Here is a 57,671-nt window from a genome sequence, read left to right on the forward strand (position 1 = left end):
CGGTGGCGAAGGAGCCCTCGATGGTCCAGATCAGCAGAACGGCGGAGATCGCCAGCCCGAGGATCCCGAACACCGGCATCTGCCCGGCGTTGGCCATGAAGGCCGCCAGATACTGCAGGATGGCGTCGCTGTTCTCCGGCACGAGATTCTTGAACAGCAGCGTCTGGATGCGCGACTGCAGCGCGTTGAAGGCGGGAAAGGCGGAAAAGATCGCGAAGCCGATGGTCATCAGCGGCACCAGCGCCAGCAGCGAGGTGTAGGTCAGCGAGGCCGCGGTCTGGAAACAGTTGTCGTTGTAGAAGCGCATGGAGGAATAGGCGATGAAGCCGCCGATTTCCCGAACGCGCACAAAGGGGTTCCAGGCCCCTTTCGAAGTGCCTTCGGTTTCAGCCACAGGACGCCTCCCGCCTTGGTTTGACCGGGCCGGTCTTTCGTGTAGGATGCGGCCCACTTTTCAAAGCATACTCTGGATGCACGAGGTACGGATGTCCAACCCGAAGCCGCTCATGGACGGCAAGCGCGGCCTGATCATGGGCGTGGCGAACGATCGTTCGATCGCCTGGGGAATTGCCTCCACGCTGGCGCAGCACGGCGCCGAGCTGGCCTTCACCTATCAGGGCGACGCGCTGCTGAAGCGCGTGAAGCCGCTGGCCGAACAGGTCAAGGCCCCGCTGCTGCTGCCCTGCGACGTCACCGACGAGGCCAGCGTCGACGCGACCTTCGCCGCCATCGAGAAGGAATGGGGCAAGCTGGACTTCCTGGTTCATGCGATCGCTTTTTCCGACAAGAACGAGCTGGACGGCCTCTATCTCGACACGACGCGGGCCAACTTCCTGCGCACCATGGACATCTCCTGCTACTCCTTCACCGCGGTGGCGCAGCGCGCCGTTCCGCTGATGAAGGACGGCGGCAGCCTGCTCACCCTCTCCTACTACGGCGCCGAGCGCGTGATGCCCCACTACAACGTGATGGGCGTCGCCAAAGCCGCGCTGGAGGCGAGCGTGCGTTACCTGGCCGTCGATTTGGGCGGTCGGGACATCCGCGTCAATGCCATCTCCGCCGGTCCGATCAAGACGCTGGCCGCCAGCGGCATCGGCGACTTCCGCTATATTCTGAAGTGGAACGAGCTGAACGCCCCGCTGAAGCGCAACGTCACCATCGGCGAGGTCGGCGGCGCCGGCCTGTTCCTGCTGAGCGATCTCGGCACCGGCGTGACCGGCGAGGTCATGCACGTCGACTCCGGCTATCACACGGTCGGCATGGTCGCGGTGGACGCGGCGGCCGAGGTGTCGCAGCTCCTGGGGTCGCTGGGCGGCGCCGGCAAGCCCGCCTGATCCCAGGCCTATGGCGACGGCGGGCGCGTCCGGTTCGTTCCGGAACGCCCGCCGGAAACGCCCTTACCCCATTTGAGACATTTTTTACCGAACGTCGTATTACCTACTTTTGCGCACCGCAGCAGACCGCTATTCTTCACGCCTACGGAAGGTTGCGGAAGGTGACGGTCGGATGCGTGCACGGCGGCAATCGGATTCGGTGTCCCCGATTCTGGAGCAGATTCTCTACGGCGGCTCCAGCGTCTCGATGAACTTGATCACCATCACCCGCGACATTCCCGAAGAAAACCTCCTGTTCCGCGCCCGCGGGTTGAACAAGGCCATTCTCTTCAAGTATCCGAATTTCGACGAGGACGCCGACGACTACGCCAGCCCGATCGCCGACGAGGGTGAGGACGGCGACGCCGCATCGCGGCCGGTCGAAACCGGCATCTACATTCCGCACAGCGTCGAACACACCGAAGCGGGCGGACTCGCCATCTACCTGCGCGCCCGCAACAGCAACCTCCTGCTGGCCGAACAGTTCGGCATCGGCGAGGCCAACAGCGAGGCCGCGGCCGCGGACCTGCGAACCCTCACCCTGATCGACAGCGTGCCCTCGCTGGACGCCTTCCTGCTGAAGGCCTGTTTCGAAGGCGAGAAGGTTCCGGTGGACAAGCGTCACTGGGCGATCAGCGACACCGAGGACCAGCAGCTCCGCCGCCTGATCCGGGCGCGCATCGAACCCATCGTGCGCAAGGCCATCGACGGCGGCGGCAACGGTGCCCAGAGCATCGAACGCTTCCTGGAGGCGATCTGGAATCCGGAGCTTGAAGAGGCCGGCCTGTTCGTCTCGGCCTTCGGCATCGACCGCAGCGAAGCGGACCAGATCTTCAGCGCCTGGAAGGGCACGACCTTCTACGAGTACCAGCTTCGCCGCATCGCGCCGCGGGCGCGGATCATCCTGAACTGGCTGAAGTCGCGGGAATGCATCCCGGTCGATATCCGCATGCACAAGCCCTACGAGACCCAGCTTCTGATGCACATCGAAAAGGTGGGCAAGCTGCTGGAAACCACGCTGATGGACATCCGGCAGATTCTTGCCGATTATGAGGCGAGCTTCTCCGCCTTCATGGCCGGCCAGCCGGAACCCTTCCGCGACTATCTGCGCAAGATCCGCTCGCATTACTGGCTTCTCGGCTACTGCGTCTCCGCCTTGACCAGCGTGTCCCACCTGGACGCCCGCTGCATGAAGAACAACCCGCAACGCAAGCTCTACTTCGAAGCCACGCACAAGCTGCTGCGCCAGTTCGAGGTGGCACTCGACCGCCGGCGTGAGCAGAAGGGCGCTTTTTAAGCCCCTCGCGCTTGACGCGCCGGCCGAAACGCCGCAAGAAACGCGCTCCACCGCACGTCGTGCGGACAGATCGTGTCGCATCGGGAGTCCTCGCCATGGCCGGCAACAGCTTCGGAACGCTTTTCCGCTTCACCACCTGGGGCGAAAGCCATGGGCCGGCGATCGGCGTGGTGGTGGACGGCTGCCCGTCGCTGCTCTCCCTGACCGAGGCGGACATCCAGCCCTGGCTCGACAAGCGCCGCCCCGGCCAGTCGCGCTACACCACCCAGCGGCAGGAGCCGGATCAGGTCAAAATCCTCTCGGGCGTCTTCGAAGGCCAGACCACCGGCACGCCGCTCTCGCTGATGATCGAGAACACCGACCAGCGCTCCAAGGACTACAGCGAGATCGCGTCCAAGTTCCGGCCCGGCCACGCCGACTACACCTATTGGAAGAAATACGGCATCCGCGATTACCGCGGCGGCGGGCGCTCCTCGGCGCGCGAGACGGCCTGCCGCGTGGCGGCGGGTGCGGTGGCGCGCAAGGTGCTGGGCGACGGCGTGACCGTGCGTGGGGCGCTGGTGCAGATCGGCCCGCACAAGGTGGACCGCAGCCGCTGGGATTGGGAGGAGGTGGACAACAACCCCTTCTTCTGCCCCGACCCGCAGGCAGCCGCCGAATGGGCCGACTATCTGGACGGCATCCGCAAGAGCGGCTCGTCCATCGGCGCCGTGGTGGAGGTCGTGGCCTCCGGCCTGCCCGCCGGGCTCGGCGACCCGCTCTACGACAAGCTGGACGGCGATCTTGCCCGCGCCATGATGACGATCAACGCCGTGAAGGGCGTGGAGATCGGCAACGGCTTCGAGGCCGCCACCCTGACCGGTGAGCAGAACGCCGACGAGATGCGCGCCGGCCCCAACGGCGAGCCGGAGTTCCGCTCCAACTTGGCCGGCGGCATCCTCGGCGGCATCTCCACCGGGCAGGACGTCGTGGTGCGTTTCGCGGTGAAGCCGACCAGTTCCATCCTCACCCCGCGCCAGACGGTCGATCTGCAGGGCAAGGACACCGACATCCTGACCAAGGGCCGTCACGACCCTTGCGTCGGCATCCGGGCCGTCCCGGTCGGCGAGGCGATGATGGCCTGCGTGCTGGCCGACCATCTGCTGCGCCACCGCGCCTACGCGCGGGGCTGAGGCCGATGCGGGGACCGGGACGCAGGACGGGTGCGTGGCGTGGTGCCGTGATCGCGGGGGTTCTGCTGGTCGCCGCTCTCCCAGCCATCGCCCAATCCCCGGCCTACCGCGAGCATGCGGAGACCTTCAAGGACTGGCGCCTCTACTGCCAGATCTGGAGCGAGCCGCGCCGCGTCGAATGCGAGCTGCTGTCCCGCCCCGGCAGCGACCGGCGATCGCGCCTCGTCTGGCTGCGCTCCAGCGAGCGCTGGCTGGAAGGGATGCGCTTCCGGCTGGACGAGCAGACGATGGACCTGTCGAAGATCGTCCGCGTCTGGGTGGACCGGGCGCTGTTCCGCCCCGAATACCCGTGCGAGCGCTTCGAGTGGGAGACCAACACCTGCGCGGTGGGCGATCCGGAGACCAACGCCAAGCTGGTCGAACGCCTGACTCCCGGCAAGGAGGTCTCCGCCGTCGGCTCCGCCCCGGCGGGCGGCAAGGCCGAGGTGCGCTTCTCCCTGACCGGCTTCAAGCCGGCGCTGGAGCGCATGGAGGAGATCCGCCGCGAGGCGGGAATCCGCTGGAAATAGCGGCGGCGCTCAGGCCGGATCGCCCTCGCTCTCCGGCTTGGCGTACTTCTTCTTGGCGCGGTCCAGCGAGGCGAGAAGCTGCTGGCCGGTCGCTCCGCCGTCACCGCTGATCCGTCCGGCCATCACCGCCTTGATGGCGTCCACATGGGCCTTCAGCAGCAGGCGCTCGTTGCCGGTGACGGCGGGAAAGCCGCCCAGCGTCGCCTCGTAGAGCGACTTGGCGATCCGGGTGATCAGCGGGTAGCCGAAGATCCCGCCCTGCCCGCGCATCTCGTGGGCGGAGCGGTTGATCTGCGCCATCAGCGCCGGCACCGCGATGGCGTCCGCGCCCAGCCGGTCGACGCGGCGGGCCAGTTCGTCCACCTCCCCGGCGATCCAGGTCGCGTAGTCGCCGGCCCGGTTCTGGATCTCCGCCTCCGCCGCCGCCAGCACCTCGTCGGGCAGGCTCGGCACGGGCTCCTTCGGCGCGATGCCCATCTTGGCGCCCAGCCGGTTGGGCAGATCGAAATGCACGACGGGGAAGCGGTCGATGCCCGCCGCCTTTGATTTGCTGTGCACCACCAGGACTTCAGCGGGTCCGGTCATCCGGCAGTCCATGGCCACGGGCCGTTGCGTCCGCCGCCGGTCCGGCCCGAAATAGCCCTTGGCGAGCACGAAGCGCCGCGGTCGGGCGATGGCGGCCAGCAGGCGGCTGGCGATGATGGCGGCGGAAAAGGGCTTGGCGATGAAGTCGGTGGCGCCCAGGTCGCGCGCCTGCTCCACATACTGGCGATCGGCGGCGCCGGACAGGATCAGCACGGGCAGGAAGCGGTCCGGCGACCGCGGGCTGAAGCGCAGCCACCGCAGCAGCGTCAGCCCGTCCACCTCCGGCATCACCAGATCGGTGATGATCACGTCCACCGGTGCCGTGCCGGGCGGCAGGGCGGCCCGCCGCTCCTCAAGGAAGCGGATGGCCTCCGCCCCGCCGGGCTCGGCGTGCACCGCGCCGACCCCGATGGTGCGCAGCGTGGCGGTCAGCACGTTGCGGATGAAGGCGCTGTCCTCGACCACCAGAACCGAAAGGAGGCCCAGCCTGGGCGCGCCCCTGCCGCCCGGATCGTTCATTGCCGGAACCACTGCGTTGCAACGGGACAAGTCTTCGCATGGGCGACGGTCCTTGGCGAGACACAACTTGGGAAAGGCTGGGTTGCAACTCCCCGGCGAGGCGCCATACCGCCTGACCGGAGGTGGGGCTTTGCGAAGCGCCGCTACCCGGCTACCCTGTCGGCCAAAACAGCACCGACCGCAACGAACCGAACACGCCGGAGGAGACCACCGCGATGCCCCAGCCCGATCACGTCATGGCCCTGCCCATTCCTGAGACGCCCGACCTCGACCCGGACATGGCCGCCCTCTTCGCCAAGTGCGAGGAGAAGCTGGGCTTCGTCCCCAACGTGCTGCGCGCCTACAGCCTGCGCCCGAAGAAGCTGCGCACCTTTGCCCAGCTCTACAACGAGCTGATGGTCGGCGAGAGCGGCCTGTCAAAGCTGGAGCGCGAGATGATCGCCGTGGTCGTGTCCTCGGCCAACCATTGCTACTACTGCCTCGTCGCCCACGGGCAGGCGGTGCGCAAGCTGTCTGGCGATCCGGAACTGGGCGAGATGCTCGCCTTCAACTACCGCGCCGCCAAGCTGGAGCCGCGTCAACGCGCCATGCTCGATTTCGCGTGGAAGCTGACCAAGGAGCCCTGGACCATGGGCGAACCGGACCGGCAGGCGCTGCGCGACGCCGGCTTCGGCGAGGAGGAGATCTTCGACATCGCCGACACCGCCGGCTTCTACAACATGTCGAACCGCGTCGCCTCGGCGGTGGACATGCTGCCGAACCACGACTACCACAAGCTGGACCGCTAAACGCTGGGCCGATAAACGCTGGACCGCCAAACGCTGGACCGCTGTCGCCGCGCAACCACCGGAGCCCCCCGGATGCTGAGGTTCTTTGTCCGCCTGTTCGCCCTCATCGGCTTCCTCGTGGTGGCCGCCGTGGTCACCGGAGTCGTCCTGGCGGTCCGGCACGAGCCCTCCCTGCCCGACACCGTGGTGCTGGAGCTGGACCTCCGCGACCCGCTGGCGGAGGGCAGCGTCGACCGGCTGGGCAGCGTCCTCGGCCACGAGACGACCTTCCAGGAGGTGCTCGACGCGCTGGAGCGGGGGCGCACCGACCCGCGGGTGAAGGGCGTGCTCGCCCGCTTCGGCGGCGACGGCGCCAGCTTCGCCCAGGTGCAGGAGCTGCGGGCGGCGGTGGAGCGGTTCCGCGCGTCGGGCCGCTTCGCCATCGCCTTCGCCGAATCCTACGGCGACACCGGGGCGGGCAACCGCTCCTACCTGCTGGCCAGCGCCTTCGACGAGGTGTGGATGCAGCCACTGGGCCTGCTCGGCCTGACCGGCCTGTCCGCCCAGATCCCCTTCGCCCGCGGCGCGCTGGACAAGCTGGACATCCAGCCGCAGGTCCTCCAGCGCGAGGAGTACAAGAGCCTCGCCGACAGCGTCATGCGGACGGACTTCACGCCCGCCCACCGCGAGATGATGGAATCGCTGCTCGGCGACCTGACCAACCAGATCGTCGACGGGGTGGCGGTGAGCCGCCGCCTCCCTCCCGCCGCCGTCAAGGCGGCGATGGACCGCGCGCCCCTGATCGACCGCGAGGCGGTGGACGCCAAGCTGGTCGACCGGCTGGGCTACGCCGACGAGGCGCGGGAGGAGGCGCTGCGCCGCGCCGGCGCCGCGCCCGGCGCCGACACCATGGAAGCCGCGGACTATCTGGGCGTCGCCGGCCCGCCCAACCGCAGCGGCCCGACGATCGCCTTGATCCACGCCACCGGCACCATCACCGGCGGGGACAGCGGGAAGCCCGGCCTGGGCGAGGTCACCGCCGGCTCGGAGACGATCGTGTCGGCCATCGAGGACGCGGTGGACGATCCCGACGTCAAGGCGATCCTGTTTCGCATCGACAGCGGCGGCGGCAGCGTGACGGCGTCCGAAACGATCCGCCGCGCCCTGGTCAAGGCCCGCCAGTCGGGCAAGCCGGTGATCGCCACCATGGGCGGGACGGCGGCGTCCGGCGGCTATTGGATCGCGCTGGCCGCCGACCGCATCGTCGCCTCCCCCGCCACCGTGACCGGCTCCATCGGCGTGGTCGCCGGCAAGATGTCGGTGGCCGGCCTGTCGGAACGGCTGGGCGTGCATTGGGGCGTTCTCGACACCGCGCCCAACGCCGGCCTGTGGTCGCCCTTCCGCCCCTTCGGTCCCGCCGGGGAGGAACGGCTGAACGCCATCATCGACAGCAGCTATTCCACCTTCCTGTCCCGCGTGGCGGAGGCGCGGCATCTCACCCCCGAGCAGGCGCGGGACGCCGCCAAGGGCCGCGTGTGGACCGGCGCCCAGGCCAAGAACCTCGGGCTGATCGACGAGCTGGGCGGAGTCTCAACCGCGCTGACGCTCGCCAAGCAGGCGGCGAAGCTGGGGCCGGACGACGCGGTCACCGTGACCGGCTACCCCCGGCCGAAGCCGTTGCTCCGGGAAATCCTCGACCTCGCCTCGGGCAAGGGCGATCTGGTGGAGGCCGCGGCGGTGCTGGCCGGGTTGCGGCCGGCGCTGGCCGAACTCGCCCCGCTGGTCAAGGCGGCCCGCAGCGGTGCGGTGGAAGCGCGCATGCCGCCGCTGGGACTCGAGCGGTAGGATTCTCGGATAAAATTCAGGCCGGCGGGAAAACCGCCGGCCTGCAGAAGAGTGGCTGCGTCGCGTCGTGACGAAGGCGCCTCGTCAAAAGGGCGTCATCAATGGCGCGTCGCATGCCCCGCCGAACAGAGCATCATCAGCGGACCGGCGCTGGTCCGATTCTCACTTTCCAAGTAACTCTGAAATCCCGGTGAGCAGACCAACCGCGCAATTTCGTCTTTCGAAAAGACCGGCAGGAAGGGATTGTTCGACAGCTCCTCGTAAGCAGCCCTGGCCACTACTCTCAGGTTAAGCGGAATCGCCGTGATATATCGGTCGAGAGCACATTCGTCCTCGCGCTCCATCTGGCGCACTCCTTTCCTACGTTTCTCATGATTAGTGGCTACGGATTAAAGATTGCGCAAAGCGCCAATCGCGTAAAGCGACATAAGCGAACGAGGCAACAGATCCTGCACAGTGTTGTGCCCGCATCACATCATACTTTCTGGGTAAGCTGTGCGCTGGTGGCAAATCCCATCGATTTTTATCTTTTATCGCCGTCACGAAACCCGGATTTCGGAAAGAGGATCGAGACACCGCGGCACAATGAATTCACGCAGTCGATGCCGGGGCAGTCTGAGGGAATGAATATGGAAAATTACAACACATTCGAAAGTCTCAGTTTTCCGATCCCAGGAAACCGAATTCGGGCTTTGCCAAGTGCATTTTCAAAAATCCATTGGTCATATGCGAAACGTTAAAGACGACGTGAAGCCCGCCTTATGCTTGATCTTTGGAATGCCGGCACCATGCGGACCTTCAAGGGGCGGATTGTCCGGATTGACTGGCAGGAAAGCTTCCTATATAGCCGCTAGACCCTCCACCGTTTCAAAGCTGCCGGCGCGTACGGAAAAGGAAAGGCGCCGCGCAAAGGGAGGGTTTGAATGTCACGGTGCGGCGGCAAATAATTCAATAGACCGTCCCTTACTCCCGCAGACCCGAAGTGCTCCGTGGAACCAGAAGACAACGATCAGCCCATCACCGACGCCCCCACGCCAACCGACGAGGCTGAGGACACGGTTTCCGTCTATGGCCCCTATCCGGAGGGCCGGGATCGGGTCTGCTGCATCGTCGGCATCGGCGCGTCGGCCGGCGGGCTGGAGGCGCTCCAGCGCTTCTTCGACAATGTGCCGGGGGAGAGCGACCTCGCCTATGTGGTGGTCCAGCATCTGTCGCCGGTCCACAAGAGCCTGATGGTCGATCTGCTGGCCAAGCACACCGCCATGTCGGTGGTGCAGGCCGCCGACGGCATGGCGGTCGAGCGCAACACCGTTTATCTGCTGCCCCCCGCCAAGCACCTGTCGATCGAGGACGGGCGGCTGATCCTGACCGCCAAGGACACCGCCGGGGGCATGAGCCTGCCCATCGACATCTTCTTCACCGCTCTCGCCAAGGACCAGGGGCCGCGGGCGCTGGGCGTGGTGCTGTCCGGCACCGGATCGGACGGCACACGCGGCCTGCTGGCCATCAAGGCCGCGGGCGGCTTCGCCGCGGCGCAGGACCCCGAATCGGCGCAGTTCGACGGCATGCCGCGCAGCGCGATCGCCACCGGGCAGGTGGACGCCGTGAAGACGGCGGACCAGCTGCCGGGCTGTCTGATCGAACACGCCCGCCGGGTGCTGTCGCGCAACCTGCCCGCCCCGGCCCGACAGCAGGACCGCGACAACGATCCCCTGGCGCAGATCGTGGCGGCCATCCGCTCGGTCACCGGAGTCGACTTCTCGCATTACAAGCTGGCGACCCTGCTGCGCCGGATCGAACGGCGGATGCACACCGCCGGCCTCGACTCGATGAGCGATTACGCCGCCCTGCTCCGCCGCAACAGCGCCGAGACGGTCAGCCTCTACAAGGAGATGCTGATCGGCGTCACCCGATTCTTCCGCGACGAGGGCGCCTTCGCCTCGCTGGCCGACAAGGTGATCCCCACGCTGCTGGCCAAGCGCAGCACCACCGACATGGTGCGGGTGTGGGTCTGCGGCTGCGCGACCGGCGAGGAGGCCTATTCCATCGCCATCCTGTTCGCCGAGGCGCAGGAACGGATGGGGAGGTCCTTCGACGTCAAGATCTTCGCCACTGACATCGACCAGGACAGCATCGAGATCGCCAGCCTGGGCGAATACCCGCGCTCCATCGCGGAGGACGTGTCGCACGAGCGGCTGAGCCGCTACTTCATCGCCCGCGGCGACCATTATCTGGTGTCGCGCGACATCCGCCGCATGGTGGTCTTCGCCGCCCACAACATCATGCGCGATCCGCCCTTCACCAAGATCGATCTGGTGAGCTGCCGGAACCTGCTGATCTACATGGACTCGCCGCTCCAGCGGAAGGTGCTCAGCCTGTTCCAGTACGCGCTGCGGCAGAGCGGCTTCCTGTTCCTCGGCACCAGCGAGACGCTGGGCGACCTGTCGGCGGAGTTCCACGTCCTGGACAGCCGGAACAAGCTGTTCCAGAGCCTGCGCACCGGATCGCACCGGCTGTCGCGGCTGCTCGTCCCCACGGTCGCCGCCCCGGTGCACCGCCACGGCGACGAGACCTTGTCGCAGGCGCAGGAGGAAGGGGCCGCCATCGACGAGGCGATCTCGACCCTGATGCGGGCCTATGTGCCGCCCAGCCTGCTGGTCAACGAGCAGATGAACATCATGCACGTGTTCGGCGAGGCGTCGGCGATCCTGAAGGTGCCGCCGGGCGAGGCCACGCTGAACGCGCTGAAATTGCTGCCCTCCTCGGTCTCCATGGTCGTTGGGACCGCGCTGACGCGGGCCTTCCGCTCCGGCGAGGAGTTCGCCCTGTCCAACATCCCGGTGAAGGACCGCGAGGGGCTTCCCGCCGTCAGCCTGCGCGTGAAGCCCTTCGTCGCCCGCAAGACCGGCCGGCGCTTCGCGCTGATCGTGCTCGACCCCAGCGCCCCGGCGCTGGCCCTGCCGGACAGCGACTTCGACTTCGACACCGACACCGCGGAGCGCATCCGCGGGCTGGAGCAGGAGCTTGTGTCGCGCGGCGAGAACCTCCAGGCCACCATCGAGGAACTGGAGACCGCCAACGAGGAGCTGCAGGCGACCAACGAGGAGCTTCTCGCCTCCAACGAGGAATTGCAGAGCACCAACGAGGAGCTGCAGTCCGTCAATGAGGAGCTGTATTCCGTCAACGCCGAGTATCAGGCGAAGGTGGAGGAGCTGACGGAGGTCACCAACGACCTGGACAACCTGCTGCGCTCGACCGAGATCGGCACGGTCTTCCTGGACGCCGGCATGGTGATCCGGCGCTTCACCCCGGCGGCGGCGCGCTTCATCAACATCATCCCGCGCGACGTCGGGCGGTCGATCTCGCACCTGTCCACCAACATCGACTATCCGGATTTCCTCAAGGACATCGAGCGGGTGTTCCATGACCACAACCCGGTGGAACGCCATGTCCCGGTGCGCGGAGACCGCTGGATCCAGACGCGCATCCTTCCCTACCTGACCGAGAAGAACCAGGTGGCCGGGGTGGTCGTCACCTTCGTGGACGTCACCGCCGCCAAGGCGGCGGAGCACCAGCTCCAGACGGTGCTGGACAGCCTGCCGGAGCATGTGGCGGTCATCGATTCCGAAGGCGCCATCACCATGGTCAATCACGCCTGGCGCACGTTTGGCGAGAAGAACGGCGCCCCGGCGCTGGACCGCTGCGGACCGGGAACCAATTATCTGGATGTCTGCAACGCCGAGGAAGGAACCGAAGGCGAAGACATCGCCCGTGCCGTGAACGACGGGCTGCGCCGGATCCTGTCCGGCGACATCGAGCAGTTCACCATCGAATACCCTTGTCATTCGGACGAGGAGGAGCGCTGGTTCATGATGCACGCCTGCCGTCTGGCCGGATTGTCAGGGGGAGCGGTGGTCAGCCACATCGACATCACCAACCGCAAACTGATGGAACTGCGGGCAAGCGGACGGTTGAACGGCCAACGCAGGCAGGGCGTCCCTACCGTCAAGGAACCGGTGGCCAAGGACCCGGTGGCCAAGGAACCGGTGGCCAAGGCCCCGGCGACTAAGGAACCGGCGACTAAGGACCCGGCGGCCGGAGACGCGGCGTGAACGGCTTCCGCAACGAACGGCTTCGCAAGCGCGCGGAACAGGCTCTCAACTCGGGCGGCTTCGAAGGGGCGGAGGTCTCGGCGACCACGCTCAAGGAGGTCCTGCACGAGCTGTACGTGCATCAGGCCGAGCTGGAAATCCAGAACGAGGAGCTGCGCACCGCCCAGCAGGCGCTGGAAGCCTCGCGCATCCAGTATCTCCAACTCTTCCAGTCGGTGCCGCTGGCCTGCTTCACCGTCAACGCCGCCGGCATCATCTGCGAGGCCAACGTCGCCGCGGAGCGGCAGTTCGGCCTGCCGCTCCGCCGCCTGAAGGGCCGCCCGCTGACCCTGATGGTCGAGTCGCTGGACCATGGCCGCCTGTTCACGGCGCTGACCCGGCTGCGCGACTCCGGGCAATGGACTCGCCAGGAATACGCTTTCGTCGGCGCCCACAGCGCCATCGACGGGCTGACCGACGCCCGGGTCGTCGAGTTGGAGGCCGGGCCGGACGGAGTCGACAAGGGCGACGTCCTGCTGACCATCACCGACGTTACGGAACGCAACGCCTGGGTCAGCGAGCTTCAGGACGCCCGCGACGAGGCGGAACGGACCCGCGCCGCCTACCACCACATCCTGCAGGCGGTGGCCGACGGCATCTGCGGCCTGGACGCGCGCGGCGCCGTCACCTTCGTGAACGCCGCGGCCCAGTCGATGACCGGCTTCGGCGCCAGCGAGCTGGTCGGCCGCTCCTTCGCCGCGCTGATCGGCGGCGACGCGGAGGAGGAAGGCCGGCGCGCCCTGACGCTGTCGTTGGCCGACGGCCTAGTCCGGCAGGTGACCGACGGACGCCTGCGCCGCCAGGGCGGCGAGGATTTCGTGGCGGAGCTGACCGTGTCCCCGATTCTCCAGAACGGGGCGATCACCGGGGCGGTGGTGGCCTTCCGCGACGTGACCGCCCGCCGCGGCGCGGAACAGGCGCTGGCCGAGAGCGAGCGGCGGCACCGCACGCTGGTCCAGTCCCTGTCCGAAGGGCTGGTCATGCGCTCGGGCGATGGCACGGTGATGGTCGCCAACGCCATGGCGGAACGGCTGATGGCCGGCCCGGCGGGCGTGCTGCTCGATCCCCTGGCCCGTCCCTTCGAAAGCCGCAAGCCGGGTGACCGGGCGGGCCGCGCGGGCCGACGGCGCTTCATCGGCGCCGACGGCGCCCGGCTGACCGGGCTCCCGCCCGCCGCCAAGGCGGTGGACAGCGGAAAGCCGGTGGTCGAGCAGATCGTCGGCATCGCCGAGGGCGACGAGGCGGCGGCCCCCACCCGCTGGCTGCGCGTCTCCAGCCATCCGGTGCCGGGTGCGGACGGACGGCCCGAGGCCGTGGTGTCCAGTGTCACCGACATCTCCGCCATCAAGTCGATGGAGCGCGACCTGAACGTGGCGTTGGACGCCAAGGAACGTTTCATGGCGGCGGCCAGCCACGACCTGCGCCAGCCGGCCCAGGCCCTGACCCTGCTGTCCGGGCTGCTGCTGAAGGAACCGATCCCCGAGGACGCGCGGCGCATCGCGACCCAGCTCCGCGACACGGTGGCCTCGCTCGGCGGGCTGCTCGACTGCCTGCTGGACATCTCCAAGCTGGAGGCCGGCCTCGTCACCCCCCACTCCGCACCGGTGGAGGTGGGGTCGATCATGGAGCGGCTGCACGGGGAGTTCCGGGCGGTCGCCGCCTCCTCCGGGCTGACGCTGCGCACCGTGCCGGTTCGGCTGGGCGCCTGCACCGACGGCGGGCTGCTGGAGCGGGTGCTGCGCAACCTGCTGACCAACGCCATCCGCTACACGAAGCAGGGCCGGGTGCTGTTCGGCGCGCGGCGGCGCGGCGGCGCCCTGCGGTTCGAGGTGTGGGACACCGGCATCGGCATTCCGGAAACCCAGCTCGACCGGATCTTCCAGGACTTCTACCAGATCGGAAACGTCGCCCGCGACCGGCGGGAGGGGCTGGGCATGGGGCTCAGCATCGCGCGGCGCCTCGTCCACATGCTGGGCGGCACCATCGAGGTGACCTCGACGCCGGGCAAGGGGTCCTGCTTCGCCGTTACCCTGCCGCAGGCGGCCATTCTCGACCAGCGGCACTGCGGCGACTCACCGGACGACGTCGCCTCGGGGAGCGGCGAGGCGGACGGCGATGCCTCCGTCCTGCTCGTCGAGGACGATGCGGTGATCCGCATGGCGCTGGCCCTGATGCTGGAGGGTTGGGGCTACCGCGTGACCGAGGCCGGCTCGGTGGCGGAAGCCCTGGAGCTGGTGGACGGCGCGCTGGCCCCCGACCTCGTGCTGACCGACTACCGCCTGCCGGACGGCGACACCGGGCTCATGCTGATGGACACGCTGCGCCGCCGCTTCGGTCCCGACCTGCCGGGGGTCCTGCTGACCGGCGACACCTCGTCCGACCGGCTGCGCGAGGCCGCCGGCGCGCAATGCGCCCTGCTGCACAAGCCCATCCAGCCGGACGACCTGCGCCGCACCGTGCGCGCCAGCCTGGAGCACCGCGACGTCGAGACGGAGGCGACGTAGTCGCTGCCCCTCGCCCCCTCCCCGGCCCTCCCCCGCTGACGCAGGGGAGGGAAATCGGTCCCCTCCACCTCGAAGGGGGGGAGGGTTAGGGTGGGGGCAAAGTGAGCAGCCTTACGGACGCTCCAGATCGGCCTGGGTGGCGCGCTTCAGGTGGTTCAGCCGCTCCTCGGCGTCGTTGCGGGCGTAGGGGCCTTCCACGTCCATGCCGAAGCTCACATAGAATCCATCGGCCTGGGCGATGTGGGTTCCGACGGGGAGATACTCATCGGTGGGCTCGTCGTTGCCGACGATCGCGCCGTTCCGGATTTCCACGATGTGCGCCATGACCCGCTCCCCCGCCGCCGTTGGTGAACACCAATCGGTGTTCAACGGCGGCGGTCCCGTCCGGGTTCCTTCCGCTCACCGCCGCCGCACCAGCCGATCGAGCCGCAACCGGTGCCGCCGGTCGCTGAGCCGCCGCACCGTCGCCAGCGACGCCGCCAGCACGCCCAGCCCGGTCGCGCCCGAGATCAGGAACATGATCAGGATCTGATACTTCACCGCCTCCCCCGGATCGACGCCGGAGAGGATCTGGCCGGTCATCATGCCGGGCAGGGCCACCACCCCCATGGCCGCCATGCTGTTGATCGTCGGCATCAGCGCGGTGCGCAGCGCGTGGCGCAGGATGGGCCGCAGCGCCGTCCAGCGGGTGCGGCCGAGCGCGAGCTGCGCCTCGATGGCCGCCCGCTCCCGCGCCGCCGTCGCGGTCAGCGTGTGGAGGGCCAGCCCGACCCCGCTCATCGCGTTGCCCAGCACCATGCCCAGCATCGGAATGGCGTAGCGCGCGTCCCACCAGGGGTCGGGCCGCACCGCGGTGGACAGGCCCAGCAGCAGGACGATCCCCGCCGCCGTTCCCATGGCCCCGGTGCCGATGCCGTAGGACCACCAGCCGGAAAGCCGCCGCTCCTGCCGGGCCATCGTCTCCTGACCGGCGAACAGCAGCATGACCAGCGCCGCCCCCAGGGTCAGCCAGGGCGACTCCAGGGCGAACAGCCGGGTCAGCACCAGCCCGACCAGCGACAGTTGGACCACCATCCGCAGCGCCGCCACCAGCAGCGGCCGCGCCAGCCCCAGATCCAGCGCCATGGACAGGCCGCCGTTGACCAGCAGGAGCAGCCCGGCCACGGCGAGGTCGGTGTAATGCAGGGACACCAGCATCGCCCTACCCCTCCGACATCACGCCATCTGCCACCACGCCGTCCGCGACGTGCAGATGCCGCCGGGCCAGACGGACGGCCTGTTCCGGCGCGTGGGTGACGATCAGCACCCCGGCCCCGCGGGCCAGCTCGCCGCGCAGCAGAGCCTCCACCCGCTCCGTCGCCTCGGCGTCCAGCGGGCCGGTCGGCTCGTCGAGCAGGAGCACCTCCGGCCCCTGGACCAGCGCACGGACCAGCGCCAGCCTCTGCCGCTCCCCCGTGGACAGGCGGGCGACCGGCCAGTCCATCACCTCGCCCGGCAGGCCCAGCGCCCCGGCGAGCGCGGCGGCGCGGTCCGGCTGGGCGAAGTGGGCGCCCACCCGGTCCTCCCACCAGCCCGACTCGGCGGCGACGTAGGTCACCCGGCGGCGCCAGAGCGGCGCGGGCATGTCCTCGCGACGATCGCCGTTCAAGGAGACCTCGCCGGTCGACGGGTCGAGGTCGGCCAGGGCGCGCAGAAGCACGGACTTCCCCGATCCGGATTTCCCCTGAACGGCGACGCACTCGCCGGCCTCCAGCCGGAAGGTGGCGGGCTTCAACACCGGGGTGGACAGGTTGCGGACGCTCAGCATCAAGGGTTACCGCGACTATTCCGGACTGTGGAAAGGGAGATTAGCAGCCATTCATGGCGGAGTCCTTGCACGGAACGTCCCGGGGGCTATGGTACGCCCCACCGCTCATTCCGGCCCGAACCGAGACCATGACCGACGCCTCCAACGACCACGCCGTCTTCACCCACCGCGAGATCATGCGGGTGTTCAGCGGGGTGGCGCTCGCCATGCTGATGGCGGCGATGGACCAGACCATCGTCGCGACGGCCCTGCCGACCATGGCCCACGATCTGGGAAGCCTGGAAAACCTGCCCTGGGTGGTCACCGCCTATCTGCTGGCCTCGACCTCCACCACCCCGATCTACGGCAAGCTGAGCGACCTCTACGGGCGCAAGCGCGTGCTCCAGGTGGCGATCTTCCTGTTCCTGGTCGGGTCGGTGCTGTGCGCGCTGGCGCAGAGCATGGGGCAGCTCATCCTGTTCCGCGGCATCCAGGGGCTGGGCGGCGGCGGTCTGATGGCGCTGGCCTTCACCATCATCGGCGATGTGGTGGCTCCGCGCGAGCGCGGGCGCTACCAGGGCTACATCGGCGGCATCTTCGCCCTGTCCAGCGTGGCCGGGCCGCTGCTGGGCGGCGTCTTCACGGAACGGCTGAGCTGGCACTGGATCTTCCTCATCAATCTGCCGCTGGGGGCGGCGGCGCTGCTGATGACCAGCCGGGCGCTCGACCGCCTGCCGGCGGGGCGGGCGAAGCCGACCATCGACTATCTGGGGGCGGCGCTGCTGATGGGCACGGTGACCTCGCTGCTGTTCGTGGTGTCGCGCGCCGGCGTCGCCCTGCCCTGGACCTCCCCGACGATCCTCGGCCTGTGCGTCCTGGGCCTCGCCATGCTCGGGGTCTTCCTGTGGCACGAGCGGCGGGTGGATGAGCCGATCCTGCCGCTGCACCTGTTCCGCGAGCCGGTGGTGGCGGTCGCCAACCCGGTGGTGGCGGTGTCGGCCATGGTGCTGTTCGCCGGCATCGTCTATCTGCCGCTGCGCTCGCAGCTCGTCGCCGGGACCAGCGCCACGACGTCGGGCTTCCTGCTGCTGCCGATGGTGCTGGGCATGGTGCTGGGCGCGGGCGGCGGCGGGCGGCTGATCTCCAAGTCCGGCCGCTACAAGGTCTTCCCGCTGGCCGGTCTGGCGCTGGCGGCGGTGATGTATCTGACGCTCGGTCTGTCGCCGACGGTGTCGGAGAGCGGGCTGTGGTCCACGCTGATCCTGGTGCCGCTGGGCATCGGGCTGGGTCTGGTCATGCCGGTGATGACGGTCGCCGTGCAGAACGCAGTGGACCGCCGCGACCTGGGTGCGGCCACGGCCTCGGTCGGCTTCTTCCGCTCGCTCGGCGGGTCGGTCGGGGTGGCGGTGTTCGGCGCGGTCTTCGCCGCCGACGTCGAGGCCCGGCTGAACGCCGCCGGCCTGCCCGGCATCAGCGGGCGCGAGGTGATGGAGCGCGGCCCGTCCGCCCTGGCCAATCTGGCCCCCGCCGCCCGCTCCACCGCCCAGTCGGTGTTCGAGCACGGCTTCTCGACGCTGTTCCTGCTGGCCGCCGGGCTGGCGGTGGTGTCCTTCGCGCTGACCCTGTTCCTGAAGGAGCTTCCCCTGCGCTCCGCCGCCGACGCCGCCAAGGCCGGGGCGGAGGTGGCCTGAGGACCGGGATCAACCTATGCCTTGTCCTCGCTGGGGAAGTGCCGCCCCTCCCCCAGCTTGTCCTCGATGTAGAGCATGTTGACGAGCACCAGCATCACCACCGCGAAGGGCGTGGCCAGGAACATGCCCATCAGCCCGAACAGCACGCCCCCCGCTGCGATGGCCGCGATGGTGATGACCGGGGGCAGGTCCACCACCTTCTTCTGCATCAGCGGCATGACGACGTTCCCCTCGACCTGCTGGATCGCCAGGTAGAGCAGCGCCACCCACAGCGCGTCCTGCGGCGATTGGGCGAAGGCGATGAGGATCGCCGGGACCGCCGCCAGGAAGGGGCCGATCAGCGGCACGAACTCCAGGAGGGCCGCCAGCAGGCCAAGCGCCGGAGCGCTCGGGATGCCCAGCAGAAGCAGGCCCGTGGTGGTCAGAACGCCGACGATGGCCATGGCCGAAAGCTGCCCGATCAGCCACTTCCACAGCGAGTCCCCCATCACGTCCATCACCTCCCGCGCCCGCTCATGGCCGCGCGGCGGCACCAGCAGGATGACGCCGCGCTGGTAGACGCCGGGCGAGGCCGCGAGGTAGATGGCCGTGAACATCACCACAACCAGATCGCCCAGGAAGAACATCACGCTGGAGGCGACCGTCTGCAGCCGGTTCAGCCAGGAGGAGGCGTCCTGCCCCTGCTGCGCGATCTGGTCGCGCAGCGAGCCGGGAAGCTGCTGCACGGCGCCGGAAATCTGCTGGGAGAGCTGGTCGAACTGGCTGACCACCGACTGGCCCATCAGAACGCCGCCGCCGATCAGAAGCACCGCCAGAAGAAGCAGCACGACGCCGAGCGACCAACCCTGCGGCAGCCCGGTGAAGCGCCGCACCAGCCCCGCCATGCGCTGGAACAGGATCGCCAGGAGCACGCCGGCGAAGACCAACAGGAGCGCGTCGGCCACCTGCCAAGCCAGGAACAGCGTCCCGAGCACCCCGGCGGCGATCAGCATCTTCCAGGTGAACAGCTTCAGTTCGGTCGCGGTGTTCCGCCCGGCGGCTGCCGGCTCCCCAGCTTGCACGGAAGCCTGAAGGGGGGCCTGTCTCGTCGCGTCCATCGTGTCTTCCCGCCGTGTTGCCCGGCATGCCGGTCCGATGGACAAACGCCACCCGCAGGAAACTGTTGCACCGCCAAGCCTCTAGCACCTTCGTGCTAATACGCTTATCCGAATGCGCCCGGACGGTTCGCGCCCCATATCATGTCTGACGCCAAGGAGTCATTCTCGCTGATGTCACCTTAAAAGCCCGCCGGAAACGGCGGGCTCTTTTCTTGTGGGGCGCGCCCCTTATGAAGAGCGTCAACCGGCGTCCGGCGGGAAGACGATGCCGACCTTCAGGCCCGGTTCGTTGTCCTCCAGCCGAAGCGACGCGTCGTGCAGGCGCGCCACCGCCTCCACGAGGCTGAGGCCCAGCCCGTTCCCCGGCGAGGCCCGCGCGGCGTCCAGCCGGACGAAGCGCTCCAGCACCTTCTCCCGCATCTCAGGCGGAATGCCGGGACCGTTGTCCGCCACGGTGACGCGGGCGGCCTGCCCCGGCCCGGCGCCCTCCAGCAGCAGAGTGATGCGCCCGCCTTCCGGCGTGTATTTGATGGCGTTGTCCAGCAGATTCGACACCGCCTGGGCCAGCAGCTGCTCGTTCCCGCGCACGGTCGGCTCCGCCCGGATGTCGGTGACCAGGGTCAGGCCCTTCTCCTCCGCCACCGGCTCGTAGAGGTCGGCGGCCAGCCGGACCACGTCGGCCAGCCGCACCGGTTCCAGCGCCTTGCGGTTGGCGCCGGACTCCGCCTCGGCGATGGACAGCAGGGCGGTGAAGGTGGCGAGCAGCCGGTCGGCCTCCAGGATGGTGTCCTGCAGCACGGCGCGGTAGACCTCCGGGTCGTCGGTCTCACGGATCAGCGCCAGCTCGACGCGGGCGCGCAGGCGCGACAGCGGCGTGCGCAGGTCGTGCGCCACGCTCTCGGTGACCTGCCGCATGCCGGTCATCAGCCGCTCGATCTGGTCCAGCATGGCGTTCAGGTTGCCGGCCAGCCGGTCGATCTCGTCGCCGCCGCCGCCACGCGGGACGCGGCCCGACAGGTCGCCGGCCATGATGCGGTGGGTGGTGCGGTTGATCGCCTCGATCCGGTGCATGGCGCCGCGCGCCAGAAGCAGGCCGCCGCCCAGCCCCAGCACCACCGTCACCAGGAAGACCCAGCGCAGCGACACGACCATGCGCCCGCGGAGCTGGTCCAGCTCGCTCATGTCGCGGCCCACCAGAAGGCGGAACTGGCCCGGCAGGACGAAGCTGACCGCCATCGCGGTGGAGGGCCGGTTGTTCACCCCGCCATAGTCGGAAATCTTGAAATGGGTCCAGCCGCCCGGTCCCGCCGTGGCGTCGGGCCAGCCCGACAGGTTGCCCGCCAGGATGACGCCGCCCGGCGTGGTCAGCAGGTAGATGGAGTTGGTGTGCGAATAGCCGCTGCGCTCGCGCACGGAATCGACTAGCCCGCGCAGGCCGGCGCTGCGGTACTGGTCCTGAAGCCCGGCGACCTCCAGCGCGATGGTGGCGCCGATCTCCTCCTCCAGGAAGCCCGCGGTGGAGCGGTAGACGACCCCCAGGATCACTCCGACCGAAATGATGAACAGGCCGAGATACAGCAGGGCCAGCCGGAACGGCGTGGTGCGCAGAAGGCGCAGGGTGGGAAGGACCGCCTTCACGCGTCCCGGCCCATCGCCACGGACGCCGCCGCCATCACCGCAGCACCATCATTGCGGCGCCCGCAGGCTGTAGCCGGCGCCGCGCACCGTGTGGATCAGCGGCGTCGGGAAATCCTTGTCGATCTTCTGGCGCAGGCGGGCGATGTGCACATCGATGACGTTGGTCTGCGGGTCGAAGTGATAGTCCCACACATTCTCCAGCATCATGGTGCGGGTCACCACGCTGCCGGCGTTGCGCATCAAATACTCCAACAGGGCGAATTCCCGCGGCAGCAGGTCGATGGACTTGCCGGCCCGCCGGACGGTGCGCGACAGCAGGTCCAGCTCCAGGTCGGCGACCGAAAGGCGGGTCTGCGGCTGGGCGGCGCTGCGGCGGCGCACCAGCACCTCGATCCGGGCGAGCAGCTCGGAAAAGGCGAAGGGCTTGGTCAGGTAATCGTCGCCGCCAGCCTTCAGCCCCTTCACCCGGTCGTCGACGCTGCCGAGCGCGGAGAGGAACAGCACCGGCGTGTCGTTGCCGGTGGCGCGCAGGATCTCGACCAACGACAGCCCGTCGCGGCCCGGCAGCATGCGGTCCACGATCATGACGTCGTAATGCTCGGAGCCGGCCAGGAACAGCCCCTCCTTGCCGTCGTTGGCGGCGTCCACGACATGCCCGGCCTCCTTCAGCCCCTTGGCCAGATAGGAGGCGGCCTGCTGGTCGTCTTCGATGACGAGGACTTTCATGAGCATGAGTCTACCGCATCCTTCCGCGAGTCCAAAGGTGAATGCCCCCGCCCCTGCGGGGAGGGGAAAGGGCCAAACGACACGAAGGGGGAGGACGTCCGCGCGGCGGGGGTTCGCACCGCGGACATCCTCCACCCCATCACACCGGAGACGGGAGGATCGCCGGTGTTACCCTGCGTCACGCCTTGACGAGCTTCAGCGGGACGAAACTCTCGTTGCCGCCGCGGTTGACCAGCAGCAGGACCGCCTTGCGGCCATCCTTCTCGGCCTCGTGCAGGCTCTTGGTCACCTCCGCGGGGGAGGTCACGCTGTGGTCGCCGACCTTGACGATCACGTCGCCCGGACGGACGGGCAGATCACCGGCCTGCGGCGACACCGAGGTGACGACCACACCCTTGACGCCCTCGCCCAGGCCGAGGCGGCTGCGGGTGGCGCCGTCCAGCGGGGCCAGCTTCAGCCCGTTGACGGTCTCCACCGCGCTGTCGGCGGCGGGGCCGGCCCCCTCGGCGGCGGCCATGCGCTGCTCGGCGGGCAGCGGAGCGATGTGGGCGGTGAGCGTCGTCTCCTTGCCCTTGCGCACCACGGTCATGTCCACCGTGTCGCCGGCCTTGGTGTCGGCCACCCGGCGGGTCAGGTCGCGCAGCGTGTTCACCGGCTTGCCGCCGTAGGCCAGGATCACGTCGCCCTGGCGCACGCCGGCCTTGGCGGCCGGGCTGTCCGGTGTCACCTCGGCGACCAGGGCACCCTTGCTCTGGGACAGGCCGACCGACTCGGCGATCTCCGGCGAGATCTCCTGGATCTTCACGCCCAGCCAGCCGCGCTCGACATGGCCGTTCTCCTTGAGCTGGGCGACGACCTGCTTGGCGATGTTCGACGGGATGGCGAAGCCGATGCCGACCGAACCGCCGTTGGGCGAATAGATGGCGGTGTTGATGCCGATCACCCGGCCGTCGAGGGTAAAGGTCGGACCGCCCGAGTTGCCGCGGTTGATGGCGGCGTCGAGCTGCAGATAGTCGTCATAGGGGCCGCTGTGGATGTCGCGCCCGCGGGCCGAGATGATGCCCTTGGTCACCGTTCCGCCCAGCCCGAAGGGGTTGCCGACGGCCATCACCCAATCGCCGACGCGGGCGGCGTCGCTGTCGCCCCAATCCAATGCGGGCAGCGCCTTGTCGGACTTCACCTTCAGCAGCGCGATGTCGGTCTTGGCGTCGCGCCCGACCAGCGTGGCGGGCAGCTCCGTCCCGTCCTGGAGCGTGACCTTGATCTCGTCGGCGCCGTCGATGACATGGTTGTTGGTCACCACATAGCCGGCCGCGTCGATGATGAAGCCTGAGCCGAGCGAGCCGATCTTGCCGCGCGGCTGGCCCTCGGGCTGGTTGTCGGACTGGTCGTCGCCACCCGGAGCGCCGTTTTGGCCGAACTGGTCCTGGAACTGGCGGAAGAACTCTTCGAACGGCGACCCCGGCGGGAAGCCGGGCATGCGCGGGGTGCCGCGCTCGGCCTTGGCCTGCTGGGTGGTGGAGACGTTCACCACGGCGGGCGACACCTTGGCCGCCAGATCGGCGAAGCTGCCCGGCATGTTCTGCGTCAGGGCGCTTTCGGCGGCCGCGGCGGTGGACTGGTTGGCGATCAGGAACGGACCGGTCAGCACCGTGGTGCCGAGGAGGACGGCGGCGATGGTACGCCGCACCCGGCTCGACCGCGGGACGCGTCCGGCGTTGGCGGGGGTGGACATCGGTTGCTCTCCGTGACTGGCATGCGTTGTTCGTTGTCCTGAACCTAGCGGACGCCGAGTCACGGGGGGCTTGCAGGCGGATTAAAAGTTTTTCAGGGAGGGATTAAAGCGGATTGCAATCCGCTTTGGACCGCGCCGGCGGTCCCGGTCGCACATGCGACCGGAGTCCGCCGGCGAATGAGGCGCTAAGAGTCTAAAGCGAACGGAAGTTCGCTTTAGGACGCCGCCTCGCGTTCACAGGGCCGAACCGGCCATGCGCAGGCGGATGTTGGCGGCCTGCTGGCGGACGCGGTCGAGGTGCGGGTTGATGGCCAGCGCGGCATCGAAGGCGCGCAGCGCGCCCGCCGGCTGGTCGATGGCGAGGTAGACGAGGCCCAGCCCGGCCAAAGCCCCGAAATGCCGCGGCTCCAGCGCCAGCACCCGGCGGATGTCGCGCACCGCGGCGTCGTAATCGCCCAGCATGTATTCGGCGTTGGCCCGCTTGTTCCAACCCTCGGCGTAGGCCGGGTCGGCGGCGACCACCTGATCGAAGGCGGCCAGCGCCTCTCCGTAGCGGTCGGCGTTCAGGCTCTGCACGCCATGGTGCATCAGCACGATGAGGTCGTCGTTGGGATGCTCCAGCCAGACATCCCAGATGCGGTCCTCGACCGCCTCCGCCGCGACCGCGTCGCCGGCGGTCTGCAGGTCCTGGAACAAGCCACCAAGTCGCGCGTCCTCCTGCCCTGCCCAGGCCCGCGAACCGGGGCCGGTAGCGCCGAGGAGCAGAAGGGCCAGGAAGGCCACGGGCAAGAAGATTCGCTGGGTCATTCCCAAAAACTGGGATGCGTCACCTGCCGGCAACACTGATCCGAAAGGAGTATCGCCGCAAGAAGAATCCCTCATCCCGCCGGGGTGGCGCCGGCAAAGTTCCCGCCGGACAAAGAAAAAGGGCCGGCGAATCGCTTCGCCGGCCCCTTCCCCTATAAGCAGCAGCCCGTTATCAGGCGGCCTTGCTGCGGCCCGCCACGATTTCGTCGGTGACGTTGCGCGGCACCGGCTCGTAGTGGCTGAACTCCATCGAGTAGGACGCGCGGCCCGAGGTCATGCCACGGAGCTGGCCGATGTAGCCGAACATCTCGTTCAGCGGCACATGGGCCTCCACGGCGATGTTGGTGCCACGCTCGAGCTGGCCCAGCACCGTGCCGCGGCGGCGGTTCACGTCGCCGATGACGTCGCCCAGGTAATCGTCCGGGGTGACGACCTCGACCTTCATGACCGGCTCGAGCAGGATCGGGCCGGCCTGCTTGAGGGCCTCACGGAAGCAGGCCTTGGCGGCGATTTCGAACGTCAGGGCGTTCGAGTCGACGTCGTGGTACTTGCCGTCCACCAGGCGGGCGCTGAAGTCGACCGTCGGATAGGAGGCGAGCACGCCTTCTTCCTTCTGCATCTCCAGGCCCTTCTGGACCGACGGGACGTACTCGCGCGGCACCGTGCCACCGACCGTCTCGTCCTTGAACACGAAGCCCTCACCGCGCTCCAGCGGCGCGAAGATGATCTTGACTTCGGCGAACTGGCCCGAACCGCCGGTCTGCTTCTTGTGGGTGTAGGTGTACTCGACCGGCTTGGTGATCGTCTCGCGGTAGGCGACCTGGGGCTTGCCCATGTTGCCTTCCACGCCGAACTCCGTGCGCAGACGGTCCAGCGTCACTTCCAGGTGCAGCTCGCCCATGCCGCGCAGAATGGTCTGACCGGTTTCACGGTCGGTCTCCAGACGCAGCGACGGGTCCGCGCGAACCATCTTGCCCAGCGCGATGGAGAACTTCTCCTGCTCGCCCTTGGTCTTCGGCTCGACCGAGACGCTGATGACGGGGTCGGGGAAGCGCATGCGCTCCAGGATCACCGGCGCCGAGGCGTCGCAGAGCGTGTCACCGGTGTCGGTCTCCTGCAGGGAGACGAGCGCGATGATGTCGCCGGCGCGGGCTTCCTCGATCGGGTTGGCCTGGGCGGCGAACATCTCGACCATGCGGCCGATCTTCTCGCGCTTGCCGCGGGTGGTGTTCAGGACCGACATGCCCTTGGTCAGCACGCCCGAATAGACGCGGACGAAGGTCAGCGAGCCGTAGGTGTCGTTCAGCACCTTGAAGGCCAGCGCCGAGAAGGGCGCGTCGTCGGAGCTGAGACGCTCGCCGTTCGGGTTGCCGTCCTCGTCCACCGTCTTGATGGCCTCGACGTCCGTCGGGGCCGGCAGGAAGTCGACGACCGCGTCCAGGACCTGCTGCACGCCCTTGTTCTTGTAGGACGAGCCGCAGAGGACCGGGGTGAAGGTGCTGGTGATCGTGCCCTTGCGGATGCAGGCGCGCAGGACCTCCGGCGAGGGCTCCTCACCGGACTCCAGGTAGGCCTCCATCGCGGCCTCGTCCATCTCCAGGGCGGTGTCGACCAGCTCGGAGCGGAGCGCCGGGATGCTCTCGATGTTGTCGAGGTCTTCCTTGACGGTCAGGTTCAGCTTCGCGGCCAGATCGTCGGTGATCTCCCAGATCTCCCACTTGGAGTCCTTGTCGTCGGAGAACCAGACGTAGGCCTTCATCTCGATCAGATCGACCATGCCGCGGAAGTTGTCTTCCGAGCCCAGCGGAACCTGCAGGCAGAGCGGACGGGCGCCCAGGCGGGTCTTGATCATGTCGACGCAACGACGGAAGTTCGCGCCCGAACGGTCCATCTTGTTGACGTAGCACATGCGCGGAACGTTGTAGTTGTCCGCGAGGCGCCAGTTGGTCTCGGACTGCGGCTCAACGCCGGCCACGCCGTCGAACACGACGACCGCGCCGTCGAGCACGCGGAGCGAGCGGTTCACCTCGATGGTGAAGTCCACGTGGCCCGGGGTGTCGATGACGTTGATCTTCTTGCCGCGCCAGAAGGCCGAGACGGCAGCCGACTGAATCGTGATGCCGCGCTTCTGCTCCTGCTCCATGTAGTCGGTCGTCGTCGAGGACTTCAGGTCCTTCGTCTCGTGCACGTCGATGATCGTGTGCTTACGACCGGTGTAGTAGAGGATGCGCTCGGTGGTCGTCGTCTTGCCGGCATCGACGTGGGCGATGATGCCGATGTTCCGGATGTCAGAAAGAGGCGTTTGGCGCGGCATGTTGCGAATCCATTACTGTAACGCAGCTATCGAAGCGCAACGACGGTCGTCCGCTCCGGCGGCAGAGGTTGGTCGGGGTTTTACGGATGATCTGTTAAGGCGTGATTAACGTTCTGTAAATCCGGAAGGTCAAGCCTTCCGGATTTTTTCGAAGCACGCGGCCCTCACAGTCTGGTGGGCCACGCCGGCAAACCCCAACCGAGGGAGCCGGGTCGCCCCGTCACGCAGCTTATTTGGCCGCGGTCACCTGAATTTCAACGAGGTACTCCGGCGCGGCGAGCTTCGCTTCGACCGTCGCGCGGGCGGGCGGGTTGGCCGTATCGACCCAGGCTTCCCACGCCTTGTTCATCGCGCCGAAGCCGGCCATGTCCGTCAGATAGATGGTGGCGGACAGCAGCTTGCTCTTGTCGGAGCCGCCCTCGGCCAGCAGGGCGTCGATCTGGCCCAGGATCTGGCGGGTCTGCGTCTCCACGTCCGGAGTCGGATCGTTGGCCACCTGGCCGGCCAGATAGACCGTGTCCTTGTGGATGACCATCTGGCTCATGCGCGGTCCGGAATGGAAGCGCTGGATCGACATCGGTACGGCTCCGGTTACGGGGTCTTGAACGCGCGTACGTCTATGCGATTCACGCCCAGGGGCCTAGCAAAAAATGAGGCGCCACCGCTCAAAGCTGCCCCGCGCCCGTGCATCACCGCAAAGAAGGCGTATTTCCCTCCACCGCGGCCACGAAAGCGGCGCTCGGCACGGCGATGTTGCGGGGATTGGGGCCGCTGACCGCGGCGACCGCGATGCCGGCGACCGCCCAGCCCTCCCCCGCCCCATCCCCGCCCCCATTCCCGCCCCCATTCCCGCCCCCATTCCCGCTGGGCGTGCGCACCAGCAGCGCCGCGCCGCTGACCCCGCGCGTCCCGTCGCAGTCGTGGACGAGCAGCGGCCCGCGGTCGGTGTCATTGATGCCGCGCGCCGCGCAGGCGGTGTCGGCGGTGACGAGGTGGGCGCGGTCCTGGCTGTAGCCGCCCAGCATCAGCGGCGTGCCGGCGTCCGGCGGGACTCGGGCGAGCGGCAGCGGCGGCATCCCCTCAGGCGCGTCGCCGTCCAGCGTCAGCACCGCCCAGTCGCCGACGAGTCCGTCGAGACGCCTTTCCGTGTCATAGGGGCCGCCGGTCTCCAGCGCGGCGACGGCGCGGTGCTGCCGGTACTCCCCGCGCTCGTAACCGAACAGCACGTGCAGGGAGGAGGCCGGCAGGAAACGCTGCGCCCGGTTGATCAGGCAATGGGCGGCGGTGACCACCCGGCGCGGCGCCACCAGCACGCCGGTGCAGCGCGCGCCGAGATTGCTCTGCACCTTGACGAGGCTGTTCCACGGCGCGTGCGTGGCGTCCACCACCACCCGCCGGTCCTTCGCCCCGATCCCCGGCAGCAGCGGGTTCTGCGCCGCCGCCGGAAGGGCAGCGGCGAGAAGCGGCGCCGCGACCAGGAGTCCGCGCAGAACAGCCATCATGTGTTCTTGATACGTTTTCATGTTCGTCTTACCATGGCGGCCATGGCCACGCTCATCATCACGGAAAAATCCAGTCAGGCAAAGGACCTGCGCGCCGCGCTGGGGGATCGCTACGGGCGCATCCTGCCGGCCGAGGGCCACCTGCTGCGGCTGGCCGAGCCGGACGAGGTCAATCCGGACTGGAAGCGCTGGTCGCCCACCCTGCTGAAGCCGGACGGACTCTACCCGACCCGGCCGGACAGCGGCGGTAACAAAACGGCGAAGCTGGCGGCGATCAAGGCGGCCCTGAAGGGCTGCGACCAGGTCATCCTCGCCACCGACTGCGACCGCGAGGGGCAGCTGATCGGGCAGGAGATCCTGGAGCATCTGGGCTTCCGCGGGCGGGTGCAGCGCGCCCTGTTCACCGCCCAGGACCCCAAGACGATCCGCGATGCCTTCGCCAAGCTGAAGCCGAACACCGAGCTTCGCCCGCTCTACGAGGCGGCGGTGGCGCGCCAGCAGGCCGACCAGATCTTCAACCTCTCCCTGACCCGCACGGCGACCAAGACGCTGCTGGCGCCGGGGACGCGCGGGGTGATCGGCATCGGGCGGGTGAAGACGCCGACCCTGTCCATCGTCTGCCTGCGCGAGTTGGAGATCCGCAACTTCAAGCCGGAGGATTATTTCGAGGTGGTGGCGACGGCCACCGCCGCCGGCGGCTCCTTCCTGATGCGCCACGCTCCGCCGCCGAAGGACCGCATCAAGGACCGCGCCCGCGCCGAGGCTATCGCCCGCGCCGCCGATGGCCATGGCGGCCCCCTGTCGGTGACGGTGGAGGACCGGCGGCAGGCCCCGCCGAAGCTCTACGACCTGCCCGCGCTGCAGAAGACCTGCGGCCAACGCTGGGGCTGGACCGCCGACCGCACGCTGGAGGTCGCGCAGGAGCTTTACGACGGCGAGGGCAAGAAGCTCATCACCTACCCGCGCGCCGAGGCGCGCTACCTCTCGGAGAACCAGATCGCCGACGTTCCGGCGATCACCGGGGCGCTGACCCGGCTGCGCGGCTTCGCCCATCTGGACATTTCCCGCCCGGTGATCCGCCGCGGCAAGTCCGGCCATTTCTGCGACAAGGCGCTGGAGGGCGTGTCGCACCACGCCATCGTGCCCAACGTCAATGTCCTGGATGACCTGGAAAGCCGGCTGAACCGCCTGACCGACGACGAGAAGCGGCTCTACGCGCTGATCTGCCGCTCCTACCTCGCCGCGGTCATGCCCGACTACGAGTACCGCCAGACCACCGTCCTGATGGACGTGCCCGTCGAGGGCAAGCCGGTGGTCTTCCGCGCGGTCGGGCGCATCCCCCTGAAGCTCGGCTGGAAGGCGGCCTTCGGCTCCGCCGAGACGGACGGCAAGCCCGACGAGAAGGAGGAGGAGCAGACCCTGCCCCCGCTGGCCGACGGCGAGCCCGCCCGCCTGTCCGAGCCGCGGGTGGAGGCCAAGCGGACCCAAGCGCCGCCGCGCTACAACGAGGGCACGCTGGTCGACGCCATGCAGAACGCCTGGCGCTTCGTCGAGGACCCGGCGCTGCGCGACCGGCTGAAGGAGGCCAAGGGCATCGGCACCCCGGCCACCCGCGCCGAGATCATCAAGGGCCTGCGGCGGCAGAACCTGCTGGGCGCCGACGGCAAGTGGCTGGTGCCCACCCCCGCCGGGCTGCAGCTGTTCGAGACGCTGCGCGGCGCCGCCCCCACGCTGGTCGATCCCGGCACCACCGCCCTGTGGGAGATGCGGCTGGACGAGGTGGTCGTCGGGCGGGCCGACTTCCGCAGCGTCATCGACGGCATCGCCGACGAGGCTGGACGGCTGATCGGCGTGCTGGTCGGCAACCGGGGTCCCGCGGTGGACCTCGGCGTCCGCGGCGGCCCGATCCGCGCCGGACGGGGAGTCGGGCGGCGCCGTTCCGCCAGCCCGCGCGCCACCGGAACGGCGCCGCGCCGGACACGGAAGGCGGCGGTTGCCATCGTCGGTATGGATGGCGAAGCGCCGAAGACGCCCCGGCGCAGCCGCAAGAAGGCCGCGCCGGAGGTCTCCGACTCGATCAGCCCGGTGGCCGACACCGTCCCGCCGGCCCCCGCCGCACCGTCGAGCGGTGCACGGCGCAAGGCCCCGACCGACAAGATGGTCGCCTTCGCCCGCAGCCTCGCCGACCGCAAGGGCGTGGAGTTGCCGGACGCCGTGACCCAGGACTTCGATTCCTGCCGCCAATTCCTGGACCAACACGCGCGCTGAGCGCCGGCTTGCCCCCACCCCGGCCCTCCCCCGCTACCGCAGGGGAGGGAGATTTCTGCGAAGCGGCGGCAGTCCCCTCCCCTGCGAAGCGGGGGAGGGTTAGGGAGCGGGCAACACCTCCCACAAACCGCCCGAATCACCCTCCGACTGTGGCCCAGGCCACAGCGGCGGGGGCGGCATCCGCCTACCCTCTCCTCCACGGACATCGCCCCACACCCCGGAGGAGACCCTGCCCATGCGCCGCCTGACCCTGATCGCCGTCGCCGCCACCACGCTGCTCGCCGCGCCCCACGCCTTCGCCAACGACCTCAAGACCGGCGGCATGCCGGTCAACCCGATGATGATGCAGCCGGGCTTCGGCAGCCCCTTCGCCGCGGCGCCCTCGCTCTCCAACACCAACGTCGGTGTCGCGACGAACCTCGCGGCGGGGATCGGCAACAAGGCCAAGCAGAACGTCTTCACCATGCAGCAGGGCACCGGCGGGTCGCTGGTGAACACCAACGTCGGCGTCGCCACCAACGTCGCCGCCGGGATCGGCAACAAGGCCAAGCAGAACGTCACCGGCGTCACCTTCGGCTTCGGCAAGGGCGGCCTGCTCGACACCAACGTCGGGGTGACGACCAACGTCGCCGCCGGCATCGGCAACGCCGCCGGGCAGAGTCTGTTTGGTCTCAAGGCCCAGTGATCCACCCCACCCGGCGCCGCCGATCCACCCGGCGGCGCCTCCTTCCGGATTCCTCATTGGAGGACTGCCGCCATGCTCCGCTTCGCCCTGCCGGTCTTCGGTGCGCTCGCCGCCATCCTGACCCTGGCCGGAACCCCGCAGACCGCCGCCGCCGAAAACCTCGCCTGCCAGACGGTCAACGGGAAGACGGTGTGCAGCCGCGGCTCGGGCTCGCTGTCGTGCCAGACGGTCAACGACCGGACGACCTGCGTGACCGGGCCGGGCGCGCTGACCTGCGAGACCGTGAACGGCCACACCGCCTGCCGCCGCGGCCCGTCGCAGCCGGACCTGAAGCCGATGCCCATGCCGCCGATGCCCCCGCAGGCCGCCCCGATGCCCGACCGCCCCTTCGGCAAGAACTTCCCTTTTGAGGAAGAGGCGTAAAGCGCCCCACCTGTGGTCCGCCTCACAGCGGCTCCCCGCCCGGGCGCCCTAGGATCAGCGCACACCGCCGAACAGAGGAGCCCCGCCATGATCCGCATCCGCCGCTTCGCGCCGCTGCTGTCCGGCCTCGCCGCCCTGGCGCTGCTGGGCGGGACCGCCGCCGCCCAGGATGCCGGCGGCTTCTCCGTCAACCCTCAGCTCGGCGCGGCGGTTGGCATGTCGATGGGCATGGGCATGGGGATGCCGCCGCTGCTGCCGCGCCAGCCCGTCTTCGTCAACGCCACCCGGCGCGGCGCGCCTCCGGGGGCGACGGTGACCAACCCCAACGTCAGCCGGCAGGCGACGCACCAGCAGGCCATCGCCAAGATCCGCGGCGACGCCGGCTTCCTGGGCGGCTTCAACAAGGGCCAGGCGCTGGCCGCCAGCCGCCAGCCGCCGCCGGAACCGATCGTGCCGAACTTCACCTTCATCGACGCGCCCTTCATCGTGAACAACTTCGACAGCTCGCTGGCCCTGTCCTTCGGCGACAGCAACGTGACGGAGCAATTCATCATCCAGGGTGCGGACGGGTCCGCCGGCGGTGGCGGCGGCGCTGGTGGTGTCGCAGAGCAGCCTGCCGTGCCGGCCTCCTCCGGGCAGACGCCAACCCCGCTCCAGGCCGCCGCTCCGGTGCAGGCTCCACCCCCGGTGCAGGCGAAGGCTCCGACTCCGAAGCCCCAGCCGGGGGTGACCACCGGCAACGGCGGCCCGCCGCCCGAGGGCTTCTTCGACCCGGTGATGAGCAACTTCGGTCCGCTGCCGCATCTGCCCGCGGCGCTGGCCAGCGGCGGCATCCAGTTCAACAACGTCGGCAGCGCCTTCAACGCCGCCATGGGCCAGGGCAACGTTGCCTCCCAGCAGATCACCAGCATCCAGGGAAAGAAGGGCAAGCGCTGAGCCTTCGACAAAGAAAAGCCCCCTTGCCGGCGGCAAGGGGGCTTTCTCCGTTCAGGGTTGCGCGATTACGCGGCGACCGGCTCGTTGGCGCCCTTGGCCGGGGCGGCGGCGGGCTGGGCCACGCCCTGCGGGGCGGGCAGCGGCGCCGGGCGCGGGGTGCCGGCGGGCAGCATGTCCCCGATCGCGAGGCCCACGGCCATCAGGTTGGGCACGGCCATCGCGGTCAGCAGGATCGCCCACAGCTCCAGCGACAGGGTGCCCAGCGGGTTGGCGAACCATGCGGTCACCGCGGAGACCAGCAGCGCACCCGAGAGCCAGGCTTCCGGCTTGGCGCAGAAGGCCCCCTGGGTCCGCTTGCCGCCCTTGGCGGTGACGCGGAAGGCGTCGCGCTTGCGGACCACGCCGCGCAGAGCGGCCAGCGCCACCGTGGTGGACAGCGCCATGCCGACGGCGCAGGCCCCGAAGCTCTCCTTCCACGAGTTGCCGGAGGCGTAGCGCGAGGCCAGCAGGCTCGACCCGGCGCGCAGGACCAGGGCGCCCAGCACCGCGGCGGTGGCCTGGACCGGCGGCAGGTGCAGCGGCAGGACCAGCGAGGCGAAGGTCCAGGTGACCGCCGCACCGGCGGCCAGCACGCCCACCGCGTCGGACCACCAGCGCGCCCAGTTGGTCAGGTAGCCGATCTTCTGGCCGACCGTCAGCTCCTTGGCGCCGGGCAGGAACTTCCGCCAGTGGGCGCGCAGGATCTGCGTGGAGCCGAACACCCAGCGGTCGCGCTGCTTGCGGAACTGCATGAAGTTGTCGGGGGCGAGGCCCTGGCCGAGACGCTCGTCCGTGTAGGCGGCGCGGTAGCCGGCCGACAGGATGCGGATGCCCAGTTCCGTGTCCTCGCAGATGCCCTCTTCCGACCAGCCGCCGACCTGCTCCATGGCGGAGCGGCGCAGCATGATCATCGTGCCGTGGCAGACGAAGGCCTGGGAGGTCAGACCCTCCTGCATGCCGACGTCGAAGAAGGGGCGGTACTCGGCGGTCATGGCGGCCTTCAGCGGCGTCTCATGGCCGTCGCGGTGCTCCTGCGGGGCCTGGACGATGCCGACGCGCGGGTCGGCGAAGGTAGGGGCCAGCTTGTTCAGCCAGTCCGGCTCCACCGTGTAGTCGGCGTCGAGCACGGCGACAATCTCGGCGCGCGGGTCGGTGTGGCGCAGCGCGGCGTTCAGCGCGCCGGCCTTGAAGCCGCTGATCTTCTTGTACCAGTGGAACTTGAACTTCGGGCCCAGCTCGGCGCACAGCTCCTCGACCGGGCGGACCAGCGCCTCGTCCTCGGTGTTGTTGATGAGGACGACGACCTCGTAGTCCGGGTAGTCGACGCGGGCCAGCGAGGTCAGCGTGGCGGCCAGCACGTCCGGCTGCTCGCGGCAGGCGGCGATGTGCACGGACACCATCGGCTTGTGCTCCGGCACCGCGGGAACCCGCGGCAGCAGGGCCGGGGCGCGGCCGGTGAACAGGCGGCGGGCCACCTCGGTCAGGTCGGCGAAGGCCACCGACATCATCAGCGCGCCCAGCAGGAAGGCGGAGCCCCAGGTGGTCGCGGCGCCGAAGGTGAAGTATTCCGCGTAGGCGCCGGCGACGGCCGAACCGACGCCGAAGCCGACGATGTTGGCGCCCACCGACGCGGCCAGCGCGTAGGTCATGTTGGTGCGGCGGCGGAAGGCGGCGAAGGCCGACAAAGCGAGGCCGAGGGCCAGCGCCACGGCGGCGCCCGCACGGTCGCCCCAGGGGGCCGGGACGTCGCCGGCCAGCGGCCATTTCGGCGCGCGGTCGGCGTCGAGCACGCCCCAGGTCGGGCCCGGCGAGCCTTCGATGCTCGACTTCCACACGCCGTCGAACGCCTCGACCACGTTGTAGTCGATGCCGAGCATCCCCGCCTCGGCGGCGAAGTTGCGGACGACGAAGGCCTGGGCCTGCGGCGTCGGATAGGCGTCGTGGAAGTTCTCGCCGCCCGACGGCCAGCCCACCTCGCCCACGAACAGCGGCTTGCCCGGATGCGCCTTGCGCACGGTGTCCAGCCGGTCGCGGATCCAGGTCAGCGCGTTCTCCACGGGCACGCCTTCCCAGTAGGGCAGGACGTGGACGCCCATATAGTCGGACGCCGCGATGGTCTCCTTGGCCTTGACGATCTCCGACCACACGTCGGCGGTGCCGACCTTGATGTGCTTCGGCACGCCGGCGCGGACGCGGCGGATGTAGGAGGCCAGCTCCGCGTCGGTCAGCTCGGCGCGCAGCAGCGTCTCGTTGCCGACCACGACGCGCTCGATGCCGCGCACGGTGCGCGACAGCACGATGGCGCGGGCGACCTCGCGCTCGTTGCGGGCCTTGTCGTCGCTCAGCCAGACGCCCAGCGTGACATCCAGGCCATGCTTGGCGGCGATGGCCGGCACGTCGCCCTGGGAGCCCAGCGTGGAGTAGGTCCGGACACCGTCGGCGAAGCCGGCGATGGCGGTCATGTCGCGGTCCAGCTCCACCGCGTCGACCACCGGCTGGTGGTTCGGGTCGTAGCTGCGGCCCGACGGGGAGTAGGAGACGGATTCGATGCGACCCGGCACGGCGTCCACAGGAGTGGGCGCGTTGCGCCAGGACCAGAAGGACGCGTGGCCGGCAGTCACGGCGAGCATCGCCGCGGCCAAGGCCGCAGACCGGATCGAACGCTTCGGGTTGCTCATGTGGGGATTTCGCAAGCCTGGGTAGGATGGGTGGCGGGCGCCACCGGACACACAGACGAACGTGCGCTGCAAAAAACTATTCCCGCACCCGCGTCGATTTTTTTCGGCTGGCTGCATGGATTACCAAATCGGGAACGGCGACCGCTCCGCTCCTGTTGGCTTCACCAACCGCAACGACGGAGACGACGAAATGACCGGCAAAAAGGTCGATGTGACCGCGCTGGAGGAAACGATGGACGAGGTGGTCGAAACCCTCGATCTCGCCGAGCAGGCCGCCGGCTATGTCCGGAAGGAAAGCAGCGACCCCATGGACCAGGCCCGCGCCGCCGCCGTGCAGAAGCAGGCCGAAGCCATGCTCGACGCCGCCGAGCAGGCCGCGACGGGAGAACGCTCGCAGCGCAGCAACCCCTCCCCCCTGCCGGGCATGCGCCGCCCGCCCTCCCTCATCAATTGACGATCATTCGGCAAGGAGACATTCATGACCGGCAAGCATGAACAGAGTCCCGAGCACCGCAAAGCCCACGATCTCGCTGAAGAGGCTATAGAGACGGCGGCCCAGGGCGATACGCGCAAGGCCAAGAGCTTGGCGGACGAAGCGAAATCCATCGACCCGAAGATCGATCAGGAGATGGCGCGCGAACTGCAAGACGACCGCCGTCAGGCCGAAAACTACAAGGGGAAGGCAGGCGAGACCCCCTGACTCCTTATCCCCGGCTCTCCTGGGGCGGTGGCCCACCCGCCATCCGCCCCTGCCCCTCCGGGCACAGCTCCAGCAGGACACACCGCTCACAGGCCGGGTTGCGGTAGAAGCAGACCCGCTGCCCGTGCAGCATCATCACCTCGTGATGGTCGTATATCTGCTGGGCCGTCCACTCCGGGGGAAGACGCGCCTCCAGGACGGTGTGCGACGGACCGACCGCCACGCTGGGCGGGATCAGCCCGGTGCGCACGGCGACGCGATGGTGGTGACTGTCCACCGGCAGAGCGGGACGGCGCAGGCTGCTGAAGCTCATCACCGCGGCGCTGGTCTTCGGGCCGACGCCGGGAAGCGCCTGCAGCCAGGCCCGCGCCTCCGGCACCGTCATCTCCGCAAGAAAGTCCAGGGAGAGTTCGCCGCGCAACTCGGTGATCCGGCGAAGGATCGCCTGGATGCGCGGCGCCTTCTGTTCCGGCCACGTCACCCCGGCGATGACCGCCTCGACCTCCGCCGGGTCGGCGTCGCGCACCGCCGCCCAGTCCTCCCCCCAGCGCGCCCGCAAGGCGCGGAAGGCCGCGCCGGACGCCGCGTTGCGCGTGCGGTGCGACAGCAGCGAGGACACCAACTCGCTGAGCGGGTCGAGCGCGCGGAAATAGGCGATCGGACAGCCGAAGATCAGGCAGAGCCGGCGGTGGATCTCCAGCAGCCTCTCGTCGGGCAAAACCGGGGGCGACAGCGCGAAGGACGCCTGCTCGTCGTCGGCCTTGAGACGGCGCTTCACGGAGCCGTCACACCGCCGGACCGGCCGCCCTGTGGCAGCATCAGCCCCTCGTCCGCCGCCATGGCGCGGGCGCGGGGATCCGCCTGCACGGCACGGGCGGTGCTGCGGGCGCGCTCCTGGACGCGGCGGAAGGCGCGCAGCAGGGCCTGGGCCTCCGCCCGCTCCTGCGCGTCGCGCCGCGACTCGGCCGCTTCCGACGCGGCGATCTTGCCGGCGGTGGAGCGCTGCGTCTCGCTGTAGCCGAACAGGCCGGGTTCCCAGCGCTTCAGGTTGGCGTAGGCCAGGGCGCGGGACGTGCCGTCCAGCCCCTGCCCCTCTTCCCAGGCGGCACGGGCGGCGCGCAGCTCGTCGGCCAGCACCCGCTGGGGCGGGCGCGGTGGTGGTGGCGGCGGCTGGTGCAGCCGGGTGCGCGCCGCCTTCAGGGCGGCCACGCGGTCGGGATCGTCACGCCAACGGCGGGCGTCCGCGGCGGCGTCGCGCCACGCGCCGATGAGCCGTTCCGGATCGGGTGCGGTGTCCCGCTTCGTCGATGCCATGGCCCTCCCCGTTGCAAGGGAAACGAACGCAGTGCTTTCGTCTTCAAGGATCTATGCCATGGACCGGCAAAGGCCAGACCGGGAAGGGCGGTAATCCCGAGGGTTTGGTCAGTCCGCCGCCCTACCCAGCAGATAGTCGATGTCCCCGCCTTCAAGTGCACTGATGAGACCGGTGCCCTCGATGGTTGCGTCGGACAGGTTTCCTTTGCGCCGTTGCAAGTCGAGGATGCGCTCCTCCACCGTGTCGGCGGCGATCAGCTTGTAGACGAAGACCGGCTTGTCCTGCCCGATTCGGTAGGCGCGGTCGGTCGCCTGATCCTCCGCCGCGGGATTCCACCAGGGATCGTAGTGGATCACCGTGTCCGCCGCCGTCAGGTTGAGGCCGCGCCCGCCCGCCTTCAGACTGATGAGGAAGACCGGCACCTCGCGGTTCTGGAAGCGGTTGACCGGCTCGGCGCGGTCCAGCGTGCGCCCGGTCAGCTCGACATAGCCGATCTTCGCCTCCTCCAGCCGCAGCTTGATGAGGTCGAGCATGGTGGTGAACTGCGAGAAGATCAGGATGCGCCGGCCTTCCGGCACCATCTCCAGCACCATGTCGGTCAGCGCGTCGAGCTTCGCGGTCTCCTTCACCTTGCCGGCGGCGGGGATCTTGACCAGACGCGGGTCGCAGCAGACCTGCCGCAGCTTCAGAAGCGCGTCGATGATGGTGATGGCGTTGCGCGACACGCCGCTGACCGCCAGCGCCGCCCGCACCGTCTCGTTCACCGACAGGCGGATGGTCTCGTAGAGGTCGCGCTGCGCCGGCTCCAGGTCGATGCGCACCACCACCTCGGTCTTCGGCGGCAGCTCCTTGGCCACCGCCTCCTTGGTGCGGCGCAGCAGGAAGGGGCGGATGCGGCGCATCAGCTGCTTGGCGCGGGTGCCGTCGGCGCGCTTCTCGATGGGCGTGCGGTAGCGGCGCCCGAACTCCTTGCGGTCGCCGAGCAGGCCGGGCATCAGGAAGGCGAACTGGCTCCACAGCTCGCCGAGATTGTTCTCCACCGGCGTGCCGGACAGGCAGAGCCGGTTGCGGGCGTTCAGCGCGCAGACGGCGCGCGTCGCCTTGCTGTCCGGGTTCTTGATCGCCTGCGCCTCGTCGAGGATCAGCATGTGCCAGTCCCGGCGCTTCAGCACCTCGACGTCGCGGCCGACCACGCCGTAGGTGGTCACCACGATGTGGGCACGGTCGAGGTCGCCCAGCTTCTCGTGCCGGTCCAGACCGTGCAGCACGACCACCCGCAGATGCGGCGTGAAGCGCTGCGCCTCGGCCACCCAGTTGGGGACGAGGCTGGTCGGCACGACGACGAGGCAGGGATCGGTCAGCCGCCCCTCCTTCTCCTCCATGGCGATGTGGGCCAGCGTCTGCGCGGTCTTGCCCAGCCCCATGTCGTCGGCCAGGATGCCGGCCACCCGGTTGGCCCGCAGCCCCTGCATCCAGGCCAGACCGACGCGCTGGTAGTCGCGCAGCGTCCCCTGGAAGCCCGGCGGCGGGTCCATCTCCGCCGGCATCTCCTGCTCCTGGATGGTGCGCAGGTAGCGGTCGATCTGGCCGGTGTCCTCGGTGCGCCGCGCGATCAGGTCGTCGATGTCCAGCAGCCCGTCGGCCTCGGTCAGCGGCACCTTCAGCGTGTCGTCGAGCCGCCGCCCGCTGTCGAGCATGGATTCCAGGACGCTGAGCAGCCGCTCCACCCGCTCCGCCGGCAGGGCCAGCACGTTGCCGTCGTCCAGCACCAGATGGGCGCGCCCGTCGATGACGCGGGTCGCCTCCATGCCGCCGCGCTCGATCAGCGTCGCCAGGATGGGCAGCAGGGCGCGGCGCTCCCCGTCGATCTCCACGCCGACGTCGAGGTCGAACCAGCCGTCGCCGGAATCGCGCACGGCGACCGCCACCTCCTCGTTCGCCTCGACCACGCGGGTGCCGAAGTCGGCGCCGATCTCGACGGTCCAGCCGTCCTTGCGCAGGGCCGGCACCTCGGTCTTCAGAAAGGCCGCCCAGCGTTCGTCGGCGTCCTTGCCGGTCAGCCAGTGCACGCGGGTGCCGCGGGCGTTCAACTGGCCCTTGGGCGGCTCGATGCGCGCCTGAGCGAAGCCGAAGGCGGCCAGACGGTCCAGCGCGCCCTGCTCCAGCGCCTTGTCACGGCGGACGAAGACCGCCCCGGCGGGCTCCTCGACGCGGGCGAACTGACGCTGGTCGTCGGGCTCGATCTCCGAGGGGGAATCCTCCTCGCCATAGTCGAAGGCCAGCCGCAGCACGTCCACAAGCCCGCCGTCCGGCGACACCACCCGGCCCAGCCGGGCGACGACGCGCGGGTCGCGCTCGACGATGGTCGCGGCGGGATCGGAGCCCATGCGCACGCCGCCGGGCATGCCCGCGGCGAAGGCGGAGGCCGCCGGGAAGTCCGGTCGCTCCAGTGCGGGCCGGGCCGCCGCGGGCCGGGCGGAGGCCTTCAGGGGCGCCGCCTTCGCGGGAGCCGCCTTGGCGGGGGGCGGAGCGACGGCGGCCTTGGGCTTCGGCACCTCGACGACCTGCAGCTCGACGGGGCAGACGGTGCCGCCCTTCGGATCGACGCACCAATAACCCTGCCCCTTGATCAGCGCGGCGCCGGGCGGCAGTCCGGTCGGGCGCAGCTTGCGCGTCGCCGGGTCGCGGAAAGCGCGGATGGTCATCCCCGCTCCCTCCGCCAGCATCGTGCCGCCGCGCCAGCGCAGCCGCCCGCAGCCGAGCAGCCGGCGCAGGATGCGGTCCACCACGTCGCCGCGGCTCTTGGCGACCGGCGTGCGCACCACCCCGCCGCCACCGAGCAGCCGGGCGATGGCGCGGTCCACGTCGCCGTCCAGGCTGCGCGGCGCGCGGGCCAGCACGTCGCGCGGGCTGGCGGGCGTGGAGACGTCGTCGCCCTCCCCCGCCCCTTCCACCGCGATGACGGCGGAGACGAACATCGCCGCGTCGTCCTTCCCCGGCTCCAGGGTCCAGCGGACGCTGAGCACCGGATCGGGGGCGGGCGGCGGAGGTGGCGGAGGCTGCACCGGTTCGGCAATCGGCGGCGGCACGGGGACCGGGTCGGGAACCGCCTGGAGCGCCGGCGGCTCCGCGGCCGGGGGCGCGTCGAACAGGGACATCTGCCGCCCTTCCGGACGGGCGTCCAGCGTGATCAGCGCCGCCGCGGCCATATGGGCGCAGGCGTTGCGCCCGCAGGTGCAGCTCTTGTCGAAGACCACCCGGCTGCGCCCGCGCACCGGGACGACCGTCACCGACAGGGTCCGGCCGAGGTCGGTCACCGTGGCGGCGATCCGCCCCTCCGCCTCCAGCAGCGTCACCGCTCCGGTCAGGATGAGCGTACGGCCGCGCTGCAACGTCTTCGCATCGAAGACGCGCGCCAGATCCTCCTGCGAAAAGGAGACCGGCGCGCTGGCGGTGGCGGCGGCGCGAGGAAGGGAACCGAACAGCGACATGGGCCGGAAGGGATACCGAAAAAGCAGAACGGGTCAGGAACGGGGGCGTCGGTATAAGCCCACACCATGCCCCGTCGCAAGCCCGCTCTCAACCCTCAACCGACTCTCCAAGGCAAACATTCCGGTTGCCAAGTCCCGGGAAGTCCAGCCATGGACCACGGCCGCATCCAACAAGGAAAACCCCCGCTACAGCCGTTCCAGGAAACTGTTCAGCGGCGGCATCGGGCCGCAGACCGGGGATTCCTCACGCAGCAGATAGGCGAAATGCTTCAGCATCGGCTCCGCGTTGGTGCGATCGCCGAGCGCGTAGGTGGCGACGCCGAACAGCACGACCAGGGCGAGGACCAGCGGGCTGAGGTTCAGGCGGGACGGGGTCAGCCGGTTGAAGCTCTGCGCGAAGGCCGCCACCGCCAGCCCGCCGAGGACGAGGCCGACCACCACCTCCGTCACCGAATGGTAGCGCAGCAGGATTCGCGAGGCGGCCACGCCCACCACCAGGCCAAGCGCGCCGAGGACCACCACGCCGCGCCGCCAGCCGTCCAGCGAGCGCGCCGCCATCACCCCGACCGCCCCATAGACGGCGGCGGCGAGGGCGGCGTGGCCGCTGGGGCTGGTCAGCCGGTCATCGAACAGACGGATGCCGCAGGCGTGCCCCAGGATCTTCAGAAGCGCCACCGAGCCCATCAGCATGGCCAGCACGGCCAGCCACCGTGCCGCCGAGACCGCCGAATGGCGGCGCCACAGCATCACGATCAGGATGCCCGCCACCGGCAGCACGAAGGACGTGCTGCCGAGAAGCGAGATCGCCTTGTTGACGTGCCAGAGGTTCAGATGTCCCACGGTCCTCGCGGCTCCCTTTCCGTTCAGCGCATGCGAACGAGCATTCCGTCCCGGTAGTTCCAGGCCGCCGTGCTCTTTCCGTCGGACGCCGGCAATGAAACGGTCAGCGTCCGGTCCGCCTGCTCCACCTTCGGCGCGTCGCTGCAGGTCCCGAAGGGCAGCGAGACGGAAGGCTTGGTCCCGCCGAGGTCGAGCACGCGGAAGCGCGCGGCGCACTTGCCGTCCACGCTCTCCTGGAGCAGCACCAGCCAGCGCCCTTCCATGTTGTACGCGTTCACGAAGGACAGGGTGCGCCCCTCGCGGTCCTCGTAGACGACGCGGTCGTTGACGGTCACCTGGATGACCTTCGGGCCGAGTTCGACCATCTGGACGACCTCGTTGCCGATGGCCGCGGACACCAGAACCGCGGCGCCGGCCCGGTCGTCCGCCGCCTGCGCCGTGCCGATCGCCGCCATCAAGGAAACCGCCATCAGCGAACCCACCGGCCCCATGACGGCACGGCTCAGAAACGTCATACCCATAGCTGTTCTCAATTGCCCTTCTGGCTGGTCGATCTCCACGCCAAGGTAAGCCCAACCGCCGCCATTCTGTAGTCCGTCAAAGGGCTGACATCCGCTTGCCGGAAAAATTTCACGAGCCGGACGATTTTGGTTGCCTTCCGGCGACGCCACGATTAAAAACCGCGCCACCGCAGACGACGGCCCCGCCGGCGCCGCGGCAGAGAGAAGCGCCCGTAGCTCAGCTGGATAGAGCACCAGACTACGAATCTGGGGGTCAGGAGTTCGAATCTCTTCGGGCGCGCCACTCTCCTCTTCCCGTAAAAATCTTCCATGACGCTGTGCTGAACGCGGTTGGATCAGGCGATCCGACGGCGTTATTCTTGTTTTCGGGAATTGTTCGCACCCGCCGCGGACGGACCGAAGGGGAGGAAGCCGTCATGACGGGACCACGGACGGCCACGCCGCTGACGAAGCGGGAGTTGCCGGCTCTCGCGGCTCTTCTCGCCATAGAGGGCCTGCCGAACCAGGACATCGCCGACGCAGGGCGGCGCTTCTGGCGCGTCGACGACCCGGATGGGCTCCTGGGTTACGGCGGCTTGGAGGTCTATGGGCGCGACGGGCTGCTCCGCTCGGTCGTCGTGCCGCCGGAGCGCCGCGGCAAGGGCGATGGTCATGCGGTCGTGGACGCACTCTCCCGCGAGGCCCTGGCGCTCGGCCTGGAGCGGCTGTGGCTGCTGACCATCGGCGCCGCCGGCTTCTTTGAACGCATCGGCTTCACGCGTGCGGAACGCGGCGATGCGCCGCCGGACATCCGCGCCAGCGCGCAGTTCGCCGGCCTCTGCCCCGGCAGCGCCGTCTGCCTGCGCCACGACCTTGGGCTGCCCGCGGAGGGAACAGCCTCCGCCGTCACGGCTATCCCGCCAGAAACCGCTCCAGTCCGGTGATGGTCGCCCGATCACGATAGACGACGGGAAGGGCGGCGGTCTGGCGGGATCTGCGGATGGTTCGCGCCGCGGGGTCGAGCCCCAGGCGAACGGCGTCGGCAATGAAGTCGTCCGGACCTTGGGCGACCACATCGGCCATCCCGAGGCGGTCCAACAGGGCGGCGGCAAGCCGTCCCCGCATGAAGCCCCCCCGCAGGGTAACCACCGGAAGCCCCGCCTCCACCGCCTGCAAGGCCGTGTTGAATCCGGAAAAGCCGATGCTGTCGAGATAGACGTCCATCACCCGCAGCGTCGCAAGATACGCGTCATGGTCGAGCGGATCGGCGAAGACACAGCGCTCCCGGCTGTCGATTCCCTGGAGAGCGAAGGCCCGCTCCAGCCGGTCCTCAAAGACGCGGGTGACGGTGGATTGGCTGTGCCGGAAAAAGAGGAACCGGCTTCCCGGCACGGCGGCGGCGATGGCGGGAAACACAGGATCGTGCTGCGGCAGGTACTTGAACAGGCTTTGGCTGCACAGAAAAGCCGGCGCCCCGTCGGGCAGGCCGAACCGCCCGCGCGTGACCGACGCGACGGGCTGCCGCGTGGGCTCGACGTAGCAACCAAGGTTGGGAAGCCGGTGCAGGCGCTCGCTGTAGAAGGCCTCTCCATCCGGCGGCTCCAGCAGGTCGCCCGACAGATAATGGTCGAGCGTGGGCAGCCCCGTCGTGTCGGGGTGTCCCCAGGCCACCGCCTGCACCGGCGCGAGGCGGAGCGCCGCGAGCCGATAGGTCATCGGCTCCATGCCGACCTCGGGGAACAGCAGCGCGTCGGGCCTGTCGGCGACGATGGTCTCCGCCCAGCGCTCCACGGTACCGAGGCCGCGCCGGAACACCGCGCAACGCGACGCGGCCAGAGCGGTGCAGGCGTCCTCCTCGCCGGTGACATGGTATCCCAGAAGGGTGAAGCGCTCCGGATCGAGCTGGGTGAGCCAGCCGGCCAGGATCGCCCGCCACACCGAATGGTCGTGGAAGTAGGACGAGACGATCCCGACCCGCAACCGCGTCCGGGCTGCCCGGGGTCGGGCCGATGCGCCAGGCGTTTCCAGGCGGGTCTTTTCCGGGAGGGCCGTCTGCGAGATGGACGGGATAAGGCTCCCCAGACGCGTTTCCATCAGCCCGGCCATGATGCCGCCGTAGGTTTCCTGCAAAGCCCGGTTGTCCAAGCCCTGATAGGCCAGCAGGAAGGGCAGATGCGCGCCCGCGAGGTCCGCGGCGCTCCGCCGCGCCTCGGCCGGAGCACCGGGGCCGATCAGCCCGTCGAGCGCGGCGAGATGGTGCGCGTAGACCGTCCGTCTGGACGCCAGTTCCGCGCCGTCGGCGTAGACGTGGCGGAGTTGCGCGACGCACAAGGCCAGTCGGCACGCGGCGTCCCACGGCGCGGCCTCCACCCCCCGGGTCAGAAGGCCGGCGGCGACAGCGTCGTCGCCGCGGCCGGCGTGGAGCACACCCAAGGCGTACAGCAGGCCCGGATGGTCCGGGGCGGCGCGCAGCCCCTGGTTCAACACCCGCAGACGGTCGGATGGGCAAGGCCCGGATGACGCGCCGCCCAACCCGAAATAGGCGTCGCCGTTGTCGGGCTGGCAGGTGACCGCCCGACGGAACGCGACCATCGCCGCCTCGGTGCGCCCGAGATCGGCGAGCGCCGCGCCGAGATTGACCAGCACCATCGCCGAGCCGGGCGAGAGCCGCGCGGCGCAGCGGAAGGAGACCGCCGCCTGCGCCACGGCACCGCCGGCGCGCAGGAGATTGCCAAGATTGTTGCAGGCCGCGCCATGACCCGGGTCGAGCGCGATGAGACGGCGATAGGCCGCCGCCGCTTCCCGCTCCTCCCCCCGCGCCCGCAGCATCCGCGCGAGGGAGAAGCACAGGCCGCCGTCCTCGGGCCTTAGGCGCAGGAGTTGCCGGAACACCGACACGGCCTCGTCGGTCGGAGGCCCTTCGGCCAGCAGCGGCGCCAGAGCGGCCAGCGCGTCCGGGTGGCCGGGGCGCAACGTCAGCGCCCGGCGGTGGAGCGCCGCCGCCTCGTCCGTCCGGCCCATCGCCAGGACCAGCTTGCCGAAGTTGGCGTGGAAGTCGGCGATGTCCGGGGCACTGGCGATGGCGCGACGAATCCGCGCCATCGCCTCCACCGGGCGGCCCTGCTGCCCATCGAGCACGCCCAACAGATGCAGCGCGTGAGGCTGGTCCGGCTCGACGGCGAGGATTCGTCCGTAAAGTTCCCTGGCCTCCGTCAGTGCACCCTGGAGATGATACTCGACCGCAAGCCCCAGCGCTTCCTGCACCGTCGCCATGGAGAAGCCCCCGCGCGCACCGTGATCGATCAGAGCAACCTAGGGTGATTCCCGCTTTCCGGACAGCTTCTCGGCGTTGCCAACGCTCGGTTGGGATCCGCGTGAGGCCGCCAACCGGCCGCCTTCCCATTCACAGCGGCGGCAACCCGTTGGAAAGCTTGGTGGGCCCGGCCGGATTCGAACCGACGACAACACCGTTATGAGCGGCGCGTTCTAACCGCTGAACTACAGGCCCCCACCAAGGGATGCCGAATGTGCCCAGAACCGGGGGCTTATGCAACCCCGTTCGATAAAGGCCGCAGCCAAAATAAAGGCGCCCAAAATGAAAAGGGGGACCCGAAGGCCCCCCGCTTTCCATACGACCGCATTCCGTGCGGCGCACTCGCCTCCCGGACCCCTCAGGTGTCCAGGAAGCTGCGCAGCTTGCGAGACCGCGACGGGTGCTTCAGCTTGCGCAGAGCCTTCGCCTCGATCTGACGGATGCGCTCGCGCGTCACGTTGAACTGCTGCCCGACTTCTTCCAGCGTGTGGTCGGTGTTCATGCCGATGCCGAAGCGCATGCGCAGAACACGTTCCTCACGCGGCGTCAGCGAGGCCAGGACGCGGGTCGTCGTCTCGCGCAGGTTCGCCTGGATGGCGGCGTCCAGCGGCAGGACCGCGTTCTTGTCCTCGATGAAGTCGCCGAGATGCGAATCCTCCTCGTCGCCGATCGGCGTTTCGAGGGAGATCGGCTCCTTGGCGATCTTCAGGACCTTGCGGACCTTCTCCAGCGGCATCATCAGACGCTCCGCCAGCTCCTCCGGGGTCGGCTCGCGGCCGATCTCGTGCAGCATCTGGCGGCTGGTGCGGACCAGCTTGTTGATCGTCTCGATCATGTGGACCGGGATGCGGATGGTCCGCGCCTGGTCGGCGATCGAGCGGGTGATCGCCTGACGGATCCACCACGTCGCGTAGGTCGAGAACTTGTAACCGCGCCGGTACTCGAACTTGTCCACCGCCTTCATCAGGCCGATGTTGCCCTCCTGGATCAGGTCCAGGAACTGCAGGCCGCGGTTCGTGTACTTCTTCGCGATGGAGATCACGAGGCGCAGGTTGGCCTCGACCATCTCCTTCTTCGCGCGGCTCGCCTCCTTCTCGCCCTTCTGGACGGTGGAGACGATGCGGCGGAACTCGCTGATCGGCAGCTTGGCCTCATCCGAGATGCTCGACACGCCGTCGCGCGTCTTGCGGATGTCGGCCTCGTACTTGTCGTAGAACTTGCCCCAGGTCTTGGGGTTCAGGCCGCGGATGCGCTCCAGCCAGTTCGGGTCGAGTTCGTGCCCGAAATAGTGGTTCAGGAAGTCCTCGCGCTTCACGCGGCAGTCGGTCGCCATGCGCAGCAGCTTGCCTTCAAAGCCGGTCAGCTTGCGGTTCAGGGCGTAGAGCTGCTCGACAAGCTGCTCGATGCGCTGGTTGTTCAGGCGCACCGTGTTCATCAGCTCGACCATCTCGGTCTTGAGCTTGTCGTACTTCTTGTCCGACTGCTTGGCCACGTCCTCGCCGCGCTGGATGGCCGCGATGCGGCCCTCGTGCAGCTTGTGCAGCTTGTCGTAGGTGGCCTTGATCTTCTCGAAGGTCTCGATGACCTGAGGCTTCAGCGCGGCTTCCATGGCCGACAGGGACAGGCTGTTCTCGCCGTCCTCGTCGCCTTCCTCCTCGCTTTCGCCCTCGGGGCGCGGCGGACGCTCCTCCTCGGTCTCCTCCGGGGCGGCTTCCACCGTCTCGGCCAGACCTTCGGGGATCTCCTCACCGTCCGGGCCGCCGCCATAGGTGGCGTCCAGGTCGATGATGTCGCGCAGCAGCATCTTCCCTTCCATGAGGGCGTCGTGCCACTCAAGGATGGCGCGGATGGTCAGCGGCGATTCGCAGATCGCCCCGATCATCATCTCGCGCCCGGCCTCGATGCGCTTGGCGATGGCGATCTCGCCCTCGCGGGACAGCAGCTCCACCGAGCCCATCTCGCGCAGATACATGCGCACGGGGTCGTCGGTGCGGCCGATGTCGTCATCGTCCAGATTGCCGGCGGACCGGCCTTCGCCCTCGCCGTCGGCGTTGGCGTTGCCTTCCGAATCCTGCTCTTCCGATTCGACGATGTTGATGCCCATCTCGGAGAGCATGGCCATCGTGTCTTCGATCTGCTCGGAAGACGACGTATCCTGCGGCAGGGCAGCGTTCAGCTCGTCATAGGTGACGTAGCCACGCTCCTTGCCGCGGGCGATCATCTTCTTGACGGCGAGACCCATGCCGTCCATGAGCGGGCCGTCGCCGGCCTCGTCCCGGGCTTCGGAAACTTCAACGCTGTTCGCAGCTTTCGTGGCCATGCGATCGATGCCCCCGCATTACCCCATAAGAAAAACCCATAGCGCGCACCGCAGCGGCCCCCCGCTGTCGATCCGCACCTGCTTAAACCGGTTGTGAACCGTTCCGGAGCTTGTCCGGACAGACCCCTCCGGGTCTCATTCCCTCCGGCCCTTCCCTTCCGCACCACGCCCGGCGGCGCTGGCCGCTAGGCATCGTCGAGATCCTCGTCATCCGTCATACCCATTCCGGACCTGATGACCTCCTGTTGAAGGGCCACGACCCGCGCGAAGTTCGCCTCGCTGTTGTCACGGGCCAAAGCCGCCTCCGCTTCTCTCAAATCGGCCATCACCTGCCTGTGGTGCAGGTGATGCCATGTCGGCCACCACCCCCGTTTCGCGTCCAGGGAGGACGCGTCCGGGCGTGCAAAGCCGGCATGGACATAGGTCGACTCGCTGAGCAGAGAGCGGACAATGGTATCATAGCCGGCGGAAGACAAGTGGCGACAAAGCGATGCGGCGTCAAGTCCCGAGTCGTTTTCCCGCCGTTCAGCAAGCAATCCGATGACCGCTTGGCGCAATTCCTCCAGTTCCCGGTCGGGAAACGGCAACATGCCCAGCGATTCGCCCAACTCGTCGAACAGGTCGGGGTGATTGATGATCACCGCCAGCAGAACGCGCTCCCGCGCGGCGGCCAGATTGCCGGGGTTGCGGCGGCGGTGGCCGGGCGGTGGCGCCGTGCGCAGACCGGGCAGGCCCGGCGTGTGCCGGCGCGCCGGCTGGCCGAAGCGCCCCCCGCCCTGCCATTGCCCATTGGGAACCCAGGGACCGCGCTCGTTGCGCTGGCGCGGCGGCGGGGCGAAGGCCTCGTCGACGCGGCGGCGCATCTCTGTGCGGTAGAAGACCTGCACGTCGCGGTCGGCGATCTGCCCGACCCGCGCGTCCAAGGCGGCCTTCACCGCCGCCTTCGATTCGGGGGTGTCGGTGGGCTTGCCTTCGGTCTCCATGCGCCAGACCGCCTCGGACAGCGGGATGGCCTCGCCCAGCACCTCCTGCATGGCGCGGGGGCCGTGCAGGCGGATCAGGCTGTCGGGGTCCTCCCCTTCCGGCAGGAAGGCGACGCGGGCGGAATGGCCGGGGGCGAGGTGCGGCAGGATGCGCTCCACCGCCCGCCACGCCGCCCGGCGCCCGGCGTTGTCGCCGTCGAAGCAGAGGAAGGGCACCTTCTCCGCGTCGGGGATCAGCTTCCACAGCTCCTGGACCTGCGTCTCGGTCAGGGCAGTGCCGAGCGGCGCCACCGCGCCCTCGAAGCCGGCGCGGACCAGCGCGATGACGTCCATGTAGCCTTCGGCGACGATCACCGGCTTGCCGTCCGCCGCCGCCTGCCGCGCCCGCGACAGGCCGTACAACAGCGTTCCCTTGTGGAACAGCGGCGTGTCGGCGGTGTTGACGTATTTCGGGCCGTCGCCCTCCAGGATGCGCCCGCCGAAGGCGACCACCCGGCCGCGCCGGTCGGTCACCGGGAAGATCACCCGGTTGCGGAAGAAGCTGTAGGGCGTGCGCCCGTCGTCCGGCCGCTTCAGCAGGCCGGCGGTCACCATGTCCTCTTCCGAGAAGCCCTGCTTCAGAAGCTGGCTGCGCAGCGCGCCGGAATCGCCGGGGGCGAAGCCCAGGCGGAAGCGCGCCATGCCATCGGTGTCCAGCCCGCGGCGCTGGAAATACTCCAGTCCGGCGCGGCCTGCGGGGGCGTGGAGCTGCTGCTCGAACCAGCGGGCGGCCTGCTCCACCAGATCGTGCAGCGTCTTGCGCCGCTCGTAGCGCTGCTTGTCCTCCTCGGTGGCGCGGGGGACCGGCAGCCCCGCCTCGCCGGCCAGCGCTTCCACCGCCTCCGGGAAGGCGAGGTTGTCGTGGCGCATGACGAAGCCGATGATGTCGCCGTGCGCCCCGCAGCCGAAGCAATGGAAGAAGCCCTTCTGGTCGTTGACGTAGAAGGAGGGCGACTTCTCGTTGTGGAAGGGGCACGGCGCCTTGTACTCGCGGCCGGCGCGGATCAGGCGCAGGCGCTTGCCCACCACGTCCGACAAAGCGAGACGGGTGCGCAGCTCTTCCAGGAATTGGGGCGGGAAGGCCATGGGCGGGCGGAACCCGTGCTAGATCGGAAACCGCACCGTCAGCAGGCCGACAGCTGCTGCTTCACGGTGCCGCTGACCTTGGCGAAGTCCATCTGGCCGGCGTAGCGGGTCTTCAGCTCCGCCATCACCTTGCCCATGTCCTTGATGCAGGTGGCGCCGATCTCGTCCACCACCGTCTTCACGGCGGCGGCCACCTCCTCCTCCGACATCTGCTTGGGCAGGAAGCCCTCGATGATGGTGATCTCCTCGCGCTCCTGCTCGGCCAGCTCCAGGCGGCCGCCCTGCTCGTACAGCTTGATCGACTCGCCGCGCTGCTTGATCATCGTCTGCAGCATGGAGAGGATCTCGGCCTCGTCGATGCCGTCGGTGACGCCGCGCGAACGCGCCGCGATGTCCCGGTCCTTCAGCGCGGCCAGGATCAGGCGCACGGTCGAGACGGCGCGCTGGTTCTTGGCGAGCATCGCCTGCTTCAAAGCCTCGTTCAGGCGCGTGCGCAGCATTGCGTGTGTCCTTCGTGTTCGTCAGGTGTGTTCAACAGGTCGAAACGATAACGGCCGCTCGGCAGCGTCCGCACCGTCTCCATCCGTGGGATGGCGCGGAAGACGCGACGCGAACCGGCAATATTCCTAAATTTGCGCCGGATTGCCACGTCAATTCCGAAGGGCCGATTTCCACCCCCCGCCAGCGCATTCCACAGCCCCTCCAAAGGCCAAGCCCCACCGGAGAAGCACGGCGATTATGCAAACGCGCCGCTGGAAATCGGGGTACCAATCGTCATATACGGTTGACCGGCTCACCCGTCCCGACTAATCGATCCAGGCTCAGACACCCGAACCGCAAGGAACCGGGATGGCGGGGCGCGGACCGACGACGACGCGTGCGCCCAGCGGGGCGGGACGCGGCGCCGACGCTCCGCAAGGCAGGAATATGTGGCCCGCGGCGGCTCTTGATAAGGTCTGAAGGATGGCTCAATCGACTCTCCCGGCGGGCGATGCCGGCGCTTACACCGGTGTCCTGGTTCTGGCCGACGGCACCGTCTTCAAGGGCCGAGGCATCGGTGCGGTGGGGGATTCGGTGGGCGAGGTGTGCTTCAACACCTCGATGACCGGCTATCAGGAAATCCTGACCGACCCCAGCTACGCCGGGCAGATCATCACCTTCACCTTTCCGCACATCGGCAACACCGGCGCCAACCCGGAAGACATCGAGACGGTGACCCCCGCCGCGCGCGGCCTGATCCTGCGCGCCGACGTCACCGATCCGTCGAACTGGCGCGCCACCCGCCATCTCGACGACTGGCTGAAGAGCTACGGGCTGGTCGGTCTGGCCGGGGTGGACACCCGCCGCCTGACCCGGCGCATCCGCGACCTGGGCGCCCCGAACGGCGTCGTCGCCCACGCGCCGGACGGCAAGTTCGACCTCGACGCGCTGGTCGCCAAGGCCAAGGGCTGGCCGGGGCTGGAGGGCATGGACCTCGCCAAGGACGTCTCCTGCCGCCAGACCTACGGCTGGGATGAGGGCGCCTGGACGCTCGGCGCCGGCTACGCCACGCAGGAGAGCCCGCGCTTCCACGTCGTGGCGATCGATTTCGGCGCCAAGCGCAACATCCTGCGCTGCCTCGCCGCGGCCGGCTGCAAGGTCACCGTGGTTCCGGGCACCGCCACGGTGGAAGAGGTGATGCGCCACAAGCCGGACGGCGTCTTCCTGTCGAACGGCCCCGGCGACCCCGCGGCCACCGGCGAATACGCCGTGCCGACGATCAAGGGCCTGCTGGACACCGGCCTGCCGATGTTCGGCATCTGCCTGGGCCACCAGATGCTCTCGCTGGCGCTCGGCGCCAAGACGAAGAAGATGCCGCTGGGCCACCGCGGCGCCAACCATCCGGTGAAGGACCTGGCCTCCGGCCGGGTGGAGATCACCAGCCAGAACCACGGCTTCGTGGTGATGGAGGAGACCCTGCCCGCCGACGCCGAGGTGACCCATGTCAGCCTGTTCGACGGCACCAACGAGGGCATCCGGTTGAAGAACAAGCCGGTCTTCTCGGTGCAGTACCACCCGGAGGCCTCGCCCGGCCCGCAGGACAGCCACTATCTCTTCGACCGCTTCGTGGCGCTGATGGACGGCAAGCAGCCGGCCTGACGCCCGGCGGACGCACCGACCGAAGACGAGAAGGGAGCCGCTTGCGGCTCCTTTTTCTTTTCACAAACACGGGGGCTACGCGCCCTTCGCTTTTCCGCTTCCGCCGACCTCATTCGATCGAATGGGTTGGCTGAGTTTTTACCCCCTTCGATAAAAACCCTGCTCCGTCAAAGGTGTGTCCTTTGCTGCCGGACTCTGCGATGGTTACGGACGCGTCCCTCGCCATGCATACCGGAGCATGACATCCCTTGCCTCTGCACGCTCAGGATGACAACGCACCCGCTGTGAACGATGGCGTGGCGGGCGACGACCGGCCCCATGCCGGCGGACTGTCGCTTCGCACGGGACTGGTGCTGCTGGTCATGGCGGCGCTGCTGCCGATGCTGGGCTTCGCCGGCTGGACGGTCTTCCGCATGGCCGAGACGCAGAGCGCCGCGATCGAGCGGTCCGGCCAGGATCTGGCCCGGACGCTGGCCGTCGCCATCGACCGGGAACTCATGGCGATGGAGACGGCGCTCCAGGTTCTCACCACCTCCCCCCACTTGGCGAAGGGCGATCTCGCAGCCTTCCACCGGCAGGCGATCGAGGTGCTCCAGCACAAGGGCTCCCGGCGCGAGGGCGTCCACATCGTGCTGAGCAACGCCCAAGGCCAGCAGTTGATCAACACGCGCCGCCCGTTCGGGGAGCCGCTTCCCCGCACCGCGGTGACGGGCCTCGTCCGGCGGACGGCGGACAGCGGTCAGACCCAGATTTCCGAGATCTTCATGGGCGTTGTCGCCCAACGTCCCCTGGTCGCCGTCGCGTTGCCGATCACGCGGAACGGACCCTCGGAGCATGTGCTTGCCATGAGCATCCCGACCGAGATGTTCATCGAGGTGCTGCGCCAGCAGAGCCTGCCGGAGGGATGGATCGCCGCCCTATGGGACCGGCAAGGAGTCGTCATCACCCGGACCGCGGCCTCCGACACCTTCACCGGCACGCCGATTTCAGCGGAGGTGTTCCGCCGGACCGCCTCGGCGAGTTCCGGGACCTTCACCGCCGTGGCGCGGGACGGCACGCCGCTGTTCAACGCCTTTGCCCGATCGGAGCTGTCGGGCTGGACCGTCGCCGTCGGTGTGCCGCAGACGCTGATCGCCGAGCCCATGCGCCGCTCGGTCGCGCTGGTGTTGTGCGGCGGCGGCATCCTGCTGCTGGTCAGTCTGGCGATGGCGCTGGTGGTCGGGCGGCGCATCGCCGATCCGGTCGCGGCGCTCGCCGGTTCCGCCCTGGCGCTGGGGCGCGACGGCCCGCATGCTTCGCCGGTGATGACCGCGCCCACGCCGATCCGCGAGGTCAACGCGGTGGCCGGCGCGCTGAACCGGGCGGCCCGCCGCCTGCGCGACAGCGAGGCGCAGCAGCGGCTGGTGATGGAGGTCGTCGGGCTGGGGGTCTGGCGTTTCGACACGCGCAGCCGCCGCTTCCACGGGTCGGACCACACCGCGGCCCTGCTGGGCGTTCCGGTGCTCGACGGTGCTTCTGTCGAATCCTGGATCCGCAACGTCGCGGCGGACCACCGCAACGCCATCCGCGCCGCCCTCTTCCGCGACGACCCGTCGAAGGGCGAGCTGGAAGCGGAGTTCCCCGTCGGGTCGCCCGACGGTCAGGTGCGCTGGCTGGCCATGCGCGGGTCCTGCCTGACCGACCCGGACGGCACCACCCGCGCCGTCGGCATCCTGGAGGACGTGACGGAGCGGCGGCGCGCCCATGAGATGCAGCTGGGCGAGCTGGTGGACCGCCACGCCTCCGACCGCCGCCTGTTCGCCGCGATCATCGAAAGCTCCACCGACCTGATCGTCGCGGTGGACCAGGAGTGCCGCTACATCCTCTTCAACGGCGCCTACCAGCGGGAGGTCGAGGCTCTGTACGGCCACCGTCCGGCCATCGGCCAGCGCCTGCTGGAGATGATGGATCATCTGCCCACCGCACAGATCACCATGGAGTCGTTGTGGAGCCGCGCGCTCGGCGGGGAGCGCTTCACCATCGTGGAGGAGCTGGGCGACCCCACGGTGCAGCGCAAACGCTACGAGATGGCCTTCGGCACCATCCTGGACTCCAGCGGTCGGCGCATCGGCGCCTATCACGTCGGCCGTGACGTCGAGGAGCGGGAGCGCACCGGCCAAGCCCTGCGCGAGATCGAGGAGACGCTGCACCAGGCCCGCAAGATGGAGGCGATCGGCCAGCTCACCGGCGGCATCGCCCATGACTTCAACAACCTGCTCCAGGCCATCGGGACCTCCCTCTACCTGCTGCGCACCGCCGGCGAAGGCGGTGGGTCCTCCCATCCCCAGGCCCTGGACATGGCGGAGAAGGCGGTGGAGCGCGGCGCCACCCTGACCCAGCACCTCCTGGCCTTCTCCCGCCGGCAGCGGCTGGAGCCAAAGACGGTGGACGTCGGCGCCCTGGTCACCGGCATGGGCGGGCTGCTGGAGCGCACTCTGGGCGGTACCACCCGCATCGTCACCGAGACCGACCCCAGCCTGTGGCCGGCGCGGGTCGATCCGAACCAGCTCGAAATGGCCATCCTCAACCTCGCCATCAACGCGCGGGATGCCATGACCGCGGGCGGCACCCTGACCATCCGCACCGGCAATTGCCCGGACGACATGGAGGGACGGCCGCTCGATCTCGCCGCCGGGGACTGCGTGTCCATCGCCGTCGCCGACACCGGCAGCGGGATGAGCGAGGAAACGGCGGCCCGCGCCTTCGAACCCTTCTTCACGACGAAGGGGGTCGGGCACGGCACCGGCCTGGGCCTGTCGATGGTGCACGGGCTGGCCGCGCAATCCGGCGGGACGGTGGTGCTGACGACCCGGCTGGGCAGCGGCACGACGGTAACGCTCTATCTGCCGCGAGCCGACGCCGAGGAGGACGCGGGCCAGGACGCCGCGCTTCCCGCCGCCGTCCAGTCCCCGCCCCGCCCCGCCACCATCCTGCTGGTGGAGGACGAGGCTTTGGTCCGGATGGCGACCGCAACGGTTCTGGAGCAGTCCGGTTTCCGCATCATGGAGGCGTCGAGCGGCCCCGACGCGCTGGACGCCTTCGCCCGCGATCCGGAGGTGGACCTCGTGCTGACCGATTACGCGATGCCCGGCATGACGGGGCTGGAGCTGGTGCGGGAGCTGCGCGCCCGGCGCCCCGGCCTGCCGGTCCTGATGGTCACCGGCTACGCGGAGATCCAACGCGCCTCGGCCCTGGACGGGCTGCCCATCCTGCAGAAGCCCTATCAGGCCAACGAGCTGGTCGCGCGCATCCGCGCCGCTCTGCCCGCGGCGCCCTCCGCCTGACGGCCGCCACCCGAACGGACGCCATGCCGCATCCGCCCTCGTTCCATCCGCCTTGCCCACTCTGCGGCCGCCCGATGGTGCCCGGCCCCAGCCTGAACGAGCATCATCTGATCCCGCGCACCTACGGCGGACGGGACACCGTGACCATGCACCGCATCTGCCACGCCAAGATCCACGCGGTGCTGAGCGAGGCGGAGTTGCGCGACCACTACCACACCATCGCCAGCCTGCGCGCCCACCCGGACATCGCCGCCTTCCTGCGCTGGGTGTCCCGCAAGCCGCCGGAATTCATCGACCGCCACGCCTCCGGGCGCGGGCGCCGGCGGTGACGCAGCCGCCAATGGGTCAGACGCGCCCGAGGTAGCGGTTGATCTCGCCGTTGCAGGATTGGCTGATGCGCTCGTATTCGGCCGGGGTGTCGATGCGGGCTTGGCGCGCGTTGCGCTCGCGCCCGAATTCCTCCATCAGCTGGCGCATCGCCGCCTTGATCGGTTGCTCGATCGCCGCCATGACCTGCCGCTCGGAGCGGCCCTGGACCGGGCGGGCACGGCCGACCACATCCTCCAGCCGGCGCTTCAGGACCGGCACATACTCGCGCAGAAGCTGCTCATCCACCGTGACGTGCCGCATCTCGTGGGCCAGCACCTCGCCATGGATGCAACTGCCCTGCGGCAGCTCGCGGGCGACGTAGACGGTCCGCTCGTCGTAGCCGAAGGTGACGGTCAGGGTCTGCGCCGCGCCGCAATAGCGGCCCTGCCCCAGCGACGCCGTCATGACGCCGGCCTGCCATTGCTGATTGTATTGGATCGCCGCCAGCCCCAGCGTGTGGGAATTGGCGGTCCGCCCCGCGACGGGCCGCCGCCCCGGTTTCTGGGCCAGTTGGCGGATCGACTGGCTGTAGTCGGTGCGCAGCGGGGCGATCTGCAGATCGAGGATCACGCGGGCCGGCGCGAAGTCCGGACAGGCGGCGATCCCGTTCTGGGCGACCGCGGTTTGCGCGGCCGCGGGCACCGTGAAGCAAAGCCCTCCCCCACCCAGGCACAGGAGCGTCAGGAGGCCGGCGCGCAGACGCGGTCGAAAGGGGCAGAGGGTCATTCCGCCTATGTCGGTGCGGCCCCAGCCGACGGCAAGGGCCGCGTCGCCCGACCTCAGCGCTTGCCCGGATAGAGGAAGCGGGCCTTCAGCGTGCCCTCGATGGCGCGCAGGTCGCTCGCCACCTCGTTCTCGTCCACGTCGCCGTCGACATCCACCACGACGTAGCCCAGCTCCGGGTCGGTCTGGAGATACTGCGCGGCGATGTTCAGGTTGCGGCCCGAGAACACCTCGTTGATCTTGCGCAGCACGCCCGGACGGTTCTCGTGGACGTGCAGGAAGCGGGTGGAGCCGGCGTGGACCACCGGCAGGCCGACCTGCGGGAAGTTCACGGCGCCCATGGTCGAGCCGTTGTCCGAATACTCGATCAGCTTCTGCGACACCTCGGTGCCGATGTTGGCCTGCGCCTCCATCGTCGAGCCGCCGATGTGCGGGGTCAGGATGACGTTGTCGAGCCCGCGCAGCGCGCTCTCGAACACCTCCTTGTCGCCTCCCGGCTCCTTCGGGAACACGTCGATGGCGGCACCCAGCAGATGCTTGTCCCTCAGGGCGGCGGCCAGCGCCTCGATCATCACGACCTTGCCGCGGGCGGCGTTGATCAGGTGGGCGCCCTTCTTCATGGCGCGGATCTGCGCCTCGCCGATCATGTCGCGGGTCTGCGGCGTGTCGGGAACGTGCAGGGTCACCACGTCGGAGACCGCCAGCAGTTCCTCCAGCGAGTGGCAGGGCTGGGCGTTGCCGAGCGCCAGCTTGTTCACGACGTCGTAGTAGCGGACCTTCATGCCCATCGATTCGGCCATGATCGACACCTGGGTGCCGATGTGGCCGTAGCCGACGATGCCCAGCGTCTTGCCGCGGATCTCGTAGCTGTCCTTGGCCGACTTCATCCAGCCGCCGCCATGCACGAGGTTCGACTTCGAGAAGATGCCGCGCATCAGCATGATGATCTCGCCGATCACCAGCTCCGCCACCGACCGGGTGTTCGAATAGGGCGCGTTGAAGACCGGGATGCCGAGTCGGCGCGCGGCCTTCAGATCGACCTGATTGGTGCCGATGCAGAAGCAGCCGACGCTGAACAGGCGGGTCGCGGCTTCCAGCACCTTGGCGGTCAGATGGGTGCGCGAGCGGATGCCCAGCATGTGGACGGACCCGATGCGCTCCAGCAGCTCCGATTCGTCCAGCGCGTGCGGCAGACGCTCCACGGTGGCGTAGCCGCCATGCGCCAACTCGTTGATGGCGTTGTCGTGAACGCCTTCGAGCAGCAGGATGTTGATCTTGTCCTTGGAGAGCGAGAGCTTCGTCACGGCCGGAATCCGTCGAAATGAATGGCCCCGCACGCGGCGGGCCGCCAATAATGCGAGCGCGCAAGGTAATGCCAAGCGCCGGCCTTGTCACGCGAGGGATGTTGCGCTGCCGCCGCCAT

45 protein-coding genes and 2 tRNA genes (1 of these 47 cut by a window edge) are annotated in these 57,671 nt (G+C 69.1%); 20 read left to right on the top strand and 27 right to left on the bottom strand.

The window, feature by feature from the left end; genetic code table 11:
* Positions 1–349: the beginning of a YihY family inner membrane protein gene (locus D3869_RS03125; RefSeq protein WP_137138909.1), read on the bottom strand. Its footprint begins 998 nt before the window's first position; the window shows 349 of its 1,347 coding nt (coding positions 1–349); it begins with the start codon at positions 347–349; its stop codon lies beyond the left edge, outside the window.
* Between the two features lie 136 nt (positions 350–485).
* Between D3869_RS03125 and fabI the strand changes: the two genes are divergently transcribed.
* The 4 genes from fabI to D3869_RS03145 all read left to right on the top strand — a co-directional run bounded on the left by fabI (position 486) and on the right by D3869_RS03145 (position 4,411).
* Positions 486–1,334, top strand: a complete 849-nt coding sequence (gene fabI / locus D3869_RS03130) for an enoyl-ACP reductase FabI (protein WP_094302920.1) — start codon at positions 486–488, stop codon at positions 1,332–1,334.
* Positions 1,335–1,533: 199 nt separating this feature from the next.
* Entirely contained in the window at positions 1,534–2,670 is a 1,137-nt protein-coding gene (locus D3869_RS03135) for a hypothetical protein (protein ID WP_247895700.1), read from the top strand.
* A gap of 95 nt (positions 2,671–2,765) precedes the next feature.
* Complete coding sequence (aroC, locus tag D3869_RS03140; RefSeq protein WP_137138911.1) at positions 2,766–3,842, top strand: chorismate synthase; 1,077 nt, start codon at positions 2,766–2,768, stop codon at positions 3,840–3,842.
* Between the two features lie 47 nt (positions 3,843–3,889).
* A complete protein-coding gene (locus D3869_RS03145) occupies positions 3,890–4,411 on the top strand; it encodes a hypothetical protein (protein WP_247895701.1) in 522 nt (173 codons plus the stop codon).
* 9 nt (positions 4,412–4,420) lie between these two features.
* Here D3869_RS03145 and D3869_RS03150 read toward each other — a convergent pair whose 3' ends face one another.
* On the bottom strand, positions 4,421–5,515 hold the full coding sequence (locus D3869_RS03150) for a response regulator (protein WP_137138913.1): 1,095 nt from the start codon (positions 5,513–5,515) through the stop codon (positions 4,421–4,423).
* Between the two features lie 215 nt (positions 5,516–5,730).
* On the opposite strand from D3869_RS03150, the gene D3869_RS03155 reads away from it, so the two are divergent.
* Positions 5,731–6,303 carry a peroxidase-related enzyme gene (locus D3869_RS03155; RefSeq protein ID WP_137138914.1) on the top strand — a complete coding sequence of 191 codons (573 nt, stop codon included), beginning with the start codon at positions 5,731–5,733 and terminating at the stop codon, positions 6,301–6,303.
* A gap of 72 nt (positions 6,304–6,375) precedes the next feature.
* On the top strand, positions 6,376–8,127 hold the full coding sequence (sppA, locus tag D3869_RS03160) for a signal peptide peptidase SppA (protein ID WP_137138915.1): 1,752 nt from the start codon (positions 6,376–6,378) through the stop codon (positions 8,125–8,127).
* Positions 8,128–8,225: 98 nt separating this feature from the next.
* Here sppA and D3869_RS03165 read toward each other — a convergent pair whose 3' ends face one another.
* Positions 8,226–8,471, bottom strand: coding sequence for a hypothetical protein (locus D3869_RS03165; protein ID WP_137138916.1), 246 nt, complete (start codon positions 8,469–8,471; stop codon positions 8,226–8,228).
* Positions 8,472–9,116: 645 nt separating this feature from the next.
* On the opposite strand from D3869_RS03165, the gene D3869_RS03170 reads away from it, so the two are divergent.
* Together D3869_RS03170 and D3869_RS03175 are read left to right on the top strand one after the other, a co-directional pair.
* Positions 9,117–12,239 (top strand): chemotaxis protein CheB, encoded by a 3,123-nt coding sequence (locus D3869_RS03170; RefSeq protein ID WP_247895702.1) that lies wholly within the window; start codon positions 9,117–9,119, stop codon positions 12,237–12,239.
* Positions 12,236–14,782, top strand: a complete 2,547-nt coding sequence (locus D3869_RS03175) for a PAS domain S-box protein (protein ID WP_137138917.1) — start codon at positions 12,236–12,238, stop codon at positions 14,780–14,782. The genes D3869_RS03170 and D3869_RS03175 overlap by 4 nt, the downstream gene beginning before the upstream one ends.
* A 111-nt stretch (positions 14,783–14,893) precedes the next feature.
* Here the strand turns inward: D3869_RS03175 and D3869_RS03180 are convergent, their stop codons facing one another.
* The 3 genes from D3869_RS03180 to D3869_RS03190 all read right to left on the bottom strand — a co-directional run bounded on the left by D3869_RS03180 (position 14,894) and on the right by D3869_RS03190 (position 16,589).
* Positions 14,894–15,106 carry a hypothetical protein gene (locus D3869_RS03180; RefSeq protein WP_137138918.1) on the bottom strand — a complete coding sequence of 71 codons (213 nt, stop codon included), beginning with the start codon at positions 15,104–15,106 and terminating at the stop codon, positions 14,894–14,896.
* A gap of 75 nt (positions 15,107–15,181) precedes the next feature.
* Positions 15,182–15,979: an ABC transporter permease gene (locus D3869_RS03185; RefSeq protein WP_137138919.1), complete on the bottom strand. Its 798-nt coding sequence runs from the start codon at positions 15,977–15,979 to the stop codon at positions 15,182–15,184.
* A gap of 4 nt (positions 15,980–15,983) precedes the next feature.
* Positions 15,984–16,589 (bottom strand): ABC transporter ATP-binding protein, encoded by a 606-nt coding sequence (locus D3869_RS03190; protein WP_137138920.1) that lies wholly within the window; start codon positions 16,587–16,589, stop codon positions 15,984–15,986.
* A gap of 128 nt (positions 16,590–16,717) precedes the next feature.
* Here D3869_RS03190 and D3869_RS03195 point away from each other — a divergent pair, with 128 nt between their 5' ends.
* The gene (locus D3869_RS03195; RefSeq protein ID WP_137138921.1) at positions 16,718–18,259 is read left to right on the top strand and encodes an MDR family MFS transporter; all 1,542 of its coding nucleotides are present in this window, start codon (positions 16,718–16,720) and stop codon (positions 18,257–18,259) included.
* A 14-nt stretch (positions 18,260–18,273) separates the two neighbouring features.
* Here D3869_RS03195 and D3869_RS03200 read toward each other — a convergent pair whose 3' ends face one another.
* The 8 genes from D3869_RS03200 to D3869_RS03235 all read right to left on the bottom strand — a co-directional run bounded on the left by D3869_RS03200 (position 18,274) and on the right by D3869_RS03235 (position 28,078).
* Positions 18,274–19,356, bottom strand: coding sequence for an AI-2E family transporter (locus D3869_RS03200; RefSeq protein ID WP_137138922.1), 1,083 nt, complete (start codon positions 19,354–19,356; stop codon positions 18,274–18,276).
* 240 nt (positions 19,357–19,596) lie between these two features.
* Positions 19,597–20,994 (bottom strand): sensor histidine kinase, encoded by a 1,398-nt coding sequence (locus tag D3869_RS03205; RefSeq protein ID WP_137138923.1) that lies wholly within the window; start codon positions 20,992–20,994, stop codon positions 19,597–19,599.
* Between the two features lie 48 nt (positions 20,995–21,042).
* Positions 21,043–21,720: a winged helix-turn-helix domain-containing protein gene (locus tag D3869_RS03210; RefSeq protein ID WP_137104221.1), complete on the bottom strand. Its 678-nt coding sequence runs from the start codon at positions 21,718–21,720 to the stop codon at positions 21,043–21,045.
* Between the two features lie 178 nt (positions 21,721–21,898).
* A complete protein-coding gene (locus D3869_RS03215; RefSeq protein WP_137138924.1) occupies positions 21,899–23,455 on the bottom strand; it encodes a DegQ family serine endoprotease in 1,557 nt (518 codons plus the stop codon).
* 234 nt (positions 23,456–23,689) lie between these two features.
* On the bottom strand, positions 23,690–24,151 hold the full coding sequence (locus D3869_RS03220) for a tetratricopeptide repeat protein (protein WP_247895703.1): 462 nt from the start codon (positions 24,149–24,151) through the stop codon (positions 23,690–23,692).
* A gap of 283 nt (positions 24,152–24,434) precedes the next feature.
* Positions 24,435–26,576, bottom strand: coding sequence for an elongation factor G (fusA, locus tag D3869_RS03225; protein WP_137138926.1), 2,142 nt, complete (start codon positions 26,574–26,576; stop codon positions 24,435–24,437).
* A 229-nt stretch (positions 26,577–26,805) separates the two neighbouring features.
* Positions 26,806–27,153: a RidA family protein gene (locus D3869_RS03230; RefSeq protein WP_137138927.1), complete on the bottom strand. Its 348-nt coding sequence runs from the start codon at positions 27,151–27,153 to the stop codon at positions 26,806–26,808.
* A gap of 112 nt (positions 27,154–27,265) precedes the next feature.
* Positions 27,266–28,078 (bottom strand): trypsin-like serine peptidase, encoded by an 813-nt coding sequence (locus tag D3869_RS03235; RefSeq protein WP_247895704.1) that lies wholly within the window; start codon positions 28,076–28,078, stop codon positions 27,266–27,268.
* 42 nt (positions 28,079–28,120) lie between these two features.
* Here D3869_RS03235 and D3869_RS03240 point away from each other — a divergent pair, with 42 nt between their 5' ends.
* From D3869_RS03240 to D3869_RS03255, 4 genes are all read left to right on the top strand, one after another.
* Complete coding sequence (locus tag D3869_RS03240) at positions 28,121–30,346, top strand: DNA topoisomerase (RefSeq protein ID WP_137138928.1); 2,226 nt, start codon at positions 28,121–28,123, stop codon at positions 30,344–30,346.
* Positions 30,347–30,581: 235 nt separating this feature from the next.
* A complete protein-coding gene (locus D3869_RS03245) occupies positions 30,582–31,031 on the top strand; it encodes a hypothetical protein (RefSeq protein WP_137138929.1) in 450 nt (149 codons plus the stop codon).
* Positions 31,032–31,103: 72 nt separating this feature from the next.
* Positions 31,104–31,454 (top strand): hypothetical protein, encoded by a 351-nt coding sequence (locus D3869_RS03250; RefSeq protein WP_137138930.1) that lies wholly within the window; start codon positions 31,104–31,106, stop codon positions 31,452–31,454.
* An 87-nt stretch (positions 31,455–31,541) separates the two neighbouring features.
* Positions 31,542–32,390 (top strand): hypothetical protein, encoded by an 849-nt coding sequence (locus tag D3869_RS03255; protein ID WP_137138931.1) that lies wholly within the window; start codon positions 31,542–31,544, stop codon positions 32,388–32,390.
* Between the two features lie 65 nt (positions 32,391–32,455).
* Here D3869_RS03255 and D3869_RS03260 read toward each other — a convergent pair whose 3' ends face one another.
* A complete protein-coding gene (locus D3869_RS03260; RefSeq protein ID WP_137138932.1) occupies positions 32,456–35,107 on the bottom strand; it encodes a glycosyltransferase in 2,652 nt (883 codons plus the stop codon).
* A 190-nt stretch (positions 35,108–35,297) separates the two neighbouring features.
* Between D3869_RS03260 and D3869_RS03265 the strand changes: the two genes are divergently transcribed.
* Both D3869_RS03265 and D3869_RS03270 read left to right on the top strand, forming a co-directional pair.
* Positions 35,298–35,561: a hypothetical protein gene (locus tag D3869_RS03265; protein WP_137138933.1), complete on the top strand. Its 264-nt coding sequence runs from the start codon at positions 35,298–35,300 to the stop codon at positions 35,559–35,561.
* Positions 35,562–35,585: 24 nt separating this feature from the next.
* Complete coding sequence (locus tag D3869_RS03270; protein ID WP_137138934.1) at positions 35,586–35,807, top strand: hypothetical protein; 222 nt, start codon at positions 35,586–35,588, stop codon at positions 35,805–35,807.
* 4 nt (positions 35,808–35,811) lie between these two features.
* On the opposite strand, the gene D3869_RS03275 is transcribed toward D3869_RS03270, so the two are convergent.
* From D3869_RS03275 to D3869_RS03295, 5 genes are all read right to left on the bottom strand, one after another.
* Positions 35,812–36,585, bottom strand: coding sequence for an endonuclease III domain-containing protein (locus tag D3869_RS03275; protein ID WP_137138935.1), 774 nt, complete (start codon positions 36,583–36,585; stop codon positions 35,812–35,814).
* Entirely contained in the window at positions 36,582–37,121 is a 540-nt protein-coding gene (locus D3869_RS03280) for a hypothetical protein (RefSeq protein WP_137138936.1), read from the bottom strand. The genes D3869_RS03275 and D3869_RS03280 overlap by 4 nt, the downstream gene beginning before the upstream one ends.
* A gap of 108 nt (positions 37,122–37,229) precedes the next feature.
* A complete protein-coding gene (locus D3869_RS03285; protein WP_137138937.1) occupies positions 37,230–40,613 on the bottom strand; it encodes a DEAD/DEAH box helicase in 3,384 nt (1,127 codons plus the stop codon).
* A gap of 186 nt (positions 40,614–40,799) precedes the next feature.
* Positions 40,800–41,453 carry a phosphatase PAP2 family protein gene (locus tag D3869_RS03290; protein ID WP_137138938.1) on the bottom strand — a complete coding sequence of 218 codons (654 nt, stop codon included), beginning with the start codon at positions 41,451–41,453 and terminating at the stop codon, positions 40,800–40,802.
* Positions 41,454–41,476: 23 nt separating this feature from the next.
* On the bottom strand, positions 41,477–41,923 hold the full coding sequence (locus D3869_RS03295; protein ID WP_137138939.1) for a hypothetical protein: 447 nt from the start codon (positions 41,921–41,923) through the stop codon (positions 41,477–41,479).
* A gap of 257 nt (positions 41,924–42,180) precedes the next feature.
* Here D3869_RS03295 and D3869_RS03300 point away from each other — a divergent pair.
* Together D3869_RS03300 and arsN2 are read left to right on the top strand one after the other, a co-directional pair.
* Positions 42,181–42,257: transfer RNA gene (locus D3869_RS03300), tRNA-Arg, on the top strand.
* 133 nt (positions 42,258–42,390) lie between these two features.
* Complete coding sequence (gene arsN2, locus D3869_RS03305) at positions 42,391–42,897, top strand: arsenic resistance N-acetyltransferase ArsN2 (RefSeq protein ID WP_137138940.1); 507 nt, start codon at positions 42,391–42,393, stop codon at positions 42,895–42,897.
* Here arsN2 and D3869_RS03310 read toward each other — a convergent pair.
* From D3869_RS03310 to D3869_RS03330, 5 genes are all read right to left on the bottom strand, one after another.
* Positions 42,866–45,226 (bottom strand): tetratricopeptide repeat protein, encoded by a 2,361-nt coding sequence (locus tag D3869_RS03310; RefSeq protein WP_137138941.1) that lies wholly within the window; start codon positions 45,224–45,226, stop codon positions 42,866–42,868. The two genes, arsN2 and D3869_RS03310, sit on opposite strands and share 32 nt — an antisense overlap.
* A 159-nt stretch (positions 45,227–45,385) precedes the next feature.
* A tRNA-Ile gene (locus D3869_RS03315) sits at positions 45,386–45,461 on the bottom strand.
* Between the two features lie 163 nt (positions 45,462–45,624).
* Entirely contained in the window at positions 45,625–47,586 is a 1,962-nt protein-coding gene (rpoD, locus tag D3869_RS03320) for an RNA polymerase sigma factor RpoD (RefSeq protein WP_094302951.1), read from the bottom strand.
* A gap of 185 nt (positions 47,587–47,771) precedes the next feature.
* Positions 47,772–49,694, bottom strand: a complete 1,923-nt coding sequence (gene dnaG, locus D3869_RS03325; RefSeq protein WP_137138942.1) for a DNA primase — start codon at positions 49,692–49,694, stop codon at positions 47,772–47,774.
* A 38-nt stretch (positions 49,695–49,732) separates the two neighbouring features.
* Positions 49,733–50,194 carry a GatB/YqeY domain-containing protein gene (locus D3869_RS03330; protein ID WP_014240919.1) on the bottom strand — a complete coding sequence of 154 codons (462 nt, stop codon included), beginning with the start codon at positions 50,192–50,194 and terminating at the stop codon, positions 49,733–49,735.
* A 463-nt stretch (positions 50,195–50,657) separates the two neighbouring features.
* Between D3869_RS03330 and carA the strand changes: the two genes are divergently transcribed.
* From carA to D3869_RS03345, 3 genes are all read left to right on the top strand, one after another.
* Positions 50,658–51,833, top strand: a complete 1,176-nt coding sequence (gene carA / locus D3869_RS03335; RefSeq protein ID WP_094302954.1) for a glutamine-hydrolyzing carbamoyl-phosphate synthase small subunit — start codon at positions 50,658–50,660, stop codon at positions 51,831–51,833.
* A gap of 248 nt (positions 51,834–52,081) precedes the next feature.
* On the top strand, positions 52,082–55,156 hold the full coding sequence (locus tag D3869_RS03340; RefSeq protein WP_137138943.1) for a response regulator: 3,075 nt from the start codon (positions 52,082–52,084) through the stop codon (positions 55,154–55,156).
* 23 nt (positions 55,157–55,179) lie between these two features.
* The gene (locus D3869_RS03345) at positions 55,180–55,485 is read left to right on the top strand and encodes an HNH endonuclease (protein WP_247895705.1); all 306 of its coding nucleotides are present in this window, start codon (positions 55,180–55,182) and stop codon (positions 55,483–55,485) included.
* Positions 55,486–55,501: 16 nt separating this feature from the next.
* On the opposite strand, the gene D3869_RS03350 is transcribed toward D3869_RS03345, so the two are convergent.
* Both D3869_RS03350 and serA read right to left on the bottom strand, forming a co-directional pair.
* Positions 55,502–56,167: a hypothetical protein gene (locus D3869_RS03350; protein WP_137138944.1), complete on the bottom strand. Its 666-nt coding sequence runs from the start codon at positions 56,165–56,167 to the stop codon at positions 55,502–55,504.
* A 137-nt stretch (positions 56,168–56,304) separates the two neighbouring features.
* The gene (gene serA / locus D3869_RS03355) at positions 56,305–57,552 is read right to left on the bottom strand and encodes a phosphoglycerate dehydrogenase (RefSeq protein WP_137138945.1); all 1,248 of its coding nucleotides are present in this window, start codon (positions 57,550–57,552) and stop codon (positions 56,305–56,307) included.
* Positions 57,553–57,671 lie beyond the last annotated feature (119 nt).

It is taken from the genome of Azospirillum brasilense, assembly GCF_005222205.1.
GTDB lineage: Bacteria > Pseudomonadota > Alphaproteobacteria > Azospirillales > Azospirillaceae > Azospirillum > Azospirillum brasilense_G.

Coding starts and splice junctions, on each gene's coding strand:
- fabI (WP_094302920.1), top strand. CDS start 486: ATGTCCAACCCGAAGCCGCTCATGGACGGCAAGCGCGGCCTGATCATG.
- aroC (WP_137138911.1), top strand. CDS start 2,766: ATGGCCGGCAACAGCTTCGGAACGCTTTTCCGCTTCACCACCTGGGGC.
- D3869_RS03150 (WP_137138913.1), bottom strand. CDS start 5,515: ATGAACGATCCGGGCGGCAGGGGCGCGCCCAGGCTGGGCCTCCTTTCG.
- D3869_RS03155 (WP_137138914.1), top strand. CDS start 5,731: ATGCCCCAGCCCGATCACGTCATGGCCCTGCCCATTCCTGAGACGCCC.
- sppA (WP_137138915.1), top strand. CDS start 6,376: ATGCTGAGGTTCTTTGTCCGCCTGTTCGCCCTCATCGGCTTCCTCGTG.
- D3869_RS03165 (WP_137138916.1), bottom strand. CDS start 8,471: ATGGAGCGCGAGGACGAATGTGCTCTCGACCGATATATCACGGCGATT.
- D3869_RS03180 (WP_137138918.1), bottom strand. CDS start 15,106: ATGGCGCACATCGTGGAAATCCGGAACGGCGCGATCGTCGGCAACGAC.
- D3869_RS03185 (WP_137138919.1), bottom strand. CDS start 15,979: ATGCTGGTGTCCCTGCATTACACCGACCTCGCCGTGGCCGGGCTGCTC.
- D3869_RS03190 (WP_137138920.1), bottom strand. CDS start 16,589: ATGCTGAGCGTCCGCAACCTGTCCACCCCGGTGTTGAAGCCCGCCACC.
- D3869_RS03195 (WP_137138921.1), top strand. CDS start 16,718: ATGACCGACGCCTCCAACGACCACGCCGTCTTCACCCACCGCGAGATC.
- D3869_RS03200 (WP_137138922.1), bottom strand. CDS start 19,356: ATGGACGCGACGAGACAGGCCCCCCTTCAGGCTTCCGTGCAAGCTGGG.
- D3869_RS03210 (WP_137104221.1), bottom strand. CDS start 21,720: ATGAAAGTCCTCGTCATCGAAGACGACCAGCAGGCCGCCTCCTATCTG.
- D3869_RS03215 (WP_137138924.1), bottom strand. CDS start 23,455: ATGTCCACCCCCGCCAACGCCGGACGCGTCCCGCGGTCGAGCCGGGTG.
- fusA (WP_137138926.1), bottom strand. CDS start 26,576: ATGCCGCGCCAAACGCCTCTTTCTGACATCCGGAACATCGGCATCATC.
- D3869_RS03230 (WP_137138927.1), bottom strand. CDS start 27,153: ATGTCGATCCAGCGCTTCCATTCCGGACCGCGCATGAGCCAGATGGTC.
- D3869_RS03235 (WP_247895704.1), bottom strand. CDS start 28,078: ATGATGGCTGTTCTGCGCGGACTCCTGGTCGCGGCGCCGCTTCTCGCC.
- D3869_RS03240 (WP_137138928.1), top strand. CDS start 28,121: ATGGCCACGCTCATCATCACGGAAAAATCCAGTCAGGCAAAGGACCTG.
- D3869_RS03245 (WP_137138929.1), top strand. CDS start 30,582: ATGCGCCGCCTGACCCTGATCGCCGTCGCCGCCACCACGCTGCTCGCC.
- D3869_RS03250 (WP_137138930.1), top strand. CDS start 31,104: ATGCTCCGCTTCGCCCTGCCGGTCTTCGGTGCGCTCGCCGCCATCCTG.
- D3869_RS03255 (WP_137138931.1), top strand. CDS start 31,542: ATGATCCGCATCCGCCGCTTCGCGCCGCTGCTGTCCGGCCTCGCCGCC.
- D3869_RS03260 (WP_137138932.1), bottom strand. CDS start 35,107: ATGAGCAACCCGAAGCGTTCGATCCGGTCTGCGGCCTTGGCCGCGGCG.
- D3869_RS03265 (WP_137138933.1), top strand. CDS start 35,298: ATGACCGGCAAAAAGGTCGATGTGACCGCGCTGGAGGAAACGATGGAC.
- D3869_RS03270 (WP_137138934.1), top strand. CDS start 35,586: ATGACCGGCAAGCATGAACAGAGTCCCGAGCACCGCAAAGCCCACGAT.
- D3869_RS03280 (WP_137138936.1), bottom strand. CDS start 37,121: ATGGCATCGACGAAGCGGGACACCGCACCCGATCCGGAACGGCTCATC.
- D3869_RS03285 (WP_137138937.1), bottom strand. CDS start 40,613: ATGTCGCTGTTCGGTTCCCTTCCTCGCGCCGCCGCCACCGCCAGCGCG.
- D3869_RS03295 (WP_137138939.1), bottom strand. CDS start 41,923: ATGGCGGTTTCCTTGATGGCGGCGATCGGCACGGCGCAGGCGGCGGAC.
- arsN2 (WP_137138940.1), top strand. CDS start 42,391: ATGACGGGACCACGGACGGCCACGCCGCTGACGAAGCGGGAGTTGCCG.
- D3869_RS03310 (WP_137138941.1), bottom strand. CDS start 45,226: ATGGCGACGGTGCAGGAAGCGCTGGGGCTTGCGGTCGAGTATCATCTC.
- rpoD (WP_094302951.1), bottom strand. CDS start 47,586: ATGGCCACGAAAGCTGCGAACAGCGTTGAAGTTTCCGAAGCCCGGGAC.
- dnaG (WP_137138942.1), bottom strand. CDS start 49,694: ATGGCCTTCCCGCCCCAATTCCTGGAAGAGCTGCGCACCCGTCTCGCT.
- D3869_RS03330 (WP_014240919.1), bottom strand. CDS start 50,194: ATGCTGCGCACGCGCCTGAACGAGGCTTTGAAGCAGGCGATGCTCGCC.
- carA (WP_094302954.1), top strand. CDS start 50,658: ATGGCTCAATCGACTCTCCCGGCGGGCGATGCCGGCGCTTACACCGGT.
- D3869_RS03345 (WP_247895705.1), top strand. CDS start 55,180: ATGCCGCATCCGCCCTCGTTCCATCCGCCTTGCCCACTCTGCGGCCGC.